This window comes from Quyinboa ferrireducens (assembly GCF_042436675.1).
Classification (GTDB): Bacteria; Bacteroidota; Bacteroidia; order Bacteroidales; family UBA5342; genus JBHJHP01.
In genome coordinates this window covers 1-57,671 of record NZ_JBHMVA010000018.1, presented here as the reverse complement: position 1 = coordinate 57,671, position 57,671 = coordinate 1, and the positions used below count along the sequence as shown (strand labels likewise).

Genomic DNA, 57,671 nt, shown 5'->3' with positions numbered 1-57,671 from the left:
TGTGTTCAAGAAGAACCTGAATTACTGGAACCTGCAATATTTTATGACGCCTGATCAGTTAGATCAGTTTTATGGAGCAATTAAGGACACTATTAGTAATTTAGAGAAAGTGATAATTAAAAGTGAAAATCAGATTCTTTCCTTGCAAAATGATCTCAAAACCAATAAAAGCAGAACGGACGAGCTACAGGCAAAGCTTGATGAAAGCATCAAACGACAAAACTCTATTCCTGTGCTCGGAATGCAAGTTGATAAAAGTGCTTACTCTATAACGCTTTACGCTATTATAATAGCTGTTCTTGTTTTTGCCGGCATTATGTTTTTGATGTTTAAACGCAGTAATGCAGTTACAGTAAAAACCAAAACGGAATACCAGGAGTTGATGGAGGAATACGAACAGCATAAGAAAAACTCACTGGACCGCTATACAAAAATAAACACGGAATTACATAAGGCCAGAATGGAACTGAAGCAGAAGTAATGAGGTCTGCTTACATTGCTGCGGTAAAACCGTAAAAAACGGGAATTTTTTGCTATTCGAAGGTTAATATTCCCCTTTTATTACAAAAAATGATCCACGTATAGTACCTGCCAGCTTCGACTTCTGGCGGGCAAATTTAAATTTTGGTTCCAGTTCTTTGGGAATTTCCATGCCTTCAGAAAGTTTAAAACCAACAGCCCTTTTTTTGGGATTATCAATGGTATACATCACGTTAACCGATAGGCCATCTTCATAAAAGATGTAAGAAAACTTAATGTTTTCCACCTGGAACTGTGACGTCTCCAATGGTTTGGCTGCAAACTTAATATCACGTTCTTCTTTCAGGACCCGGTTCACATAAGCAAGTGTTTCGTTGCTTTCGTCCACAGGTTCAACAGTAAATTCATGGTTATATTTGTTCATGAAGTAACGGGCTTCATTAGCTCTTAACCCTGCCAGAGCCTCAGCTACAGGTGAAGACTCCAAACCTGTTGTAGATACATTGGTAAAATCAACTTTGTAAGACATAATATTTTCTCTTTTAATGTCAGTTTGTAGTAAAAACCATTTAACTATTGGTGAATGATACCGAAGCAAGTTGAGTTCTTTTGTTTAATAATGGTGGAATATCTGCCGTTCTAAAAAAGAAAGGCACGTCCGGAGTTTTTTACTTTATTATGAATAACTCCTGAAAGTAATTTTTGGTTTAAATAAATGCCACAAATTATAGTCTTACTGCAAATATTCATCAATCACAATTTTGGTCTGTCGCATCATTACGTCAAAGGCATTAGGTTTTTGCATCAGTTCTCCCAGGTTTTCAGGTATCACCTGCCAGCGAACTCCGTATTTGTCGATGCACCAACCACATTGCGATGCTTCACCATCCTTCGTGAAATAGTTCCAGAATTTATCTATTTCGTCCTGATCTTTACAGTTAATAGAAAGGGATAGGGCATCGTTAAAGGAGTGGTGTTCCTGTTCTGTACTCATCACTGAATACTTTTGACTAAAAATTGTTATTTCACACATTTCAGCATTCCCACTGGGTGTTTTACCAAGAGGAATAATACTGCCTTCCTGCAAAGCTTCACCAAAAACAGTTTTATAATAGTCTATTACCTCGGTTAAATTACCATTCGGGGTGCAGAACCAAAGGCTGGGGATGATTTTATCCTGTTTCATCTGTTTTAGCCTGTTATTTTACGGTTTGATCCTGATCGACAGTTAAGTCAACTTTTCTGAAATCAATGGGGAAACCTTCATATTGCAGTAAGATCCTGCCTTCTGTTACGGAAGGTTCAGTACCCTCGTTTACCAGTGTACCGTTAAGTTCCTGTTTGATGGTTCCGTTGCGGTAGGTAACGGTCAGTGTGTTCCAATCGCCGATGGGGTTGGCTGCATCGGTCAATCGTTTAACCACCACACTTCTTCCCGGCTCTGTCCGGCTTCCTTTGTTTATAAGGGTAACATCCTGCAAGAGAATAAAATCCCCGGTCGCTCCTTCTTTAATCTGAAACTGAATTCCCTTAGGCCAAAGGGTATCAGGTGTTGTTTCCGGGACAAGGTACATCAGTCCACTGTTCAGTTTATTATTTTTTCGTGTAAATGCTGTATCTGTATTCCACCTGAACTCAGCAGTTAAGGTAAAGTCATGAAAAGACTGATCCGACATCAGGTATCCGGCTTTGGCACCGTACATCCTGATCATGCCATCCTCAACTTTAAAAAGCTCTGTAGCATCCTGATGTACTCCTGATTCCGGCTCAAACGCATACCAACCGGTTAAATTACTTCCGTTAAATAATTGAACAGTTTTTTGTGCCCTTGTAAAACCGTTGAATGCAAAGCACAAAGGCAGAATTATATACAGATATTTCATCATCGCGATTTAATTTAAACAAAACCGAATATAACTATTTTAAAGATTTTATTTCCGGCTCTTGTCCGTTGAATTCTATTATCCATTCCTTTTTGTTATGTGCAAACTGTAACTCAAATGCTGAAGAATACGCCTTCTCCATGGTGGGTATCCAGTCCTTTTTATGTTTGTTGATGCAGACGAATAACCCATGTTCATTTCCTATGGCACAAAACCTGTCTATATCGCCGCTGTAAATATCCAGGCCGGTAGACCTATGGATATACCTGTAAACCGGAGCAATATCATCTACAGGTAAACCAATCTCTGAGATTTCCAGAAACGAATGTTCTGAAAAAACATCATTTGATTCATTATGAAGATTTTGTCTGGCAATCAGTTCAACAATGTTTTTATCCCGGTCATAAAAATAAAACGCTCTGGCATTCCAGGAATTAAAATTCTGAATTTCAGAACCTTCAAAGGGCAAAATTTCTAAATTCTTTTTTGCCCATACAAGTGCTTCTTCTATTTGATTACAGGGTATGTTAATTGCAAAATGATAAGGTGTTGTTTCCGGTGCATGTTGGAATGTTAGAATGGAATGTCCGATACCATAAGAAACACTATCATGATTCTCTTTTACTGTTTTCAGTCCCAGAATATTCGAATAAAAACTAATTTGTTCTGAAAGTTGTGACGTATAGATTGTTAGTTCCTGAATATGCATGTCAATCCTAATTAAAAACGCTTAAAAGTACCTAGGATTAATGCTCATTAAAATCCCGGTCACTTTATCTGAAGCACCGGATTCTATTTCACGATGCGAAACAGATATATATTTAAACGCTTTTACCAGTAATATGTTTTGAAGTTGCAGATAGCGTACAAATTAGTTCAGAACTTTCAAGGTCTTTTTAATCCGACCATGTCCTAATTGTAGCAGATAGATTCCGCGTTGTAATCCGGGAACTGTAATTTTATTTACCTGTTGATCCAAACTGGTAGAGTACAGTTTCTGTCCGCTGATGGTATATAAGGATGCATTAACCGGTTCATTTATCGAGATTGAGAACTGAATATTTAGAATTCCGTTTGAGAAAAATGTTTTTACGTCATCAAACTGAGCGGGTTGGAAACCGGAATTTGCTGAAAACTCGAAGGCCCCAAGATCGGGCGCTGATCCGTTATAAGGTAAACCTACATCCGTTCCTGCATCAATGAAAACACTTCCCGATACCAGATGCATAAATGATACATCGGGCAGACTCCCGTCAGCTTTTCGCGGTCCGGAAATACCTGTGGTGTCAATGCTGGCAAAATCGTCTGCAGAAAATGGTGTGGTCATCAGCCAGCTGTTGGTAGCCTGAACAGCAAAATCGGGAATGTCGACAGTGCCCTGGTAGGAAATACAGTTTTTAATGATGAGTGATTCGCCGGCGGCCAGGGTTTTATAGTACTTAAAATTTGATGAAGTATTACGATAGGCCGTACAGTTCAGCATAGACATGGTTCCAACGTTGTTGTTTTGATCAAATCCTTTGCCCTTGTTATAAAATGCCATGCAATTGGTCAGATAGAAATGGTGTTCCAGCATTGCACTGTTGCCGTTATCGCCACCACCCATTTTAAACCCGTTTCCGTTTGCCTGCGATCCGGGATTGGTTCCGTCTTTCAGCCAGCCATTTCCCCAGGTCCAGCAATTTTCCAGTATGGTAGTTACGTTGGTGGTGCCACGCATGTATCCATCCCAACCGTCATCGCAATTGCCCCATGCCCGGCAACCGATAAACTTATTATTGCTGCCCACATCAAGCTTTGGCGCGTATCCGTCGGCATCACCATAATCTGTTGGATCGGCATTATAGTACGAATCGCAGTTTATAAATGTATTATCGTGAGCTCCGCCACCGAGCTGGGCGCCGGTATCTTTATTTTCAGAGAATGAACAGAATTCGATTGTATTGTGGCTCCCACCCGAAATATTCAGCCCGTTATCGCCGGCTTTTGTAATATCAAAGCCTTTAATATACCAGTAGCTTCCGGTCAGACTGATGCCCCTTTTCCCGAAATCCGTTCCCGAAAAATTCAGAACCGGTCGTTCACCCGGATAAGCAAAAAGATAACAGGTGTCGTTTTCTGTTCCGCTTTTTGAGATGTAAATGGTCGATGAATAATTATGTATGCCACCTCGCACAAGAATGGAATCTCCCGGAGTAACCTGGTTCAATGCTTTGGTAATAGTTTTAAACGGTAAATCCACTGATGTTCCGGAATTGGAGTCTGTTCCGTTTGTATCAACATAATAGGTTGTGGCACCTGCTGACATTCCGAGGATGAGCAATATAAAGGTAAAGATGTTTTTCATGACGATGGTTTTAAAACACAAATGTATTTTATTCCATTGATCCGGCTATCAAAAAACTGAAAAAGATTATTCATCTTTCACACATCGAATGGAATAACCGGTTTTTTTGTCGATACTGTTTCTGACCATGTTCCCGCTATTGTAGTACAGACTTCGGTACCATGCTGTTGTGGTATTGTTTTCTGTCGCGCTCCACAAATATCCATAATAATTGATGCTGCCAAATGCTCCGGTATAATTTCTGTATCCTCCGGGACGGACTGAAAAACCGTATTCATTGGTAGCTGCCGCATTTGGTGCGATCCAAAGTGAAGTACCGGCATCTTTCAATTTTCCGGCGGCTATTGATTCGCCTCCCAAAAACGTAGCCAAAGTAGTCCATTCAGCATCTGAAGGAACATGCCAGCCTTCAGGACATATTTTGCCACTTTCAACAGTATACCAATTGTAAAGTGGGCCAAACAAAGGTTCGTTGGTATTTTTATCATTGTCATACCAGCAACAACCAGGCCCGGTCAATGCGCCCCATTCTGCATTATCTGTCGCCTGTGTAATTTCTGTACCGTCATTGAGTTTTGTTGTTTTCAGGTTTTCAGCCATCCATATTTGCGGTCCGATCCTGACAGTGGAATAAACATTTCCATCAACATCGGAAACAATCAATCCCTTGTCACTCAACTGCTTTAAAATGGCATCCACATAGGCTTTGTTAACAGCATCCTTATCATTAACAGGATTTCCAAGATTTGTGATTCGACCGTTTGACATGTTTTTTGTGGCATAGATACTCAGATTGGGTTTATTTTTGATACTTGCATATGTGCTGTCCCACGATTCCGGTGTATTGATAAGGTCATTATAGTCTTTATCCCAGGCATGGTAGTCCGGGTCTGATTCGGCAGTAATAAATCCACTCACATCAGGGATATTACCGAGTAGCATTTGTGTTGAATCTGAAAGTTCTGTTTTAGTTGCCAGGTTACTGATATCCTGATCTCCTGTATTTGTTCCGCTCAGGTTTTTAATATTCGAAACATCATTTTCATTGATCAGGGCTGCATCGCTGGAAGAGAAAACCGGATCAGATTCTGATGCCTGTCCAAGCAGTCGCTCGGCAGTTTTGGCGTGCAATGCATACGGTACACTCATTAACTGGCTGGTTCCAGAAATGGTATAACTGGCTCCGCCCTTCAGGTCTGTTTCAGTTTTCAGATAGTAAGGGCCATCACTCCAGTCAATCTCAGACATGCTGCCTTTTACCACAGTGCCGTCGCCGATTTCCAGTGTGATTAAACCATTGCTATTAGTCGTAGGGAAATGCCGTTCCACATAGACCGCCTGTCCATAAACTGAACCCTGCAGAATGCTGATTTGAATCCCAATGCTGGTGTTGGTCACCAGTTTATTGGTGGTATTTCTGATAACGGCCTGATAGGTCATTCTTTCGGGGGCTTGTGCTACGGTATGCTCTGTTGATCCTAAGATTGACAGAAAAAGCAGGATATAAAAGGTTAACAGATATTTCATGACTCAGTTTTTTACGATTTTAAATGTCTTAAGAAGCTCATCGCTTTTCAGTATCCTTAGGAAATAAGTGGCTTTTGCCAGGTCATTTGTCGGAATACGGGTTTGAACATTGCTGATGCGTTCTGATTTTACCAGCGTGCCTTCCTGATCGAATAACCTGTAGGTTAAGTTCTTAACAGAAAAGGTATCCACGTCAAGAATGAGAACGTTAGTGGCAGGATTGGGAAAGGCAGTCAATGTTAGATTCGTTCCGGAAAAATCTTCCAGCCCCGCTTCAGAAGAAATTTCGAAAGCCTGCTGTACCCCAACCAGCATATAAACCCCGTCGCCTTCAACAGGATTTGTCTGGATCTGCCCGACAGAGAAACTCGATGAACCATTACTTCCTTCAGCAATTCCTCCGGAGACAGGAAGGGCTTCCTGTGCCATTCCTGACAGAGAAACCGATATACAACCTAAAAGAAACAGATGTTGTAATATATTTTGCATACCATTCAGTTTAATAATTCGGTCAATAATTTCCGGATCATATTAAATGAGGTAAACGTGAGAGATTTTGAGATCGGGTTATGAGGAAAATAATTCCTGAAGCTACACTTATATTTAATAAGTAAAAGGAGTGGGGGCTTCAATCAGCGAATGAAAATTATCACATAGCCACATGTAAATATATATAACTTTGACGAGAATAAGAATAGCCGGTTGCTTATTATGATATTAATCAATACCGGAAATAAAGAAATTTGCTACTCATTATGATAGGTAATCCGAACAGTATCACCGCGGAATTCAAGCATATCGTATCGTAACATAAAACCAGAATTGTTCTTAAAAGTGAGGTCCAGTTCGTGATCATTCAACCATTTGTATGTTAAATTCAGGTCTGTTCCTTCAAGCAGTATTACCTGTTTGCCGTCTAAAATTTGGTTTATTGAATATTGAGAACCGGATTTATTTAGCTCTTTTATTTCATAAAACAACATAACATTTGTATATGTAAATGATTTTTCAAAACCTTCTTCCCATGTCACAACATATTTAGAATGTGAAGGTGAGTACAGCATATTTTTGACAACCTTGTTCTTTTTATTCACGGCAGCCGTTTGGTATCTGTCTGCTGCCTGTAATTGTTGTTCAATGTTTAGGTTGTCATTTAAAGCAAGGACTACTGTCAAAATAATGAGTACAGCAATAAGCGGGATAAAAGTTGGTTTCATATGCTTTGCATTTTGATTTAAGTTTATGATTTAGCTTCAAAACACATCCGTTTTCTGTTTAAAAAGTTTTATAGTGGATCTTTAATGAATCGTTGTTAATCACAAATGATGTTTTGAATTTGATAGCGGAACAACTTTCAGGATAACTAATAAGAATCTCATTGTCATTTAACCACTTACATTTCACATCTGTATCATTTCCTGAAACAGAGCATAACAATAATGAACTGTACAAGAAACCACGGGTAAGAATAAAACCGTTTGATTTAAATTCATACACTTTTATATCAGTCATTGGAACAGGCAAATGATTAGATTCCTGAATAAGGAGATGTCGTTTTCCCGATGGAGAATTCACTTTTAATTCTGAAGAATTCTTTGATGCGTTTAATTCGGTCGTATGGTTTACCGACCTTTGAGAACTGTCAGTACCGGCAAATATTTGACTTTTGAATACTAATATTGATATGAAAATAAGTAAGGTAACAATAACAGGAACTAATTTTCTAATCATGGTTTTTAATTAAGGAGTACGTGTAAATTTACGATATTTTTTTAATGAATCAAAAAATCAAGATCGGGACACATAATGTTTCGTTCATTTGCCGTTTCATCTCATTTTTTTCTTCGCCCTATTCTTTTTTTGTATCGTTTATTCCCGTTATTTTTACATTCTTATTGCGGTAAACCAAACAGAAAACGCCCGAACGTGTTATGAATAATAATGTAATTTATGGCCGATTTTAAAATCATGTCAGAATTTGAACCTACCGGTGATCAGCCTGAAGCGGTCAGGCAACTGGTGGAAGGGATCAATAGTGGTGAGCGCTACCAGACACTTTTAGGGGTAACAGGATCCGGTAAAACCTTTACCATTGCCAATGTGGTGGAACAGGTTCAACGTCCCACTTTGGTGCTGAGCCATAATAAGACCCTGGCCGCACAGCTTTACGGAGAGTTTAAGGCTTTTTTCCCTGAAAACAGGGTGGAGTATTTTGTGTCGTATTACGATTATTACCAGCCGGAAGCCTATTTGCCGGTAACCGATACGTACATCGAAAAGGACCTGTCGATCAATGATGAGATTGAGAAACTGCGCTTATCCGCGACCTCGGCATTATTATCGGGCCGAAGGGATGTGCTGGTGGTTTCATCCGTATCGTGTTTGTACGGTATGGGGAATCCGGAAGATTTTCATTCCAACCTGATACAGGTAAAAGTGGGAGACAAGATTCCGCGAAATGTATTTCTAAGGCGTTTGGTTGACAGCCTTTATTCAAGAAATGAAATTGATTTCCGAAACGGCACATTTCGTGTAAAAGGAGATACAGTGGATATCTATCCGGCCGATGCCGATTTTGCGTACCGTATAATCTTCTGGGGCGAGGAGATTGAGGAAATTCAGCTGATTGATCCCATTAATAACAGCAAAAAGGACGAAGTGGATTCAGTTATGATCTTCCCGGCGAACATTTTTGTAACGAATAAAAGCCGTATAAAGGAAGCCATTTATACCATTCAGGATGACCTGGTGAAACAGGTGGATTTTTTTAAGGAAATTGGCAAGCCGCTTGAAGCCAAACGCATTGAGGAACGTGTGACCTACGATCTGGAGATGATAAGGGAAATTGGTCATTGTTCAGGTATTGAAAATTATTCTCGGTACTTTGACGGCCGGAAACCTGGTACACGACCATTCTGTCTGCTCGATTATTTTCCTGATGATTACATTACCATCATAGATGAAAGTCATGTTTCTATTCCTCAGATCAGGGCGATGTATGGTGGAGACCGAAGCCGCAAACAGAACCTGGTGGATTTTGGTTTTCGTTTACCGGCAGCCATGGATAACCGACCATTGAAATTTGACGAATTTGAATCCATAACCGGCCAGACTATTTTTGTAAGTGCCACACCGGCTGATTATGAACTGGAAAAATGTGAAGGCGTGGTATCTGAACAGGTGATCCGTCCAACCGGACTGCTTGATCCTGAAATTATGGTCCGTTCAAGCCAGAATCAGATCGATGACCTGATGGAAGAAGTCCGGATCAGGGTTGAAAAACAGGAACGGGTTCTGGTAACAACACTGACCAAACGTATGGCGGAGGAGCTTACCAAATATCTGAACCGGATGTCGGTGCGTTGCAGTTATATTCATTCGGATGTGGACACCCTGGAACGTGTAAAAATTATGGAAGGCCTTCGGCGTGGTGATTTTGATGTGCTGGTCGGAGTCAACCTGTTGCGTGAAGGTCTGGATTTACCGGAAGTATCACTGGTAGCTATTCTGGATGCAGATAAGGAAGGCTTTTTGCGCTCAGAACGTTCACTGACCCAAACTGCAGGGCGTGCAGCCCGAAACATAAACGGCAAGGTAATCATGTATGCGGATAAGATTACCGACAGCATGAAACGCACCATTGATGAAACTTTGAGGCGAAGGGAAAAGCAGTTGAAGTACAATGCTGACAATGGAATTACGCCGAAAGGTATTACGAAAGCATTGGGCAGAACCATTTCTGGAAAAGAGGAAAAAGAAGGCAGACCCAAAGCTTATTCGGGACCATCAGAGGTTAATGTGGCAGCCGATCCGGTGGTACAGTATATGAATGTAGATGCCCTTGAGAAAGCCATTGCCGCCACTAAAAAGAAAATGGAAGAAGCCGCCAAAAAACTCGAATTTATTGAAGCTGCCCAGTACCGCGATGAAATTAAACGCCTGCAGGAACTGGTGAATGAAAAGATGTAAATTATGTTTTAATTCATAATAATTTTGTAGTTCAGATTTGTGCGAGAATTTTTTATGTTTACCAAATATATTCCGCGTCCATAATTGAAATTTATGATGTTTACACCTTTTTGGATATTTTTTTCAAGAAGCATGGTACCGTTTAGCTTATAAACAGATAATACGTATTGTGAATTACTCGAAACATTTATTTTAATAGAGTTTTTTTGTTGAATAAGATTAAAAGTAGCTTTTGGGTTTTGAATGTGATCAGGTATATCAATATTTGTAATTGTAATTGCCGCAGAAGTATCCACGCAGGCATCCTGTGAAATTCTTACAGCATACTGACCATTCTTAGTTGGTGTATAATCCTGGTTTGTTGCGCCGTTAATAGCCTCGAATTCATTAAAAAAATAAAGCCACTGATAAGACGCATTATTCTGATTCGAGAAAACTTTTTCTCCATCATAGCTTATACTCTTTTCATTCTTAATTATGGTTAGATCCAGGTTTACGATGCTGTCATAGCCTGATGAGCCAGTTAGTGTATAGCTAGCTGTATTATTATTGGAGGTATATGTTATTCCATCGATCCATGTTAAACTATCACAAGCAGTTATTTTATCGGTTCCTCTGGAAACCACCTGAGTTGATAGGGCGGTGCATAGATTTCCCATAGGATTTTCACCTTCATTCCTATCACTAAAATAATGAATTACTTGATAGTTGTTTGTGTGAGGATTATATTCGAATAATACACCACCATTGTACCCCCCGTAGTTGGTAGTTCCATACAGTTTTTCTTCAATCTGAATCAGCCCACATGCTGGACTAAATCCATTAGTATCATCCCAAAACTGGATTTTCTTTTCAAATTTATTTGTTGTTAAGTTATATTCATAAATTGAGCCGTAATCATACTGACCATTCCAACATGTTAATCCGTATAAGCATCCGTTCATTTCCGTTAAATAGCTACGTGGAGATGTGCCTTTTTGATCCTGGAGGAAATCAACTTTATTAGAATAAATATTGGTGATTGGATTGAACTCAAATAATGTTCCACATCCGTTATCGCCTCCGTCTTTTGTAGTTCCGTAAAACTTTCCGTTACTTGCAAGAAAAAGATCTCCATAGGGATTTGAGCCAACTGAACTTTCAAAATCAAATAATTTTGAAATCGTATGATTAAAAATATTAAACTTAAATATGGTACCTGATTCATGGATGCCACCAATATTAGTTAGTCCATAAAGGTTATCATCGTTTCCCTGAATAAGACTACCCCTTGGGGAAGCGCCAAAATTACTTCCATCAAAATCTATTAATTTTTCGATCTTATCGGAATCAGGATGTAATTTGAAGAGCGTTCCATAATCATATAATCCTCCTTTACTGGTCATACCGTACAAATAACCATCATTTGCCAGAAATAACCGACCACTAGGTTCAGAACCGTACTCTGCTCCATTAAAGTCAGTTATTTTTTCAAAGTGTTCTGAAGAAATATTGTATTTGTAAAGAGTTCCAATGTTATCATCTCCTCCCGCAATAGTCATTCCAAACAGGTCGTCCTCGACTAAAATAATGCCATCATTGGGAGATGCTCCTTTTTCGGTCCTGTCAAAGTCAACTAGCTTTTTGTGCGTCTTGCTGCTTAAATCAAATTGATATATTGTTCCTTGTCCGTGTTCGCCTCCGTTTGAAGTGGTCCCAAAAATATAATTGGATTGTGCTGTTACATATTCAGAAATGAATAGTACGAATACAAATAGTACGGTGTAAATTAATTTCATAATCAGGTAATTAATAATTGCTTAGATAATTTACCTCAAACGTAGTCATTTTTCGTTAAATTCAAAAATTAATTTGCTTATAAGCCTTGAAGAAGAACTCTGTTTATGGTTTAATTTCAAAAACTAATTTTAATGAGTTGTTCAGTGCAATCTGATATAGCCGCTTATTTTATTTTAAAATTTCTTAAACTATTATCCTAATTTGGCTCAATTATTGCTTTGATAGCGGGAAAAGATTAGTTTTGCTTGAAACTTCCAATACGCTAACATGAATTACTTTGCACACGGGACTGCAGTTATTGATGATAATTGTCAAATTGGTGATGGTACAAAAATCTGGCATTTTACACATGTAATGTCGGGGTGTACGATTGGCAATACATGTAATCTTGGTCAGAATGTAGTTATCTCACCGGATGTTGTTTTGGGAAATAATGTAAAGATCCAGAATAACGTATCCGTCTATACCGGAGTGATTTGTGAAGATGATGTATTTCTTGGTCCTTCCATGGTATTTACCAATGTTATCAATCCCCGGAGTCATGTAAACAGGAGAGGCCAATATGCCAAAACACTGGTTAAAAAAGGCGCATCCATTGGCGCCAATGCCACCATTGTGTGTGGCGTTGAAATAGGTGAATATGCTTTGATTGGAGCAGGAGCGGTGGTTACAAAAAATATTAAGCCATACGCATTAGTTGTTGGGAATCCTGCACGTCAAACCGGGTGGGTGAGTATTTACGGCCATAAATTGAAGTTTGATGCAAATCAGGAAGCCGAATGTCCCGAAAGTCATCAGAGATACAGGCTTGATAAAGAAACAGATACGGTTATGCTGATAGATAAATGAAAAAGGAGAGATTACATATAGTTTTAATAATTCTTTCAGCCTTGATCCTTTCTTCATGTGTGGCGCAGAAAGAGTTGTCAATTGAAATACTGAAGCCCGCTACCGATCCTGTTTCCGGTTCATACGGAAGAATTTTACTGGTAGATAATACGGTTCAGCAGCCAGGCACGCTTGGAAATTACATGACAACAAAAAAGTTTAATTATAGTGGCAAAATCCGGAATCAGAGCAGAAAAGAACTCAAGGATACCTTACATATTGATTCTTTGGGAATTTCATGTGTGCTGAATGCAGCCAATACGTTGAATCAGGAAGATTATCTGGATACCGTGGTCGTAATGGAACGTAATCTTTCGAATAAGTCAAGGGCATGGACCAACCAGATGTTATCACCAAATCAGGTTCTGAATCTCGCCGATTCAAATCATGTAGATATTATTGCGTCACTGGATTTATTTTCTTATGTGAATGATTTGGAATACAATATTTTACCTGCTAATTGGTTTATGGGTAACGAGGATAATTCCTACTATTCAGCTTATACAGAGTATTATACTATATGGCGATTTTATGATGCAGGAACATTAAAGCTTCTTTCAACAAAAACGCACAGAGATACCTTGCTTTTTGATCTCGATTACATGGAAATTGATGATGAGAGCAGGCCTGGCTTACTGGAAACATTAGTGTCAGAAGCGGCCTGGGATGCAGGAAAAACTTCTATATCCGATCTTTTTCCGGGATGGAAGAAAGTGCAACGGGTCTATTTTCAATCAGGATCTCCCGGAATAAGAGTTGGTAGCAGATTTTACCAAAATGGTAAACCGGATGATGCATTCAGGGAATGGAAACGGGTTTATGACAGCGCCAGTGGCAAAATAAAAGCACGTGCTGCCGTTAATATGGCTTTTTACTATGAAATGCATGACGATCTGGAGAAAACAATGGAATATCTTGTGAATGCCAGGTACATATATCTTGATTCGAAAATGCTATCAGAATCAAGCCCGGATTATGACCTGATTCGTTCATATATTAGTGTAATAGAGAAACGATTAAAAGAAGATAAGAGAATAAAGGAACAGTTGAATATGATTTAAATTTATAAAGCAGTAAAAGTATAAGTAATATTTACCCGCTGAATCCGTTAAGTTTATATTGTATACCTTTTGACGTAGAAGTAACCCTGATGAAGATTTTTTATTATTTGAAATTTATTGGTGTGATGTTTTTGTTGTTTTCATGTTCCGGTGAAGACAATAAGTATGTTTATTCTACTGTTGAAAAGGGAAACTTTACAGAGAGCGTGCAGATTGAAGGTGTTGTGGATGCTGTGAACTCCGTTTCCGTTTCCTGTCCACGAATATATAATGTTACCGTTTCCTATCTGGTGGAAGATGGTGAATTAGTGAAGAAGGGGGATACGGTGTGTATCCTGGAAAATCAGCAGTTGGTAACAAATTATGATAACAGACTTAAGTCTTTGAGTTCTGCAAGAGCTCAATATACAAAACTTGAAGCCAGTCTGGCCATGAATAAAGCGCTTCTTGAAGCTCAGGTAAAGAATAATGAAGTGCAGACCGCCATTGTATTTATGGATTCACTTCAGATGAAATACTCATCTGATGTACAAAAAAAACTGACCCGTCTCGAAATAGAAAAAGCTGAAATAACCCGTAAGAAGCTGGAAGACAAGCTTAATTCAACTGAAGAGATTAATAATGCAGAACTTCGTAAGATGACGCTACAGATCAAACGGTTTGAATTATATATTTCCCGGATTAAAGATAATCTTGATCAGTTGGTTCTGACTGCTCCGCAGGATGGTATGGCTACCATTGGAAGTCCCAACGGTGAAAAACTGAAAATCGGTGACAGGGTATGGCCGGGAGACGGAATTGTTAATCTGCCGGATATGCGGAGTGTAAAAGTATTACTCCAGGTGCCGGAAAGCAAGTTTAAACGCCTGAAAATGAAACAGCCTGTTGAAATTACATTTGATGCTATTCCTGGTTTATTGGCAAAAGGCGAAATCAGTCATATGACACCTGTTGGAAAACCGGTAAGCAGAAATTCTAAAATTAAGGTTTTTGATGTGACAGTGATGGTAAATGAAACCGGTGAGATTCCTGACCTTGGAACAACAGCAAAATGTAATGTAATTATTAAACGGCAGGAAAATTGTCTTGTTATTCCGCAGATAGCCATTGAATCCATTGACAGTGTAAAATATGTATATGTTTTAAAAAAAGGGAAAATAAATAAACAGCAAATTACTACAGGCTATGAGTCTGTTGAAAACGCTGTTGTTTCGAGCGGTCTTGGTGAAAACGATGTAATTCTTTTAAATAAGCCGCAGGATTCGGAAGTTCATAAAATTAATCTTCTTGACACCACTCAAATCAACAATAACACAAATGATACAATTAATGAAAAATAAGCCACCTTTTAAGATAACTAAGATTCTGTGGCTGATGCTTACAGTCGTTGCAATTTCCTGTAGCTCAAAAAACGGGACGGAGATATCTGTTTATAAAGCGCAAAAGGGAACATTTCAAATTGAAATAACAGAGGAGGGCGATGTAAACGCCACAAATTCAATAAATATAAGTACGCCAAACCTGTCATCCTGGCGATATGGTAACCTCAAAATTTCCAGCCTGGTAACCGACGGAAGTAAAGTAGCAAAAGGGGATACTGTTGTTACATTTGATCCTTCGGAAGTGAATAAAGCCATTGTAGAATCCGAGTCAAGTCTGGAAATAAATCAGGCTGAACTGGAACGGACACAGGCACAGCATGAATCCGAAATTAAGGATCTTATGTCTGACTACCAGATCACTAAGATTAACAAGGAGATATCGCAGATAAAATTTGAAAATTCTGATTACTACTCCGAAATCGAACGGAAAAAGATTAAGCTGAACCTTGAAAAGGCCGAGATTGAACTTGAGAAAGCACTTGAACAAATTGAGAACCGAAAAAAGATACAGCGCGAGGAAATCTCCCAGAAAAAACTCTCGATTGAACAGGCACGTTCACAGCTTGAGGAGTCTAAACAAACTCTGAATGAACTTATTCTGGTATCAAAAAATCCTGGTATTGTGATCATTGCTGAAAACTGGAGTACAAACGCTAAATACCAGATCGGAGATCAGTGCTGGTCGGGACAGCCGCTGGTTCAGCTTCCTGATTTGTCGGAACTGAAAGCCACTGTTAAAATTAATGAGGTTGATATTTCAAAGATAAGGAAAGGACTGAATGTCGAAATTCGTCCGGATGCTTTTTCCGGGCAGGTTTATCATGGGAAAGTGGTATCTGTGGCTAATCTGGCTGTTAACAAGGAACGCAACTCTGATATAAAAGTCTTTCCTGTGGAAGTGCTGATTACGGATTCTACAGATAACAGACTGATGCCCGGACTTACCGTAAGTTGTAAAATTATTATTGATGAAATTAATGATGTCATGTTTGTGCCGCTGGAAGCCGTTTTCTCAGAGATGGGGCAGGACTACGTATATGTAAAATCAGGTGGTAAATTTAAAAGACAGGATATAAAAACCGCTCAGTCCAACAACGATTTTGTCATTGTGGAGGAAGGATTGGAAGAAGGCGATGAGGTGGCTTTGGTTGACCCGTTTGCAGTGGAAGAAGACTCGAATACTAAATCAGCTAAAAACAAAGACGCATGAACCGGAAACTTAATTTCATATATCTGATTCTGGTTTTGCCGTTGCTTTTTATTTCCTGTTCCGGCGAGGAGTATGCCTATAAGGAGGTTAAAAAGGGAGATTTTAAGCTTACGATTACCGAGACAGGAACGCTGCAGGCAGTTAATAAGAAAAGCTTTGTCCTGCCACGATACGGCCGCTACTGGTACGAAATGAAAATAACAGGAATTCTGGATCACGGAACTGCCGTTAAAGCAGGTGATTCAGTCATCCAGCTGGACCCGTCTGAAGTAAAGAAATATATTGCAGACAGAAAGATTGATCTTGAAACTCAAAATGCCAACATGCAAAAAATGGTGGTTCAACAGCAGATTGATAAAAGCAGTATGCTGGCAGCGCTCAGTAGTGAACAGGCAACATTTGAATTGAATAAGATCGAGATGGAGAGTGCCCGGTTTGCCTCTGAAAATGAACAGAAAGTGAAGGAACTGGAGTTTGAGCAGGCTAAGATAAGGCTGGAGAAAACCAAAAGAAAACTTGAGCTTGCTGATATTCAGCAGGAAAAAGAACGTCGGATTCAGGAGATCAGAATAGAACGTCTGGAAAATGAGATTGATAATGCGATTGATATTTTACCCAAGCTTACCATACGTTCACCTATTAACGGAATTTTTCAGGTGGGGTATAACCGCAGAACCGGAGAATTGCTGAAAATAGGAGACGAAATTTATCCGGGCAGGAATATGGGCGATGTCCCTGATATGACCTGGATGAAAGTTGAAACCGTGTTGAATGAAACGGATATCAGCAAGGTAAAGGAAGGTTTGTCTGTTAAGGTCAAACTGGATGCGTTGGATGGTGTGTTTTTCGATGGTACCATAACATTTATAAGCGGCCTCTGTCACAGATCCAACAACGAATCAAGGAAAAAGGTTTTTGATGTTATTGTAACAATGGATGTGTCGGATGAGCGGCTTAAACCTGGGATGACCGTGAGTTGTGAGTATGTCAGTGCCGATGAAAATGATGTACTGCTGGTCCCGAATGAATGTGTGCTGAATGAAGACGGGAAAAGCTATGTATATGTTTTAAAAGGACATAAACCGGTAAAAACAGAAGTGGAAACCGGTTTAAAGAATAATTCCGTTACCGTTTTGAAAAGTGACCTTAAGAATGGTGCCCGGGTCGTACCACTGAAAGAAATTATTTAAACAGGAAATTATGCAGTTTGAAGAAAATATACGTTTAGCGTTGACCGGTTTGTACGATCATAAATTCAGATCTTTTCTGACTATGCTCGGGATTATTTTCGGCGTGGCATCTGTTATTGCCATGTTGTCCATTGGAGAAGGAGCTAAACGTGAGGCTATTGCCAAATACCAGGACTTGGGTGTAAATAATATTATCATCCGTGATAAAGATCTGTCTGATGCAGAACTTGAAGAAGTCAGAGCCAAATTTTCACCCGGTTTATCGCTCCAGGATGCTTCAACCATAAAGGAAATCGTTCCTTATGTACAGGATGTGGCATCGCAGGCAGAAAAGAGTACAGATGTAAAGTTCTCCGATAAATCAGTAAAGTCTACCGTTATCGGAATTACACCATCCTACATCGATATTCTGAACCAAAAAACAGATGAAGGAGAATTTATAAATGAGGATCATTATAAACGGAACCTTAAAGTTTGTGTGTTGGGTGCTGGTGTGGCCAAAGAACTTTTTGCCGGAGTGGATCCCATCGGTAAAAAAGTAAAGATAGAAGATCAGTGGATGGAAGTTATAGGAACCATGCAGCCCAAAGCGCTTTTTACGGAGACGGTTGGTGAGCTGGCATCACGTGACCTGAACAATGACGTTTACATGCCACTTACAACATTTAACAAACGGTTTGAGCGCTCAAAGAAATATGAAAGTGAGATCAGACAAATTACGGTCAAGATAAAGGAAGCCGGCATGCTGGTAGAAAGTTCGGAAGTGATCCGGAGCATTTTGAACCGGCATCATTTTAATAATGCGGATTTCAGCATCATCATCCCACTCGAACTGCTGAAGCAGGAAGAGAAGGAACGCAGGATTTACAATATTCTGTTGGGTGCTATTGCTGCCATATCGTTGCTGGTAGGAGGCATAGGAATTATGAATATTATGCTGGCGACGGTAATGGAACGTACCCGCGAAATAGGGATCAGACGGGCCATTGGTGCAAGAAAAGCAGATATTATGAGTCAGTTTGTTACAGAGGCGGTTGCCATTAGTATTACCGGTGGAATAATTGGCGTGTTGCTGGGGGTATCGCTTTCTTTGCTGATATCCCTGTTTACGGACGTCAACACCTTTATACGGCTCTACTCTGTATTTGTAGCATTTGGCTTTTCCGTTGTGGTGGGAATCAGTTTTGGTTATCTGCCGGCTAAAAATGCATCGAACCTGAATCCTATTGAATCCATCCGTTACGAGTAAACGAAGAATTATGTTAATTGAAATAAACAGACTTGAAAAAAAATATCTCATGGGTGAGGTTTCTGTACGGGCACTTCGTGGAGTTGACCTGAAGATTAAGCAGAACGAATATGTCGCCATCATGGGACCATCCGGATCAGGCAAATCCACATTGATGAATGTGATTGGTTGCCTTGATGTGCCAACTGCAGGAGAATATCTTTTTAACGGAGTGGATGTAAGTATGCTGACGGATGACGAATTATCTGCGATGCGAAACAAGGAAATCGGATTTATTTTCCAGAACTTTAATTTATTACCGCGTTCCAGTGCACTGCATAACGTGGAACTTCCCCTGATGTATGCCGGAATGCAGAAACACGAACGGATTGAACGGGCACATGAAGCATTATCGCGGGTAGGACTTGGTGACAGGATGGAACATAAACCATCTGAACTTTCCGGAGGCCAACGGCAGCGTGTTGCCATAGCAAGAGCTCTGGTCACCAAACCTGGTATTTTGCTGGCGGATGAACCAACCGGGGCACTCGATACCAAAACCGGACTGGAAATTATGAATTTGTTTGATGAGTTGCATAAGGAAGGAAATACCATCATCCTCATTACCCATGAACAGGAAATAGCGGATTACAGCGACAGGATTATTCATATTAAAGACGGCCTGATAGATACCGACAAGAAAAATCACAACAAAACCGAAACGCTAAGAAAATGAAACGTATACTATACATATTAAGCGCAGTTATACTGTGCGCATCAGGACTTAAAGCACAAAAACCGCAGGCACATCTTCTGGATCTTGAAACCAGTATAGCTATAGCAAAAATGTCGAGTTATGATATCCTTATTCTCAGGCAGAATATAAAAATGGCAGAGTTTAATCTTAAGGCCACAATCAGCAGCCTGAAAACACATGTGGATATGGATATGCAGGTTCCGGGTTTTTCCAATACCATTTATGAATTCAGGGATCCAACAGGAGTTGTATCGTATAATCCCTTAAAGACGAATGCACTTTCAGGCAGATTAAGGGTCACACAACCTTTGCCAACTGATGGAAATATTTTTCTGGAAGCTAACCCAAGTGTTATTACCGATTATACAAACGATACCAGAACCTCAAGATTTAATACCGCCGTCAGGTTGAACCAACCATTGAATGCGTTTTTCGGATATAATGATATTCAGACGAATTTTAAGACTGCCAAACTGAATTATGAAAGTTCTCAAAAAAGATTAACCCGTGAAGAACTGAACCTGGTGTATAACGTAAGTAATAATTTTTATAACCTGTTAGCCATTCAGAAGAGGATGGATATTGCAAAACTGAATCTGGACAGGCAAAAAGAGGCATATGACATCGCTCAGAATAAATTCGCAGTTGGTCTTATTCGCGAAGTTGATGCGCTGCAGATGGAAGTGGACCTGGCAGAGGCTCAGAATAACTATGACCTTAACCGGGTGAACCTGGAGACGGCGTCTAATTCGTTCAAGGAGTTGTTAGGACTTCCCATTACTGATAGTATAATGATAGATGCCAATATGAACTATACTCCGGTTGTTGTGGAACTTGATAAAGCTCTGGAGTATGCCAGAAAAAGCAGGCTTGAGCTTAGGGAGCAGGATATCCAGATAGAACTGAATGAATTGAATCTTAAACGGCAAAAAGCACAGGGGCGTATTTCCGGTGCTATAAATGCCTCTTACGGATTAACCGGAATTGATGATGAAGATAATCCCGGGGCGTTTAACCTGAACCAGACTACTGATCGTGTATTTACAAATTTAACAGACAGGGGCCCGAACTATGGCGTTTCACTGGATATCAGCATCCCAATTATTGACTGGGGTGAGAACAAAGCGCGGGTTAACAGGGCTAAGGCTCAGTTGCAACAGAATATTTATCAGAAGGAGCAACTTGAGCGGAGTATAGATAACGAAGTCAGAAACCTGGTTGCCAATTACAGCAATAGTTTAAAACGGCTGCAGCTGCTGGAGAAAAATGTTGCAGTAGCTGAAAAGAGTTTTAAAATCACATTGTCACGTTATTCAGATGGAGATATTGACAGTCAGGCATTGGCACTGGAAAGGGAACGTTTGAACAATGCTTATTTATCGCATTTATCGGCTTACATAAACTACGAACTTTTGTTGGCCGATCTTATGCGTAAAACATATTATGATTTTAAGGAGCAAAGACCGATCAATTAATAAAATGAAGTTTTGGCTTAACCTGGAGTACTATATAGATTATCAGACTTTTATGGTTATTATTTATAGGTGAATCACAGGACTTTCAATTCAGGAAGGTCATTTGGCATTTCCTTTTTATTTACAACCGGTTTAAATATTTTCTAAAAAGCCGGATACAGTTTGCTGTAAATAAAATAATTAATATCTTTGCGCGTCGAAAATTAAGGATATAATCAATAATTAAATTATAGAGAGTATGTTAAACAATTATGAAACCGTTTTCATTTTAACTCCCGTTTTGTCTGAGAACCAGATGAAGGAAGCGGTAGAAAAGTTCAACAAGCTCCTGACTGATAACGGAGCTGAGATTGTACATCAGGAAAATTGGGGATTAAGGAAATTAGCTTATCCCATTCAAAAAAAATCAACAGGGTTTTACCAGCTGCTTGAATTCAAATCAACACCTGATTTGATTGCAAAATTAGAGTTAGAGTACCGTCGTGATGAAAGGATTATTCGTTTCCTTACATTCAGAATGGATAAGTATTCTATTGAGTATGCAGAGAAAAGAAGGTCGAATTTAAAAGCTAAAAAGGAGAACTAAGCCATGGCACAGAGTCAGTCAGAAATTAGATATTTAACACCGCCCTCGGTTGATATAAACAGGAAAAAGTATTGCCGTTTCAAAAAGAACGGAATCAAATATGTTGATTACAAAGACCCGGAATTCCTTAAGAAGTTTCTTAATGAACAGGGAAAAATCCTTCCAAGAAGGTTAACCGGTACATCTTTAAAATTCCAGAGAAAAGTGGCTCAGGCCGTTAAGAGAGCCCGTCACCTGGCTTTATTACCGTATGTAACTGATTTGATGAAATAATTGAGGAGGATAGTATAATGGATATAATATTAAAAGAAGACATTATAGGTTTAGGATATAAAGACGACATCATCACTGTTAAGGACGGTTACGGCAGAAACTATCTTATACCTCAGGGAAAAGCAGTTGTAGCTACTGAGTCGGCTAAAAAGGTATTGGCTGAAAATATGAAACAGAGAGCTCACAAGCTGGCTAAAATCAAACAGGAAGCAGAAGAACTGGCAGGAAAACTTGGTTCAGTTAATCTGGTTGTTGGTGCAAAAACAAGTTCTACCGGTAAAATCTTTGGTTCAGTAAGCAATATTCAGATTTCTGAAGCACTGGAAAAAGAAGGTTATGATGTGGATCGTAAACTGATCAGCATTAAAGAAGCCGTGAAAGAAGTTGGTAAATATAAAGCAACACTTAAACTTCATAAAGAAGTAAGTGTTGAAATAGGATTCGAAGTAGTACCGGAATAGAATTTCCAAATTACGATTAATCGTTTTTCAAACTATATAACCCCGATGAAAATCGGGGTTTTTTTGTTTTCAATAACGTATATTTGTTGATCTCAAAATTAAAACCATGTTTCTTGATCAGATAAAAAAGGGAAACAGGGCATTTGTTGCCTACTTACCCGCAGTCATGCTAATAATACTGTCTTATTTTATTGGACAGTTTATTTTGTCTAAAGTTTTAGGAGGTGTAGCCGTTATGAATGGCGGTGAACTGAACGAGGATGTCTTAAAAACAATGGATTTCAGTCGGATTGGGATCTCCAATAACGTGGGATTTTTGATTATTATGTCCTCCTTTCTTGTTCCCTTTTTCGGACTATTTTTTGCTAAGATTTTTCATCGCCGTCCGATGCAGACCTTTGTAACAGCAAGAGAAAAACTGGATTTTAAACGCATAGGTTTTGCCATTCTGATATGGGGAATTATTCTGGGAGGCTCTACTTTGGCGGACTATTTTATGGATCCTGATAATTATGTGATAACCTTCGAAGCAAAGTCTTTTATATGGTTATTTCTGATTGCATTAATCTTTTTCCCTTTTCAGGTGAGCTTCGAAGAAATCTTTTTCAGGGGATATCTGTATCAGCTGTTTGGAAATATATTTAAATATCCGGTCATAGCCTGGATACTTACGTCCGTTCTATTTGGTTTAATGCACTCTGCAAATCCCGAAGTTTATGAATACGGATTCTGGAAAATGATGCCGGGTTATGTGCTTCTTGGTGCTTTTCTTGGATTGATTACTATTCTTGATGACGGACTTGAAATGGCAATCGGTATTCATTTTATTAATAATTTTTTTCTGGCTGTTGGCGTCAATTATACCGGTTCTGCTTTAAAGACCGATTCTGCGTTTCAGGTATTAACCATTGATCCGACTTCACAGTGGTATGGTATTCTGATATCAGGATCGATTTTTATGGTTGTGGCCTGGTTGTTTTACCGGTTCAAAGGATTTAAAAAGCTGATTCAACCTGTCAGGATCAGCAAAACAACTTTAACAGAGGATTCGTTTTAATCTTTAATAGTCTTCAGGGTAATCTCAACAATTTCCGGTCTGCAAAAGAACCGGAACGGAACACCAACCACACCAACTCCCGATGTGACATATAATTGGGTGTGCTTTATCTGTTTCAGGCCGTAACGGTACTTCTGGCCATAATCCGAGGGTATCAGGGGAGCCCAAAGTCCAAAAAATGTTACCTGTCCACCATGCGTATGACCGGACAACATCAGGTCAATTTTGTTGGTTTTTAATTCCTCAATATAGTCAGGATTATGTGACAATAAAATGCAAAAATCGGAATCTCTGACATCGTTGATGGTATTTTCAATCTTCTGATCCGATTCCCATAAATCGCCTACACCACCTATTTTAATGCTGTCCTTACCTTCAGTAATCCAAAATGAATTGTTATGGCATAAGTTTAGTTTACTCTCCCTGAATTTACGTATAACCTGTTGAGGGTCTTCAATAAACTCATGATTTCCAAGCACCCCATATTTACCCATGGGAGCCTTAAGATTTTGTAGTGCATTAAAGACAGGCATAACGTATTTTGCTCTTATGTCAATGTAATCACCACCCAACAGAATAATGTCAGGTTGTAATGCATTGATCCGGTTTACTACCTTTTGTATCCTTTTTTCAGATATATATGGTCCCAGATGTACATCCGAAATAAAAACCAGCTTTTTCCCATCAAAAGAATCGGGCAGGTTTTCAGAGTATATCGTGAGGTTTTTTGTTTTGATCCAGTAGGTCTCAATATAGGCGTAGGAGAGTATCAGAATTCCTGCTATTAAAAATGCAGTTGCATATTTCCATTTAAATAAACCAATCATTTAGTTGTCAGTACGAATTAAAAAGGGACCAGTAAAAATATCCGGTCCCTTTACGTTATACATAAAAATTCACTTAATTGTTTATCACTAATTTGCCTTTAAATTCTTTCCCTTTATCGTTTACTTTCACATAGTAAACTCCCGATTTCATATTTTCTTTATCTACTCTGGTTGTAGATTTTTTGGTTATATTTTTATAAACCATTTTTCCTGATGTATCGAAAATATAAACTTTGTAAGGCTCTCCGTATGTGTTGTTGTAACATATTAATGCACTCTCGCGTGCGGGATTCGGCATTATTGTCAGATCACTGTCACTGTTATGTGAAGCATCATTCAGGCTGGTTGAATTACCAAGTTTAACTCTGAACAGCTGGAACGAGTAAGGTGGCAGGGTATAATCAAATGAACCGGAAACTGACACGGTTGATTCCACAGGTTTAATCAAATCCGGTGAGTTTAATGAATTTCTGGATGAAGATGAAGGTCCTGTTAGTGTGGTGACTTTTGCATCAACAGATGTATTCACATTCTTAAGTTTCATATTGACTGTTACAGGTTCCGAGTCCGAATTTACCATCTTAATAATCAGTTCGTTGGTCTGGTTGTCCTTAACAACAGATGCGCTAACCGGTCCGTCCGGTGCAGGAATACTAAACAGGAGATTGTCATCCATGTAGAAATCAACAGACTGCCCTTTAACATCAATTTTTATAGTATACCATACATTGTTTGATATGCTTCCTGCATTAGCCACAAGGGTTGCTTTTGCTCCTCCGGTAGCCTGTTCAACTGCATTTTGTGAGTTTCCCCAACCACCGATATTGAGCCAGTAATAGTTTCTGTCATCCTGCAGAGCAAAGGGAATAAGGAAACCTTCTGCTCCTCCGGTTTTCATAGCCTTTAACGTAATGGTATACTCACTTTTATCAATAACTGTGTTGGCAACGCTCCATGCCGGCGTCTGACCGCTTGATTGCACATAAGTTCCTGAACTTACACTGAATGAGCCATCAAATGGCGTCCAGTTTGCTGCTCCGTCACTGAAGTTTTCGTCCAGTAATACGGTTCCGTTGCTTACAACTTTTACATCGTCAAAAACAACCTGCGTATTCCAGCTTCCTACGCCAATTTTACCCACAAACGGAGCACTGTTCTCTGGAACTGTCAAAGTACTTGGAATATATTCTTCTCCATCATTCCGGCTATACAGTTGCTGTACATAATAACTCGCTGTTTTTACCAGGTTGTTGTTATCAAAACGGATCAGGTCAGGATTCCACTGGTTATGGTTTTCATTGCAAAACAAAGGTGCATAACAGGTAAATTCAATGATATCAGCATTTCGTTCAACGCCGGTAAGGTAAGCAGCTTCTGAAATTGCATTGAATAACTGATCATCCTGTGAAGCATATTCCCCAATAAAAACTTTTGGTCCGGTTCTTGGGAAATCGTCATATCTGTGATTATTTGTCAGGAACCAGGATGGTGAATTATAATAGTGTTCATCTACTGCATCCAGATTATTTTCCCTGCTGAACTCCCACAGACTTCTGTAATAGCTTCCGGTATCATCAGTACCTGATGTGCCTATGATCTTAATTTCCGGATATTTTTCCCTGATAGCATTGGCAATCAGAAGGAATCTCTCACGAAATTCAGGAATATCATCTTCTTCATTTCCCAGCAGAATATATTTCATATTAAATGGTTCAGGATGTCCCATGTCTGCCCTTACCTTTCCCCATGTGGTCGTTACATCGCCATTTGCAAATTCAATTAAATCAAGTGCATCATCAACCCAGGGTTGCATTTCTGACATAGGTACAATTTCCCTGTTTCGGAACTGACAGGATACACCCAATGGCAGAACCGGAAAGGGGATGGCTCCAATATCTTCACAAAACTGAAAATACTCATAAAAGCCAAGTCCGTAAGTCTGATGATAACCCCACAGGTTCCAGTTTGGTGTACGTTCGGCAACATCTCCTATTGTTTCTTTCCAGCGGTAAGCGTTGTCATTACCACGTCCGTGAGAAACACATCCTCCTGGGAAACGCAGAAACTTTGGGTGAAGATCTGCTACTGCCTGAGCCAGATCCTGTCTTAACCCATTCTTACGGTTTTTAAATGTGTTTTGAGGAAACAATGATATCATATCAAAATATAACGTTCCGGTTGCATTTGTCCTGAGTTGAAGTGTTGCATCCTGGCTGGTTGCAGTTGCAGTAATAACACCTGTAACTTTCTGCCATTCACTGGTGATATTATTGATGATAAATGCACCGATAGATGTTCCGGAACCGTTAATAAGCAATACCGTTACCGGAGCAGAGAAGCTTCCATCGCACCTTACATATGCTGAAAAATCATATTTGTCTCTTGCTTTTACTGAGATCCCGTCATATCCGGAGTTTTTAAACCCTACACTGGATCCTGTATTGGAAACTGCAAATTTCAGATAATGTGTATTGTTTTCATTAATGGGATTGCTGTTTTCCACTGTCATGGTTGCTACAGCTCCGCCTTCAGTTATAACTGACCAGGCATCAAGTGGTTGCATATCCGTATAACCAGCCACCGGATAATATTCAAAAGAGCGGTTTTGTACAAGCTCAGCATATAATCCGCCATCGGCACCATAATTTATGTCTTCAAAGAATGCGCCAATCAGGTTGGTGCTGATAGCTTTCCCCTGTTCATTTCCATCTACTTCAAAAGTTACCTGACTTTTAGAGGTACATGAAATTACCAGCAATAAAAAAAGTATGATTACAATATTCTTCATGATATGGGTTAAAAATTTAGTATTCAAATCAATATTATTTCAAAGTTACGAATATACGAATGATTGTAAAACTAACACTTATTGGAAGTGATAATTTTTAATTTTAAGCAATATTTTAATAAATATGATGGCTAAAATTACTGTTTTATGAATTCCCGCGTCAAATGTTTGCCATCATATGTAATATCCAGGATAAAAGTTCCCTGATCAAGATTATCCAGTGGTATTGTAAGCCTTTCAGTGCCACCGGATATTTTTTCAGTAATATGCGTTTTTCCTTTTAAATCTATAATATTAAGAATTGCATCGTTCTTAACTGCTCCAAGTTCTACATTCAAAACCTTACCAGCAGGATTCGGATATAATTTAATATTCATATCTATCTCATCCATTCCGGTAGCTGTTTTTGTTGTGGCTTCAACTGTTGATGTTGGTTCTGATGATCCGCCGCTATTATAGGCTTTTAATCTGTATTGATAAGTTGTTGATGAATTAAGGTTTCGGTCGACATAGATATTGGTTCCTGCCTTAACTGTATCAACAGCCACAAAAGAGCCGTCAGTACCCCGCTCAACTATAAAACCGTCTTCATTAAACGAATTATCTGTCCACCTTAAAAGAATTGCGAAATCCGTTAAGGCGCTTGCTGAAAAATCTATTGGCGGGTGAGGGGGGAAAATAGTATTGATGTAGAAATCAATTATTCCACTGCCGAACGTACTATATCTTACACAGTTTTTATTTTCTATAAACTGAACATCAGTAAAATCGACACTTGGAATCGGATCATCGTTCATTTGATACCAGTAATTATCTTCAACTGAAAATACCCATGCACCTTCATATCCACATGCAGCAAAAATATATTTCTCATCCGGAGACAGGTCAAAATCTCTCATCCTGTATATATCAAGCCCTTTCTTATGGGGTAAAAATATTCTGCCACCATCTTCAGAAATCAGAAAAGTATTACCAACACCAGCATAATACACCCTGTTGGAATCAATCTGGGATGCTTTTATAACAATCTGGTTTTTCGGATAATTATACGATTGATCGTTTGCTTTTGGGTAAGGACCAGGATAAAGGGTTTTTGTCCACGTAATTCCGGCATCTTTTGAATATAGAAATACACCGTTATTTAATGCGGCATACCAGTTATTCCGGTTCAGTTTTGAATATCCGAATCCACCCAAATCATCACCAAAACTGGAATTGAAGTTAAAATCATGTGTGGATTGGCTAATCGAATTCGAACCGGAATTATATGTGAATTTCTTCAGATTACTGCCATATGCTGCATATATTGCATCTTCGGATTCATCAGGTGAAGCAACGATAGGTGCAGCCCACCAGTTCCCTAAGCCATCAAATACAGCCTCACCACCGATACCTGTTGGAAAATTAAATCTGTGTTTTATCCTTCCATAGTAGAACCATGTCCATACCGATTTTTCTTTGCTGGCAAAGCAAACCCGAAGTACATCTGTTCCATCTATATCAACCGTATTAACGTCTGAAGCTGTATCAGGATAAGCTGTTGTGCCTCTGTCCTGATTAGCCATATAAACAGAATTGTAACGTTCACTGGTGGCAGCATCGTAATGCATGGCATACCATGCTTCGTTATTACACCAGATATAGGAGTCTTTATTTTCAGGTGTTTCTGAGACATAACAACCGAAATCAAGACCTGCAAGTGTAATGAATTTCCCGCCTGACATTTCGAATGTTTTCAGGTGTTGAAGATCCCATCCAAGTTTGTGATCATATCCGGTCCAGGTAGAACCATAATTCACAGAAAGTTTCATGTCCTCAAATCCACTGATAAGGATATTGGGCTTGTTGGGACTTATGATTTCAAAAGGTTTGTCTCTTCCTGCGTTTTTCTGCGTCCACGTCTGACCTTCATCATCCGAATAATAAATGGTATAATCAGAATTGATAGTGGACAGGTAAAAGTGATATTTTCCTCCGTAAAATGTTGCCGCAGCACTGGATAGGTTTGTTCCGGCCAGCATGGAAGACGAATTATACTTCAGTTCAAAATCTTCACTTTCCGGATCATATTTATAGATATCAACCTTTTTTGATCCTTTCCACCATACCCAAAGATAGGCATCGTTGGTGTTAAATGGTTTGGCTATTCTTACATCGTAAGTGGATATTGGAAAAGTCAATGAGGATTCCTGATAGGTTTTACCATTGTCCGCTGAGAAATATAGATGATGGTAATTCGAGTTGTAGGTATGTAAAATAATTTTTTTGGCATTATCATTGGTAATTTCAAATGCCTGGTTCGACCAGCTTCTCGTTACTGATGCTCCGGTGCTGATGTTCCATGTTTTACCTTCGTCATCAGAATATTCCATACGGTTTTGGTTATCGTTACTTCGTATAAGCCTGAACGTTGAGTCATCTAAGAGAGTCCCTGTAAATACCGGATTTGCTGAAGCGTTTTCAGGTGGGTTCATCTGTATCTTATGGTTAAGCAAGGTCCATTTTATCTGGTTCTCGTATTCAAGTTTGTATAAATGGCCGGCATATGTAACCACATAGAACACATTTCGGAGCGAATCGTATGCTGAATTATCAACACGGTAACCGTAGCCTGTGGTATGGGGCACTTTGTGTTTCCATGTTCCGGTAAGGGCACCATTGGCGTAGCTGCTTTCTCCATTTACCGACACGGATTTCAGCAAGGTCTGTTGTTGTCTTTCTTCCAGATATTTGAGGAATAATTCCTTTTCTTTTCCCGTCAAAACTTCTTCATCGGGTCTTTCCTCATTTTCTTCTTCATAGTCTGAATCTTCATCATGAAATGAGATTCTGTCTGTCATTAAAAACAGGGTGGACAGTCCGGCCACAATGATTAAAATGCCAAATAAAGAAAGTCTTTTATAGTTCATCGCATTGAATTTTATACAAAGAACGCCATTTCATCACACTTTACCTGTCATATAATCGACGATCTTTTTAAATATTTTTACTACGGGTGTTGTAAACGCGCAGAAGTATAAACGGTTAAAAAAATGAAGCACGGAATGTGATTAGAAGGATCAGTTCTGCAATTCCTTTTTCGCAAAAGCAACCGCTTTTTCAAATGAATCAAAAATATGGTCGGCTGGTACAAGCTCAAGCAGTCCAAACGTATCAAAGTTTTGAAGAATACTACTGTTAACACCGGAGAAAGCAATTTTTACTCCGGTTTGCTTAATTATTTTAATGGCTTCTTTTAGGTTATGTAGACCGGTAGAGTCCACAAAGGGCACATGACGCATACGGATAATAAGAACTTTACTTTTAGCACCAATTTCCTTCAATGTTTCCGAATAGGTTTTCGCAGATGCAAAAAACATTGGTCCGCTGATCTCATAGATTGAAATGCCATTAGGAATTTCTGAGTAGTTCTCTATCAGATCGCTGTCGATTTTTTCTTTTACCTCAGCATTACCGATATCAGCCATGCGCTTCATAAACAGTAATGCAGACAGAACGACACCAACTTCAATGGCAATGGTGAGATCTACCAGTACGGTCAGGATAAAGGTGCTGAGTAAAACAATAATATCGAATACAGATCCTCTTAAAACAGATCTGAATGACCGCCATTCGCTCATGTTGTAGGCAACCACAATCAGAATACCGGCCAATGCAGACATCGGAATAAGTTTTGCCCACTGGCCCAGAAACAGCATAATGAGCAGAAGAGTCACAGCATGAACCATTCCTGCTATTGGTGTTCTACCGCCGTTCTTTACATTTGTTGCTGTACGTGCAATGGCTCCTGTTGCAGGAATTCCACCGAAAAAGGGTGTAACGATATTGGCAATGCCCTGTGCAATAAGTTCGGTGTTAGACCTGTGATTTCCGCTGATCATACCATCAGACACTACAGCAGAGAGTAATGATTCTATTCCACCCAACAAGGCGATTGTAAGGGCAGGAGCAAGGTAACCAGACAATTCGGACAATTGTATGTGGGGAAAACTGAAGCTGATTTGATTTGGGATATCTCCAAAAAACGATTCTATTGTTGTAACCGGAAGGTTAAACAGTTTAACCACAATTGTAGTAAGCAGTATGGCAATGAAGGAGCCCGGTATTTTGGTTGTTAGCTTTTTTGAAAAGACTACAATCAGGATGGTGATGACAGTAATGGCCAGTGCATACGGGTTGATATGATGCAGATTAGCCGCATATGTTCCCCATTTATCAATAAAAGCTGAGGGTACTTTGGCAAGATCCAGTCCGAACGCATCTTTAATCTGTGTGGAAAAAATAACCAGTGCAATGCCACTTGTAAACCCAACAATTAGGGGGTGCGGAAAGTATTTCAATAAGGCTCCAAGACGCAGAATGCCGAATAGAACCAGGATCACGCCAGCCAGAATGGTTGAAATCATTAACCCTTCAATTCCATACTTTTCCAGAATTCCATATACGATAACAATAAATGCACCGGTTGGACCACCAATCTGGACCCGGCTGCCACCTAGAAGCGAAATAAGAAATCCGGCGATGATAGCAGTTATTAAACCTTTTTCCGGTGATACACCTGAGGCTACTGCAAATGCAATTGCCAGGGGCAACGCTACAATTCCGACAACTACTCCCGATAGGACATCGGCTGAGAACTGTTTTTTAGATATTCCTGATTTTAGAACTGAGAAGAATTTCGGCTTGAATATGTTTTCCATCCTGGAGTAAAATAAAGCGCGAAATTATAGTAATTTCAGATCCGTTGTTCCGGAAATGGCAGAAAAATTTTTATGTTACCCTTTTAAGTATTCCTGATACCGCAACATAATTTATTGAACCGGTTCCGGAACTTCTTCATATTCAAACGGAAAAAGGTCCGATTTGTGATGTTCCTCCAACATGATCAGATCCATTTTTTCAACCATCTCAGGATTCTGATCTGCTACATTATGCAACTCGCCTGTATCAGTGGTAAGGTCAAAAAGAACCAGCGCAGTATCCGGATTTTCCTGAATACCGAATTTTATACCTTTCCAGTTGTTAATCAATACAGCCTGTTTCCCTCCCTGTTCATGGAATTCCCAGTAAAGATAATCGTGTTCTTTCTGGGGGTTCCCAAGCATGGTTGGAAGGAAAGATATGCCATCAATATCCAAAGGAGCTTCTGCACCAATCATATCGCATACTGTAGGCATTATATCCCAGAAGGCTGAAATATGATCCGTTTCGGAACCTGCGTTGATATGATCCTCCCAGGCTGCAATCATAGGTTCGCGGATACCACCTTCATACAAATCGCGTTTATAGCCATTGAACGGGCCATTGCTGTTAAAATAATCAGGATCACCACCACCTTCCTTATGTGGTCCGTTATCTGACGTAAAAATAATGAGTGTGTTTTTGCTCAGGCCAAGTTCTTCAACTTTATCAATGATTTCACCTACCTGATCGTCCAGCAGTTTTATCATGGCTGCAAATGCGGCATGACATTCATCCTGTGAACCATAGGGCCCCAGCCGGTAACGTGGACCATCATCCACTCCATTATAGGTTTTTTCAGGGAGAAATTTTCCCCGGTACTGATCCATATATTCTTCCGGTGCAACCAGTTCTGCATGTGGCATAATGGTTGGATAGAAAAGAAAGAAAGATGTGTCCCTGTTATTTTCAAGAAACTGAAGCGCATGTTTGTGAATGAGGTTTGGAGCATACACGCCGTTTTGATGTCCCTGGTTTTCTTCCAGCATCACTTTGGTTTGGTTATGCCACAGATGATACGGATAATAGTTATGCGCCAGTGTCTGACTGTTGTAACCGAAAAATTCATCGAAACCCTGAAAATTTGGGTCACCTTCTGATCCGGGATAACCCAATCCCCACTTTCCGAAAGCGCCCGTAACATATCCGTTCGCCTTTAAAACTTCGGCTATTGTTAACGCTGCCGAATCCATTGGAACCTGTCCTTCCGGTTCAACGCCTTTATTACCACGAATGGGGGTATGTCCTGTATGCATTCCGGTCATTAAGGATGATCGCGAAGGGGCACAGACAGTAGACCCTGCATAATGACGTGTAAACTTCATACCCATTGCTGCAAGACGGTCAATATTTGGCGTTTGAAAATGGGTTTGCCCGTAACAACTTACGTCACCATAGCCAAGATCGTCGGCTAAAATGTAGATAATATTTGGGTTTTCTGCTGTTTTCTTCTCCTTAGGCTGACAAGAGGTTGCAGACAATAAAACTGATCCGGCAATAACGGTTGAAAATGTATAAAGGGATTTGTTCATCTTTTTACGAAAGTGATTTGAAGCATTAAAGATAAACATGATTGATAAAACAAACAAAAATGCTGTTGGAATTACAGTTCAGGGCCAGCTATTTTAACTTTTGAATGTAAAGATTAGTCTCCATTTTTGAAGTAGCGCTTCCTCTTATGGTACCGGAAACCGGCATTGTATTTTCCTGAATCCGGCTTGATGCAACAGGAATATGATGATTACCGGTAACTATGCCATGTGTGGGGTCAAGACCAATCCAACCAGCTCCCGGCAAATAAACTTCAAGCCAGGCATGTAGCTCAAAAGCTACAGCACCATCGTCCAGAAAGTAATATCCGCTAACGAATCTTGACGCAATACCCAGAAAGCGCAGGAGATTGATTTGCATCCATGCCAGATCTCTGCATGAACCTCTTTTTAAGTTAAAACTTTTTGCCGGAGTGTAAGGTGCACCTTCCAGCCGCGTTTCTATTAGAAAATCATCGTGTATGGCCTTTGTAATATTGGTCAGAAAAGGAATAGTTTCATTATTGGAAGCTTTTAATATCTGCTTCCCAAAATTTGCAAGGTCGTCCGGTACATCCTGATACCTGAGGTATATTTCCAGTGACTCAGAATCTGTTGGGGTATACTGAAACGGTAAAACGTTATATTCGAGCGGATAAATCAGGAATTGAAACGGATTATAGGGGCTAATGGTCAGCAACGATTCACTTTTAATGTATAGTTTACTATGTACATCGTTAAACCAGCAAAGCTGGATGTCATTGTTTTCTGAATCCAGAAAACGGGAAAGTCCCGCTGGTTCCGGATCAACCGTTATGTGATGCTCTCTCGCACAACAGTATGGTGTAGCCTTAGGTTTAAATCTAAGAACGTGAGGTTCAAAAAAAACATCTGTACTAAAAAAATATTCTGTTATATGCGATATGTGCAGATTCATCCGGTTTATTCTTCGTCAAGCGTTTCAAATGCATCCCCGTTTTTAGTGAAAAGTTTATCCATCCAACTATCATCCAGATTACTTATGGATTCACTCAACTGATGTTGCCAGAACTGAGATATACTTTGCAGTTCTTCTTTTTTGTATTGCTTTTCTATAATGTTGAAACTGTCTTTTTCGTAATACACCACATGGATTGGATAATCCACGTCGTTGGAGCTTACCTGTGTTGCATTAAATGACAGGAATCCGGCCTTTAGAGCGAATTTAAGACTTGAATTATATTTCAATACCCTGTCGAGAATAGGTTTTCCGTATCCGTTATTCCCAATGATCATAAACGGAGAACCTTCCGTAATTTCTATCCAGTTTCCTTCTGGATACAGAAGGAATACTTTATGTCCGTCGTCATCCTGAAGTTGTCCCCCAACCAGTGCAAATAAATTAAAATGTAATCCAGCCTCTTTGAGCGCTTCCCTATCTTCTTTGGCTGCTTTCTTAACCTGTGCGGCAAACGCATTAACGGCCTTATAAAGTTTATTAAAGGACGAATCATCTTCATCAATTATTTCCCTGAAATAAGTTAAGGCCTTGTCCCTGACAGATCTTAACCCAGAGGTCATAATAAAAAATGAATGTTGATTTTTATTTATGGTGAAGACTTTTTTTGCCTTCGTAGTTTCGTGCCCCGACGTGATCCTGGTATCGGAAATTCCTATAATACCGGATTTAACTTTAATGGCTAAACAATATGTCATAATAAGATGATTAGCTGTTGCTTAAAGCATTTTCAATTGAGAAAAATGTATCAAAAATAGCTGATGAAGTCTCATTTAATTTAACCTGAAAATTATCAAGATATTCATGTAATCCGGTTGTAAAAATATCATTTATATCGGCATATTCAAGCTGTGATTTTAAAATTCCGATTTGTTTTTCTGCTTTATTAGAGTACCCGGTTGTACTTCCTGTTATAACGTTTAAGGATTTCTCTGCTTTGTCAAGACAGTAAAGTATCGATCTTGGAAATGCATCGTCCAGAATAAGAAATTCTGATATATGAAAGGGAGTTAACTTCCCGTATCTTTTTCTGTACATGTCGAATGCACTCACAGATTTTAAGAGAGCTGTCCACTGAATGAGATCAAAAGGAGAACCCACTTCTTCCAGCTTTGGTAATAACATATGGTATTTTACGTCCAGTACCCGTGATGTTTTATCGGCTCTTTCAATCAGCTGTCCTATTTTCCCAAAGTGCCAACCTTCGTTCCGGGAGAGAGTTGTGTCGAAGATGCCGTTTAATAACTGACATCCCTTTTTTATTTCATTAAAAAAATTTCGCGGATCATTTTTCTGCCATCGTTTTTTCTCTTTTTCATCTTTAACCAAATAGTATAAATTATTGATTTGTTGCCATATTTCCTTCGTGATGTCCGGCCGTACAGATCTTGCATTTTCACGTGCGCTGGTTATGGTATTGAGAATTGAATTTGGATTGTTTTCGTCGAAACCCAGGAAATAAATGACTTTATTTTTTACGGGTTTGCTATGCAGACTTTTATATAACTCCCAGTCTCCGGTTGTCGCTACCAAAGGCTGCCATTGTTCCGAAATGTCAGGGGGAAGGTCAAGCGAAAGGTTGAAATTTACATCCAGAAACCGTGCATAATTATCGGCTCTCTCAATATATCTGTTCATCCAGTATATGGCATCTGCAACTCTACTTAACATAGTGTGAAATTTAAATATTATCCAAAACCCAGGTGTCCTTACTTCCTCCGCCCTGCGATGAATTCACCACAAGTGAATCCTTTTTCAGGGCTACTCTCGTTAAAGCACCGGGAATGATTTTAACATCCTTACCGTAAAGTATATATGGTCGCAGATCTACATGTCTGCCATCAATAGAACCCTCCGTTAGCGTCGGAACTCTTGATAAATTAATAGTAGGCTGCGCAATGTAATTCCTTGGATTGGCTTTTATTTTTTTAATGAATATCTGTTGCTCCTCTTTCGTGGATTTTGGTCCGATAAGCATCCCGTAACCACCGGATCCATCGGTTTGTTTAATCACCAGCTTATCAATATTTTCAATCACATATTTAAGATCGCTTTCTTCTGAGCAAATGTAAGTTTTAACGTTAGGAATTATAATATCTTCTCCAAGATAGTATTTTACGATACGTGGAATATAGGCATACACTGCCTTATCATCAGCTACTCCTGTTCCGGGTGCATTTACGAGTACAACATTTCCTTTTCTATAGGCATTAAAAAGTCCGGATGTCCCCAATATTGAATCTTTCCGGAATACCATCGGATCGAGAAAATCATCATCAACCCTTCTGTATATTACATCAACCTTTTGTAATCCCTTTGAAGTGATCATATATACGATATCGTTCTTTACAACAAGATCTCTTCCTTCTACAAGCTCAGCACCCATTTGCTGAGCCAGGTAGGCGTGTTCAAAATATGCCGAGTTATAAATTCCGGGTGTAAGTACCACAATATTTGCATTCTGAACCGGAGTAAGTGACTCCAGCATATCACGCAAATGATGCGTATAATTATAAACCGGCCGGACATGCAGTTTTTCAAAAAGTTCAGGGAAGGTACGTTTAAGAATTTCCCTGTTTTCAAGCATATAGGATACACCGGACGGGCATCTCAGATTATCTTCAAGCACGTAAAAATTACCATCTTCACCTCGAATCAGATCCGTTCCGGTGATATGGCTCCAAACATTAAGTGGTGGTTTTATTCCCATACACTCTTTAAGGTATGATTTGGTCCCTGCAATCAACTCATGTGGGATGATCTTGTCTTTTAGTACCTTTTGCTCATTATATAAATCATCAATGAACATATTCAATGCAATAATGCGCTGAGTCAAACCTTTTTCAAGATAATTCCAGTCACTTCCATCTATTATTCTCGGAAGAATATCAAGATGTAATATGCGTTCTATTCCCTGGTTGTCACTGTAAACATTAAAAGTCATGCCCAATGATAATTGTGCCCTGTCTGTTGAATGCTGCAGGAAGTTAAGTTTGGTCCAACCCAGTTTATCCAGTCTTTTTTTGAATAATTTATAATGAGGTCTGACTTTTCCATTTGCGTCAAACATTTCATCATAAAAACCTTTTGCGATATATTGATCAAAACTTATTCTTGGCATATACCTTTTTGAATTTGTTATACTTAATTGTCAAGCTCCTGTACAGACCATTAAAACCTTATCCTGTTTATTCTGATCAGGCATTTTGCTATTTAATTTGAATTATTCATTATAATTCATCAAGCTTCCCAGGCATGAACCTAAAAATCATGGACAGAACTTAAAGTCTAAATCTGATGCAATTATAGCAAAATATTACATAAAAGTGTGTTAAATGTGTCAAAAAGTTTATTTATAGATATAATTATAGTGCATTGTGGTATTTATTATCTTTTTAAGGTTTCAAAATTACTTTATTATAGTCAGCTGTCGGATTCCTTTAAGGATACATCAATTTCAAGCGTAACATATTAGTATATTTTTTTAACGTCATTTATTTTCGTTAGCCCATGAATTGTATAAGCGGCAACGAAACATAATATTTATTAGCTATTTATCTGCTTGAATATGAAAATTGAAATTTGCATGTCCGAATGTGCCGTACAGTCTGAGCCAGATCGGCAGGAGCATTTCCATTCCTCTTGCGGCAGTGATGTCTCCAAGATCCAGAATATTCTCATGTTTCCATCCAATACTGTAAAGCAGGTGTTTTACCATCTGTCTTGCATTTTCATCATTCCCGCAAACGAATACATTGTGATCGCCTGCAATCGTTACCGGATGCATCATGATTACAGTATTCATGGTATTCAGGCTTTTTACGACCAGGGTTTCAGGAAATTCACGTTGAATCTGTTCTGCAAGGGAGTCTGTATTGCATACTGCCAGGGAAGGAGGCATGCCTTTTGAAAAATCCAAAGGATTGGCAACATCAAGCAGGACTTTACCTTTAAGTGTTTCTTTACCAACTGTTTTTAACACAGCCAGGGATACTGAGCCATTCGTTGCATTTATAACCAGATCAGCTTCATTTGCTGCTTCATTGAATGCCATTAATGTTACAGCTGAGTTAATCTTATGCCATTCAGAAAATGATGTTCCGGTCATCTGATTTGGTTCTGTACGCTGGATGGTTTCATGCGGATTGCGTGTTCCCATAACCACCTGATGGTGTAATTCAACAAGCCGGCTGGCAATGGTTTGTCCTACAACACCGGTCCCTAATATTGTAACTTTCATGTATAAAATGCTTTTAATGAGCTTACTTCAGTTTATTGTCTTTTTTCAGCATAGTCCGACAATCTACCGTAAACAGCAGATTTAATCTGTTATGAAAGCAAGCAAAATGGGAATGTATACCTGTATAAAGCAATTAAAATGAGAGAATTAATTGCATTATTAAAGGTATGAAAATGTGATATTAAAGTCAATTTTTTCATTAAAAGAAACAAAATTAGTACATCAGGTGTTTTTAAAGTTCCAACAATCCGGAAAAAATGCTTAGAGGTCATACCGAAATAAGAACATATGCCTTAACAGATCAGAATGATGATCCTGTTGAGTTTATTTTGAAAGATGTGGCAGCATTGTATGATGAGATGGAAGGAAGACCGGATAAACCTCACCGTCACGATTATTATACCATCATTCTTTTGGAAAAAGCGAAAGGCATTCATAACATCGATTTTAAAAGTTATGATATGTTCGATAAGAGCCTGTATTTCGTATATCCGGGTCAGGTTCACCAGGTCATTGCATCAGAACGTCCTTCCGGTTGGGTGTTGAATTTCAGTAAGTTATTCCTGATAAAAAACAATATTCACGACAAAATGGTGGATGATGTTTATTTGTTTAATGAGCACGGAGAAACACCACCACTTCCTTTAAACAATGAGCAGTTTGAATATTACAGGACCATTGTCAGCCATATTTGTGACTATTCTCAGATGCAGCTGGAATATAAAAGTGATGCGCTTGGTGCATTGTTGAAATTATTGCTGATTCAGAGTAATAACCATTGTTCACTTAACAAAGCAAAAGATCTTCAATCTCTGGAGGCAGGAAATCTGTTGGTAAGAAATTTCAAGAATTTAATTGAGCAGCATTTTCGGATCAACCATAAAGTATCGGATTATGCTGATATGTTATCTGTGACCAGTGACTACCTTAATAAGTCGGTTAAAGCGCTGACAGGTAAATCAGCCAAAGAATATATTTTACATCGGATTATTCTTGAAGCCAAACGTTCGTTGTTATTTACTGAATTAACCAACAAGGAACTGGCTTATGAGCTTGGATTTGAAGAACCGGCTCATTTCAGTAACTTTTTTAAGCGGTATAGTGGTGTAGCACCGTTAGAATTCCGCAATACAGCCCGACAGAACTGATTTTTGCAATACCCGACCTGATTTTCGCATGGTCTGCCGTACTAACTCACCGTACCTTTGTAGTGTAATTTAAAACAAAAGGGAGTGAGATATGAAAACCATAATTCATAAGGCAAACAGTAGGGGACACGCCAATCACGGTTGGTTGGATACCCATCATACATTCAGTTTTGCGAATTATTATGATCCTGAACGTATTCATTTCGGTGCACTCCGCGTATTGAACGATGATGAAGTGGCACCGGGAAAGGGATTCGGGATGCATCCGCATGATAATATGGAAATTATTTCCATTCCGTTATCCGGTGATCTTGAACATAAGGATAATATGGGTAACCAGGCAGTAATCAGGGAAGGAGATGTGCAGGTAATGAGTGCGGGAACAGGTGTGTTTCACAGTGAATATAACCGTAACAGCGATAAGTCGGTGAAGTTTCTTCAGATATGGGTTTTTCCTGACCGCAAAAATATTGAACCACGCTATGATCAGGTTTCAATTCGTGACTTGAAAACAGAAAATGAACTCTTTCAGGTCCTTTCGCCTGATAAAAGTGATAAGGGTGTTTGGGTCTATCAGAAAGCCTGGTTTAGTATGGGACATTTTACAGCACACGAAACGGTAGAGTATGAACTTAAAGATCCCAGTGATGGTGTGTATGTTTTTGTTTTGGAAGGAAATGTATCCATTGAAGGAAATAACTTAAGTAAACGTGATGGAATTGGGATCAGCGAAACGGAAAAAATAAAAATAGAAACAGAAAACGGAACATCGCTTTTAGTGATGGAAGTTCCGATGCATATAGGATAATAAATATTATAAATCAATTTAAACAAATAAGCAATGAAAACAATTAATCTTTTAATTTTTGTAGTGCTGAGTGCGCTGGTTAGCAATGTCTCAGCCGAAGAATTGACGGCCAATACCAAAAAAAGTGAAATTACCTGGGTTGGAAAAAAAGTTGGAGGTCAACATAATGGGACCGTAGGTTTGAAAAGTGGTTCCATTGAGGTAAAAAATAATGTTATTTCAGGTGGAGAGTTTGTGGTGGATATGAGCACCATTAAAAATCTGGACCTTGAGAGTGAAGAGTATAACCAGAAACTGGTTAATCATCTTAAATCCGATGACTTCTTTGGAGTGGCGAAACATCCGGAAGCCAAACTGGTTATCAAAGGGAAATCTCCGCTGAAGAATGGTAAAGCTACTGTTAAAGGAGATCTTACCATAAAAGGGATCACGCATCCTGTAACCTTTGATGTGACAAAGGAAGAAAACACATATGCAGCAAATATAAATATTGACAGGGCAAAGTATGATGTGCGGTATGGGTCAGGTTCATTTTTTGATAACCTGGGAGACAAAGTGATTGATGACATCTTTGTTCTTGGAGTAACTTTAGTGGTTGAATAACATTTTTCAACACTATTGTGAAATAAAAACCTGTGGTTGTTTCCACAGGTTTTTTTGTGTTAAAGAATTGAACAAATACAGTGTTTTTATGCTTATAACTAAAACGTTATAAACGTTCTGATATATTAAAAATTCAAAACCATGAATACACTTGAACAATTCAAACAATTTACAAAAGTCGTGGCTGATACAGGCGATTTTGGATCAATTAAAGATTATAAACCCCAGGATGCAACCACGAATCCGTCTCTTATATTAAAAGCCTCGCAAAATAAGCAATATGCAAAACTGATTGATGAGGCAATTGAGTTTGCTAAAAAGCATGAACCGGATAAAGCTAAACAGCTGGATCTGGCTATGGACCGGGTTGCTGTAAATTTTGGACTTGAAATATTGAGAATTGTACCTGGCAGGGTTTCTACCGAGGTAGACGCAAGATTAAGTTTTGATACCGAAAAAACGGTTGAAAAAGCACGGCATATCATTGATATGTACGAAAAAGAAGGTGTGATGCGAGAAAAAATTCTCATAAAAATAGCATCTACCTGGGAAGGTATACAGGCGGCTAAAATTTTAAAGGAAGACGATATTCACTGTAATATGACACTGCTTTTTAGTAAGGCTCAGGCCATTGCATGTGCTGTGGCAGGTTTGCAGCTTATTTCTCCATTCGTGGGAAGAATTCACGACTGGTACAAAAAAGATTGGGGCGTGGATTCTATTTCTGCAGAAGATGATCCGGGTGTGAAATCTGTAGCGGATATTTTTACGTATTATAAAAAGTTTGGCTATGAAACCGAAGTGATGGGAGCCAGCTTTAGAAATACAGGAGAAATTCTTAAATTAGCCGGATGCGATCTGCTCACGATTTCGCCGGATCTTTTAGAAGAAATGGAAGGTATGGATGTAGCGGTGGAACGCCAGCTTTCTGTGGATGAGGCCAAGAAGGCTGATATTGAGAAGATTAAAGTGGATGAAAAAACATTCCGTTGGATGTTGAACGAAGATGCAATGGCTACGGAAAAACTGGCTGAAGGGATTCGGAAATTCAGTGCCGATTTGATAAAACTGGAAGAGTTGATGAAGGAAAAACTATAATCTGATATTAAATGACTGTATTAAAATTTGATGAAACACCTTATGAAAAGGTCAAAGAAGGCTTACAACGAAAAATCATCCATACGGAAAACCTGATGACAGTAGTTATTGATTTTACCAATGGTCCTTGGAGTGAGCCTGAACCTCCGCATAATCATCCGCACGAACAGACTGCTTATGTGGCCGAGGGAGAACTTATTTTTCTCTGCGAAGGTGAACCCGATCAACACTTAAAAGCGGGTGATATGTATTCTGTGCCACCTTATAAAATGCATACTATTCAGTTGCTCAGTCCTACGGCCAGAATTGTGGATAACTTTACACCTTTGCGGGAAGACTTTTTGAAAAAGTAAATTCAGAAATTGAAAGGAACTTTTTTATCAAAATAATCCATCCAGGAATATAATCTTTTACCAAGGATTTGTTTCTGGATTTCTTTTGATTGCAGCTCAAAATTATTGTATTCTTTTTTAAACGAGGTGTAGTCAAAATTCTGAGGACGAGACTTTATTTGTACAATGCAGAATATAAGGCCAGTTACAAAAATTAGCGGCGTTAATTTTCTTGCTTTTATTTTTGGGAGAAGTAAAATTGTAAGGTTGACGGCCGCAACTCCGGCTATGATTAAAAATAAATCATAATTATTCCACCACCAGATTTCGCCGGTTCCACCGGAATAATCTGAAGATGGCCAGAAAAGATTTATTCCTTCCCATGTATATCCGGGTGTAGGCATATCTTCCAGCAGATGAATGATGTAGCCTGCGCAAAAGGCAAGAAGAATCAAAGAACTTCTTTTAAGATGAATGATGAAATTTTCTTTGGGATGTTTTCCACGACCATTTTTAAACAGAAAAAGTAAAGAACCTAAAATTAGTGTGATTAAAAATGCCGCAAAAAATGAATGGAAGAAACCATGATGTGAATACCAGTATTGTGCATAGTAAATCTTGTTTCCATCTTGCAGATTGAAGGTGCTGCCAAATGTTTTATCAAATCCTGACCATAAACTGAAAACGTCAAAATCAGGTAATATACCACCAATTGCAGAAACAGATAAAATACTGGTTTTAGCCATAAATCCTCGCCTTGAAAAAGACGCAAGAACTGTTCCTACAGCCACGCCGGAAACCATATGTGTTAGTATATCCATGTTATCTGAAGGCTAAAATATAATAGTTTTTGACGGTTATCACTTATTTCTATTTTGGTTTTATATCACTACTTTTGGTGAGTATTCCGGTATTACTGCCGGTTTTACAATATTATTTAACAGATTCAAAACCCAATAAAATGCAATATCTTTTGTCGCTGCCGGAAAATCTGGTATCAGCTTTTCATACCATAACGCATTATTCACCAGAAAATTGGTTCGTGGCTTCCGATCCTCCGGGAAATAAAATTGGTTCAGGAGGCGGTACTGCTTTTCTTCTTTCAGAACATTCCAAAAAGCTGGGCGGCATGGAAAATTATCTCTCGCAGGATAAGAAGATTATTATTCATGCAGGAGGACAGAGCAGGCGCCTTCCGGGGTATGCGCCATCCGGTAAAATACTGACGCCTATTCCGGTGTTCAGATGGAGTCGTGGACAAAGCCTTGATCAGACTCTGCTTGATTTGCAGTTGCCTTTGTTGGAACGGGTAATGAGCCTGACATCTCCGGATCAAAATACACTGATTGCCAGTGGTGATGTGATGATCCTTACCGGTGATTCCGATATTTCAGTTCCGGATGCAGATGTGGTATGTCTGGGCATTTGGGTTGATCCGCATCTGGCAGCCCGTCATGGTGTCTTTTTTACGCCCAAAAATAATCCACGTCAACTCGATTTTATGCTCCAGAAGCCCGATCACCAAAAGATTGAATCGCTCGCTACATCTCATTTGTTTATGATGGATATCGGCATTTGGATCCTGAGCGATAAAGCTGTTAATCTGCTTATGAAAAGGAGTGGTTGGGAGAAAGATAAATTTAAAAACGGTATTCCTGATTATTATGACCTGTACAGCACGTTCGGTGTGGCTTTGGGTACAAAACCGGATGTGAAGGATGAAGAGCTGAATGCATTGACGGTTGGAATCGTGCCTTTAAACAAAGGAGAATTCTATCATTATGGTACATCACGTGAATTGATTTCTTCTACCGAGAAGATCCAAAACAGGATCAAAGATCAGAGAGCTATCTGGCATAACCGGGTGAAGGTTCATCCTTCATTATTCGTGCAGAATGCAGAATCCTCGGTTCAGTGGAATGCCGGTCATTATAATGTTTGGATCGAAAACAGTCATGTTCCGTCGGACTGGAAACTGAATCATGATCATATCATAACCGGTGTGCCTGAGAACGACTGGAAGTTGAATTTACCTGCAGGTATGTGCCTCGATATTATTCCGGTTGGAACTGAAAGATACTGTATCCGGCCATATAGCATCGATGATGCTTTTCGTGGTGCCTTGGCTGATCCGAACACAACATGGATGGGCACATCATTTGCAGACTGGCTAAAAGAGCGAACCCTCGATTTCTCTAAAGCAGATCTTGATGGTGATGCGGATATTCAATCATCTGCTATTTTCCCGGTTCTGACAAAAAAAGAATTAAGCGAAGGTATTATAAAATGGATGATGGATAATATCAGCGATAATGCTGCCCAGGGACTTTGGTTATCCTCCGAACGGTATTCTGCAGATCAGATAAGCGCCAATGCCAACCTGGAACGTCTTCAGGATCAACGCAAAAAATACAGATTATTGAACTTATCCGGTCTGGCAAAAAATTATCAGCACAGCGTGTTTTACCAGGCAAACCTGAAACAAATTGCAGGTGAATTTGTGGCAGGTCAGCTTCCGTTGCCACGGAATCTTGATGAATCGGTTTCGCCTATGATCCGCTTCAGGGACCATATGTTTCGTTCTGAGGTTCTGAAACAAAGTGGCAAAGATGGTTCAGGCCAGGAACAACAGGCATTTGAGGTGCTGCAAAAAGCTATTGTTAGTTCCATAGAGCATAATCCTTTGCCTCAGTTAAATATTTGTTCTGATCAGATCATCTGGGGACGAAGTCCTATACGCCTGGATCTGGCCGGTGGCTGGTCCGATACGCCTCCATTCTGTCTGCAAAGCGGAGGTAGTGTATTGAATATGGCTGTTGAACTGAACGGTCAACCTCCAATTCAGGTATACATTCGTTTATCCAGTGAGAAAAAAATTACCCTGAGGTCTATAGATATAGGTATTGCAGAGAAAATTAGTACATACGATGAACTGAGGAATTTCAATGTGGTTGGTTCTGCGTTTTCTATTCCAAAAGCTGCATTATGCCTGGCAGGTTTTCATCCCGATTTTTGCGGAACCAAATATGTTTCGTTAGAGAAGCAACTGGATGCATTTGGTGGTGGTTTTGAGATCTCTTTGTTGGCGGCGATTCCCAAAGGTTCCGGGCTGGGAACCAGCTCTGTGTTGGCAGCAACAGTACTGGGAACCTTATCAGATTTCTGCTCCCTGAACTGGGATCTGCAATCCATTGGCCATCGCACCCTTATTCTGGAGCAATTGCTAACCACAGGCGGCGGCTGGCAGGATCAGTATGGGGGTATTTTCCCCGGAGTTAAACTGCTGGAATCAGAACCGGGAACTCAGGAGGTGATGAATGTACGCTGGTTACCGGATCATGTGTTTACCGATGTCAATACCAAAGGCAACTGGTTACTGTATTATACCGGTGTTACCCGTGTGGCAAAAAATATTCTGGCAGAAATCGTACGGGGTATGTTTCTGAATGAGGGGTACAGACTCAGACTCTTAAACGATATCAGACAGCACTCATACGCCATGGCAGAGGCTATTCAAAGAAATGATTTTAAACGGACAGGTGAACTGATTGCCCGCTCATGGCAGCTTAATATGGCTTTGGATTCAGGCACAAACACGCTTGAGGTTCAGCAGATTATTGATAAGATAAAAGATTATACCTTCGGTTTTAAATTGCTTGGAGCCGGTGGTGGAGGATATATGCTGATATGTGCAAAGGATTCGGAAGCAGCGGCAAAAATACAGAATGTGCTTACCAGTGAACCACCCAATAACAGGGCAAGGTTTGTAAGCATGGATGTCAGTCAGCTGGGATTTCAGGTTTCAAGGTCGTAATAAAGGAATTGTATAGATTAATATCTAATGGATTAGAAGATAATATTTTAAAAGATATAATCACAGTTATATATACAGTGAAACAAAAAAAAGCAGTATTCTTACGGGTGGGTAGTTTTTCAAACGTAAATAAATCAATATTAGTGGAACTTCAAACTAATTTTCCGGATATTGAGTTTGAAGATGTAGATATTGCACCTTATATCAATAGAAAAGATTTATTAAATCTTTTCTATTGCATAAAAGAATATAAGTATGGTATATTAAATAGAAATAATTTAAAAAGATTTTACATAAAAACCCCTTATATATTTAATAAAGTTAAAAATATTGTTCATAAAAAGGTGAATTTTAATGAATATACATTCTCATTTCAAACACAATCAATGTTTGATTTTAGTTGTCCGGATGTCCCACATTTTTTATATACAGATCATACACACCTAGAAAACTTAAAATATCCTGGTTTTGATGAACGAAATTTAGCGTCGCGCAAATGGATAGAATGCGAGAAAGATATTTATAAAAATGCGACTCTTAATTTTACGATGAGTGAAAATATAAAAAAATCAATTATAAATGATTATGAATGTAGTACTAAGAGGGTTTTATGTGTTAAGAGCGGTTCAAATCTTAAGGAAGATAGAGGCTTGTCATCAAACCTGAACAACAATTACTCTAATAAGAATATATTATTCGTTGGTATAAATTGGGAAAGAAAGGGAGGTCCGGTATTAATAGAAGCTTTTAAAAAAATACGTCATATTCATCCTGATGCTACACTTACTATTGTTGGTTGTTCGCCAAAGTTACAAGTAGAAAATTGTCATATTGTAGGAAAGATACCTTTAAAAGATGTTGAATATTATTATAAACATGCATCGATATTTGTTCTTCCTACTAATGTTGAGCCTTTTGGATTAGTATTTATTGAAGCAATGGCTAACAGGCTTCCTATTATTGGAACAAATATTGGGGCTATACCAGAATTTATTCAGGAAAATGTGAATGGATATTTGGTAGAACCAAATAATTCAAACCATCTATTTAGCAGTATTTTAGAATTAATAGAGCACCCGGAACGGTGTAAAGCTTTTGGAGAATGTGGGTATAAAATTTTCAAAGAAAACTATAATTGGGAGAAAGTGGGGCAGAAAATGTGTTCAAAAATAAAAGAAGTCATTGAATAGTTATTTTTCAAATCAATATGCAGTCAATTACTTGGTGTTTGTGTTTTAGAAATAACAATCCAGCTTATGATATATATTTGAAATATATATTGTTTTAATATTTTTAAATCTTTACAATTCATAAGCAATATTTTTTGTCAGCTCAATTATTTACCATTTATTGCTGAATTTCTACTTGTTCATTGTAACCTTGATTGGTATATTTGTTAATTGTAAATGAACCCCGTTTTGATATCAGTTAACTACTTTATAACAACACATATCATGAAAACCTTTAAGACAACACTAACACTTATTGTCACTTTGTTGACAATCATGACAACCAATGCTCAGGTTTCATTTGGAACTCCCCAAAAAATAAACGACAACTGGAAATTTATTCTGGCTGATCCGAAAAACGCATCCGAAACAAACTTTGACGACAGTAAATGGCGCACACTTGATCTTCCTCATGACTGGTCGGTTGAAGGTACGCTTAATCCATCATTGTACAGCTGTACAGGATATTTGCCGGGTGGAATAGGCTGGTACCGTAAATCGCTTGATATTCCAAAGGATAAATCAGCTGAAAAAGTCTACCTCTACTTCGAAGGTGTGTACAACCGCAGCAAGGTCTATCTAAACGGACACCTATTAGGCGAACGGCCCAACGGCTATATCTCATTTATGTACGATGCCACGCCTTACATTAAATACGGTGAACCAAATGAGGTGGCTGTACGCGTGGATCACAGCCGGCAGGCAGATTCCAGGTGGTACACCGGATCGGGAATTTACAGGAATGTATGGTTGGTGTATGCCAACCCGGTTCATATTTCTGAATGGGGTGTGTTTGTTTACCCGGAATCATCTTCAGCTAAGAAGGCAACGTTAAAAGTAGAAACTTCGGTGACAAATAGTTCAGATAAAGCTGCTAAGCTGGATATTGTAAACGAACTATATACTGCAGATGGAAAAAAGGTAGCTCAATCTGTTTCGAAACTTTCTGTGTCACAGAATGAGTCAAATAAAACATTGACATCATTAAATGTAAAGAATCCTGAGCTTTGGAGTCTGGATTCACCTAACCTTTATACACTCAAAACCACTGTAAAAAGCGGGAATAAAGTTTTGGATCAGACTGAAACAAAAACCGGCATTCGATCCTTTACATTTGATCCGGATAAGGGATTCGCGCTCAACGGAAAATGGATGAAGGTTAAAGGTGTTTGCCTGCATCACGACGGTGGCGTATTAGGGGCTGCAGTGCCAAAACTGGTTTGGGAAAAACGACTGAAAGAACTGAAGGAAATCGGATGTAATGCTATTCGTACGAGCCATAATCCACAGGCACCCGATTTATATGCATTATGTGATGAACTTGGCTTGCTGGTTATGGATGAAGCCTTCGATGAATGGGAATTTCCGAAACGGAAGTGGCTGGAAGGCTGGAATGTTGGAACACCCGGATTTGAAGGATCATACGACTTTTTCGAAGAGTGGAGCAGTCGTGATCTTGGAGATATGGTTCGCCGCGACAGGAATCATCCGTCCATCATGATGTGGAGCATTGGCAATGAAGTGGATTATCCCAACGATCCGTATTCGCATCCGGTGCTGGATGGATCAGCCATCAGTCAGCCAATGTATGGCGGCTACAAGCCTGAGAGCCCTGATGCAAACAGGTTAGGCGATATTGCCAAACGTCTTGTAAAAGTGGTGAAAGAATACGATACATCGCGTCCGGCTACTGCTGCACTGGCCGGTGTGGTTATGTCGAACCAGACAGCTTATCCCGGCGCACTGGATGTGGCCGGTTATAACTACACTGAAAATCGCTACGCCGAAGATCACAAGACATACCCGGATCGTATAATTTACGGCAGCGAAAACCGGCACGATATGGCGGCATGGAAGGCAGTACGGGACAACGATTATATTTTTGGTCAGTTTCTTTGGACTGGTGTGGATTACCTTGGAGAAGCAGGCCGCTGGCCGTCGCGTGGTTTCAACTCCGGTTTAATCAGTCTGGCTAACGTCATTAAACCACGTGGTTATTTCAGGGAAGCATTGTGGAGTAATAAGCCATTTGCTTATGTGGGAACGTATCCCAACTGGAGAAACAGGGATTATAAATCTATCGATGCCTGGCAGATTTGGAATTATAACGAAGGACAGAATATCAGGGTGGTCTGCTATACCAATGCAGCTGAAGCCAAACTGATGCTGAACGGCGAGCAGGTCGGCGAGATAAAACCGTATGATGATGAGACCGGAGTGATTGCCTGGGATATTCCGTTTAAACCCGGTAAACTACAGGTGGTAGGACTGGATAAAGATGGAAAGGAAATATGTACAGATGCCATTCAGACTTCTGAAAGGCCTTTTGCCCTGAAAGCAAATACTGAAGAGAAAATTGTGGATAAAGACAAGGGCTTATCAATTGTTACCATTCAGGTGGTGGATGAAAACGGCGTTCCCGTTATCTTATCTGATGACGAGGTAAGTTGCCGGATTCATGGACCAGCCAAATTGCTGGGACTTGAGGCCGGTAATCCATCGGATATGACCAGTTATACCGACCGCAGCCAGCGCGTATTTATGGGAAAACTCACAGCATACATTCAGGCAAACGGCGAGGCAGGAGAGATCAGTGTAGATTTTTCGGCCCCATGGTTGAAAGGTGCTACGGTGCAAATAAAAGCTGAATAAAGAGGGCTCAGAACACAAGATATTACAGCTGAAAATCAGGTTTCCAATCATAGGGGAGCCTGATTTTTATGTTTTAGTTGTCTGAGGAGCATAATTTCATCCCTTCGGGATTTTAGTTTATTATTTATAATCCAATCATCTCTAAAATATTCTGTAATCCGTTGTCAGATTATTATACAGCCATTTTTATGGATTGATAAATTATCACGGTATTGAGTATGATAAGGTCTTGTAACTTCAGTTAAACCTGACGGGTTGTAATTATTGTAAAACAGCATACATATAGAAAGATAGAAATCCCGAAGGGATGAATTTAAACGATTGGTTTAAATTCATCAAATTGAAAAACCTGACGATACACTTGCACTACAGAAGGATAATACATCAGTATTACCCTTTTTTCACAAACTTGCTGATGCTTTGCTGATCCTCAGAAAAAACTTTAAGCATATAGATTCCCTGTGGGAGATTAATACTATTCAGGTTTATTGTTTCATTGATCCTGCCAGTTCGATTATAATATTTTTCTGTTTTATAGAGGACCATTCCTGATAAATTACAGACTTCTATTTTCAGATTTCCTGTAGTTGCAAGATCAACCATTAAACGCAATTCATTACTCGCCGGGTTTGGGGACACGGTGACCGATAAATTATCAGTGCTTATGGACGGAGCCTGAATGGCTGTGTTGGTTGTATCGCTTGCAGTTGCCAGGTATTCGTTAAAAAATGCATAAAGTTTAGCCAGTGATGCGGTATCCTTTGGTACACCATGGGTATTGTTTGTTAGATCACCAAAACCATTCCCGTAATCTGTTATCGTTGAGACCGGTACATCCAGTGATTCCAGTTTTTCCTTTAAATGTTGAATCTGATCCTGGTAATAATGGGCATCACCGGTATTATAGAAGAACATGACTGGTGATGTGGCTGATGTTTGCACAAGGTTTGCAGATCCCATGGATTCCCACAAGGCCCGGTTGCTATCCAGTGGTCCCCACACCTTTGGACATTTGGACTCAAGGTTTCCATCACCATCGTCAAGTGTATTGAATATCTGTGTAAAATCAAAGACTCCTGATCCCAGTGCTGCCGCCTGAACATCATCCGAAACACCAATGTGGTTGCCTGCATTTTCAAATTCCTCCACAGTTTTATCACCGATGGCCATTGACCCGGCATCCGATCCGCGGGAGAAGCCATAGATCCCTATCTTACCGGATAATCCAAGTGTATCACCTGCGACACGCAGGGTACGCACGGCTGATTTTACTTTTTGTGCTGCATCCGGATTTACTTCATACCCTCCATAATCCTTATCATCACCTTCTATTGGTTTGCCCTTGCCCCAATCGCAGTATTTAGGATGATCTGCAATGGCCCAGGCGATACCTTTAGCTGGTGCACCTTCAAGAAATGAGTCATCGAACATGGCCAGTGTATATCCCAGGAAAAGTCTGAAATGTCGTTTGTTGTTTGTGCTTTTTTCATAGTAACTGTTGCTGTAAGAGAATGACAGTACCACGGGTACTTTCTCTGCTGCATTGGCAGGATATACAATATCCATATACAGTGAATCGAGTGGTCCGTTTGATGAAGGCCAGTTATACACCTTCGGATCATTTTTAAAATAGGATACATCACGTGCAATGCGGTACCCTTCAAAAAGGATATACGATCGGGTAGTGGAACAATCAGTCAGACCACAGAATGATCCGGAATTGATTTCGTCGTTAATGGCTATAATATCATTATTTATTTTAGGAGATACGGCATCTTCACTATTCGCATAATCCAGCTCAATCACCTGGTAGCCCTGCGAGAGCAGCCAGGCCACATCTTCTGCGTTGGTGTTTTGTCCGATTTTATCAAATCCAAGATTTTCAAGGTATACAACGGTCATTTTTTTACCCTCAAGATCTACGGCCTGGTTTTCTGAATTTGTAGTTAGGTAATTTATTGACCCACCTGTAACAATACTGTTCCAGGTTCCTGTTGCTGCCATGGCACTGATTGAAAAGAATGGGATAAGCATATAAAATGCTAATAATCTGAAGGATACTGCTACATGAACGTGAGCAGGGTTTCTTTTTTCGGTTTTCATCACAATATCAATATTAGTATTAAGAACACAATATTACTATAATCCTTTAAGTTATCAATCGAATTGTACTTTAAAATTAGGGATAAGCATTGATATTTAAATAGAAAAGGTGGTCTGAAATCAAACCACCTTTTGCCTTATTGTTTTGTTTTCGCATATTATTTCAGATCAAAACGATCAAGGTTCATTACTTTATCCCAGGCATTCACAAAATCCGTCACAAATTTTTCTTTCGCATCAGAACTGCCATAAACTTCCGCTAATGCTCTGAGTTCAGAATTTGAACCAAAAATGAGATCAACCCGGCTGCCTTTCCATTTTAACCGGTCTGTATAACGGTCGTGTCCTTCAAAGACTTCATGTGATTCATCTGCCGGTTTCCATTCCGTTCCCATATCAAGAAGGTTGATAAAGAAATCGTTGGTTAAAACACCCGGGCTATCTGTAAAAATACCCAGATCAGAACCATCAAAATTGGCTTCTAATGCCCGCATGCCACCTATCAAAACAGTCATTTCCGGTGCAGTAAGGGTGAGCAGTTGTGCTTTGTCAATCAGTAATTCTTCCGTGGCAATAGAGAATTTCTGTTTCAGGTAATTACGAAATCCGTCAGCCACGGGTTCCAGTACCGCGAAATTATCGACATCGGTTTGTTCCTGCGAAGCATCCATTCTGCCTGGTGTAAACGGAACGGTAATTCCAATGCCACCATCTTTTGCTGCTTTTTCAACACCTGCACATCCGCCAAGAATGATAAGGTCTGCGAGCGATACTTTTTTAGCGCCGCTCTGTGCATTGTTAAATTCCCTCTGAATGTTTTCCAGAACATCCAGAACTTTGGCAAGTTCCGGCGGATTATTCACTTCCCAGTTTTTATGTGGTTCGAGGCGAATACGGGCGCCATTGGCACCTCCACGTTTATCCGATCCTCTGAAAGTGGATGCTGAAGCCCAGGCTGTACGCACAAGTTGTGGTACGGAAATACCTGAGATTAATACCTGTTTTTTAAGGTTTTCTACATCATTTTTATCAATTAACGGGTGATCTACAGCTGGAATCGGATCCTGCCACAGCAAATCTTCTGCAGGTACTTCCGGCCCCAGATAACGCGATTTTGGTCCCATATCGCGGTGAGTCAGTTTAAACCAGGCTCTTGCAAACGCATCTGCATACTCATCCGGATGTTCGTAAAATCGTCGGGATATTTTTTCGTATTCCGGGTCGAACCGTAGCGAGAGGTCGGTCGTCAGCATGGTAGGCTTAATCTTTTGTGATGTATCATGCGCATGTGGTATAACATCTTCTGCATTCTTTGCTTCCCACTGATACGCACCCGCCGGACTTTTGGTCAGTTCCCAGTCGTATTTAAACAGGTTTTTAAAAAAGTAGTTACTCCATTTGGCAGGTGTCTGTGTCCATGTAACTTCCAGTCCGCTACCAATGGTATCACCGGCTTTACCGGAACCAAATGAACTTTTCCAACCCAATCCCTGCTCTTCAATTCCGGCCGCTTCGGGTTCAGGTCCCACAAGGGCAGCATCGCCTGCACCATGGGTCTTTCCAAACGAGTGACCACCTGCAATAAGTGCCACTGTCTCTTCATCGTTCATGGCCATACGGGCAAATGTTTCGCGAATATCGTGAGCTGCGGCTACCGGATCAGGCTTACCTCCCGGGCCTTCAGGATTCACATAAATCAATCCCATCTGTACGGCTGCCAACGGATCATCCAGATCGCGGTCGCCCGAATAACGTGGTTTATCATCCAGCCATTCAGTTTCTGTTCCCCAGTACACGTCTTCCTCTGGTTCCCATACATCTTCGCGACCGCCTGCAAATCCAAAGGTTTTAAATCCCATGGATTCCAGGGCCACATTACCGGCCAGAATCATCAGATCTGCCCATGATATTTTACGGCCATATTTTTGCTTGACAGGCCAGATCAGACGGCGGGCCTTATCCAGATTTACATTATCCGGCCAGCTGTTAAGTGGTGCAAAACGTTGTTGTCCCGCGCCGGCACCACCACGGCCATCACCAGTACGGTAAGTTCCTGCACTGTGCCAGGCCATACGGATAAAGAAAGGACCGTAATGCCCAAAATCCGCAGGCCACCAGTCCTGAGAATCTGTCATGACCTTTTCCAGATCTTTTTTAACAGCTTTAAGATCAAGGCTATTGAATTCTTTGGCATAATCAAAGTCTTCACCCATCGGATTTGAAAGCGAGGAGTGTTGTCTGAGTACATTTATTTTTAACTGGTTAGGCCACCAATCACGGTTTTTTGTTCCGCCGGTGCCCACATTCTGTTTTTGTGTTCCCCCGTGAACAGGGCATTTGCTTAAATCATCTGAGTTATGTTCCATTTTACATCAATTTTGTGGTTTATAACAGTGTTAAATTATGAATTTGCCAAGGCCGGGTAAAGATGAGGTTATGGAGCTATGTATCGAATTTACCAATGATCTGAAGCTTCAGGTCTTCAATTTTAAAATTCGGTATATTTTTCTTTTTAAAGTATCCGGCCAGCAGTTCGTTAAGTTCTTCATCATTGTAATCCTCTATCCTGTCCGTTTCGGGACAGTAAAGATGATGATGATTTTCCATGAGTGCGTCATAGCGCATGTGGTCCCTTTCGGTTTGAACCCGTTGAATCAGTCCGCAGGATACAAATGCATCCAGTACCTTGTATACAGTAGCAGTTGAAATATTCGGATGGTTCCTGCGGATAACATCACTTATATTTTCTGCTGTGGGGTGATTTAACGCATAGATAGCATCCAGAATAACCATCCGCTGCGGGGTGACTTTCAGACCTTTTTCTGTGAGTTTATTTCTGAGTTCTTCTGCTTTCATCAAAAATTATTTTTAAAAAAGAATTATTCTTGTTTAATAGTAAACATATTTAAGCTTAATTGGGTTCAGGAATCTGGTAGTTTTAAGAAATCTTATGAAATTAACAGGGTATATGTATGTCAATTGAATAAATACCGAGTAATATGTGTATGCTAAGCATAAATGTAAACACTGAGGAATTCTATTGATAAAAGTTGAAGTTAGTCAATATCTTCTTTATTTTTATAAGCTTCAATTTTTTTGCACCAGCTTTGTTGAATCTCAATGTTTTGTCCATAATCCGTTTCTGTACTGTATGTATTAATCTCTTCTTTTAGTTTATCGTAATACTCATCTAAAATCTTCTGAATTTTGGATCGGCTACTTGTCCTTTTTATTTCATTATTTACATAAGATTCAAGCCTCTGTGCATAGACTTGTGCCAAATCAAAGATTAACTGAATATGTTTTAAATTATAGTCACTCATATAGGATCTTTTAACGCTGGAAGCATCAAAAAAAATAGTGGCATTTGTTCTAAAATTCTTTAAAGTTCCAAGCCAGGCGTTCACTTCTGAGTTCATAAAGATATTGACAGAGATTTTATATGGGATTGATGAATCCTCAGGCAGGAATATTTTAAAGTCATTCCAATTTAACAAAGGTCTGTTCTCATAGCTTAGAATATCTCTTGAATCTGATGACAGAACAACATCCGAGTACTGATTTTCATGTAGTTTATATATGTCAGCTATGCATCTGTAACAGATGTCTGAATCTATCATCTTTTCATAGTAAACAATATTTATTAAATCACCATGGATGTGTTTGGCTTCACTTTTTAATTTGATAAAAACGTTATCTTTTGTAATATTTCCGGGTGCTCCATTGTATTCTAGTTTAAGACTTCCCAAATATTTAGCATCCAGTCCGAATAAGTTTTTATTATGAACAATTTTAGGTTCAGAAGCATTATCAACTGGATTTTGTGGTAAGTCATATGTTCTTGTAACATTATAAAAACCACAACTATTTAAGGTGAAAACGAATGTTATAAGTAATATTGGAATTTTGCTTAGTTTCATATAACACTTCATGGGTGAATTAATTTATTGACTCTTCTTTTTTAATAAAGATCAGAGTATACTTCCACTATTTACCTTTTTGTACCGGAATAATCTTAACGCCGTCATCTTTATCCTTTTTTTCAGGTTTTAGTTTAACACTGACTTTTTTCCCGATTATTTCGGAAAGATAAATGCTACAGGGCTGACTGCCGATAAAAGATATTCTCACGGTTTTGTCTTTTATTTTCATTCCATTATCAATGATCAGCTTTGCTTCTCCGTTTACATGGCTAATTGTGCCTTTAAGTGTGTCTGATTCCCGGTTTAACAATACAATATTAACCCCGACTAATGGCTCACCATTTTCATAAACAACAAATTCAACCGTGTTTTTAGAAGCTGCTTCGCTAAGAATTTCATACTGACAAGTGTCTGCTTTTCCGGAATCCGTTTGACTGAATACGGTGAAGCTGATCAGGTTTAAAATAATAATTATGTATTTCATTGGTATTGTATTTAGTTAATAATGCATGAATTTAATCATAACAGCTTTTTATAATGAATATTGAATCATTTTCAAGGGTAGTTTTTTTATTAATATTTGACCAATTAACCATAGAATCAAATTTTTCCTTTTCAATTTTAAGATTATAATTCAGAAAATAGAATTCACATCCACCATCATCAATCATTTTATAATTATATGGCTTGGATTTTAATATGTCTTTAAATTCCTGATTTAGTATGGTTAATTCTCCTGCTCCATGTATGTTATCAGGTTCATGATTTATTTTTTTGATCTCTTTTATTTCAGCATAATTAATAATGATTGTATCAGAATTTAACGCATAATATATCTTCTCTTTTTTGTTTAATTGCATGGAGTTGATAACCTTAATAATCAATACTTCCGATACTCCGTTTTCCCATTGAGAAAAGTAATAGTAATAATCGTCAGGAAATTTATCCGGTATCTTCAGACCTTGAGTCCATATATTGGCATACCACGCCCTGTTCCATTTAATAAATCCGGTTATTTCTTTATTTTGTTTTGTGGTAATCGTTACATACTTTAATTCCCAACATGCGGTACAATCAGAAAAAATGTTTTGAGTGAAGAGCAATAATGTAAATACTAAGAAAAGGAGTTTTTTCATCATTATATTTTAAGTTAACGTGAGTTCGATCTAAGAAAACACAGAAAAAGTTTGAATAAAAAAAGGTTTTTGATTATATTTAAGTATCTGACATTTAAATATATAGCAATCAAAAACCTTTCATATTATGATCGATAAAATTACTGAAATT

The 57,671-nt window shown here is 39.2% G+C and carries 49 protein-coding genes (1 of these 49 running past the window's edge); 22 read left to right on the top strand and 27 right to left on the bottom strand.

Annotated features, from left to right (window positions below; all coding sequences use genetic code 11):
* On the top strand, positions 1-481 hold the 3' portion of the coding sequence (locus tag ACE01N_RS18585; protein WP_380592221.1) for a hypothetical protein. Its footprint begins 110 nt before the window's first position; 481 of the gene's 591 nt are visible here — the last part of the coding sequence; the start codon falls outside the window, past its left edge; it ends in the stop codon at positions 479-481.
* 63 nt (positions 482-544) lie between these two features.
* On the opposite strand, the gene ACE01N_RS18580 is transcribed toward ACE01N_RS18585, so the two are convergent.
* From ACE01N_RS18580 to ACE01N_RS18540, 9 genes are all read right to left on the bottom strand, one after another.
* Positions 545-1,009 carry a phage tail protein gene (locus tag ACE01N_RS18580; RefSeq protein ID WP_380592220.1) on the bottom strand — a complete coding sequence of 155 codons (465 nt, stop codon included), beginning with the start codon at positions 1,007-1,009 and terminating at the stop codon, positions 545-547.
* A 204-nt stretch (positions 1,010-1,213) separates the two neighbouring features.
* A complete protein-coding gene (locus ACE01N_RS18575) occupies positions 1,214-1,666 on the bottom strand; it encodes a VOC family protein (RefSeq protein ID WP_380592218.1) in 453 nt (150 codons plus the stop codon).
* Between the two features lie 13 nt (positions 1,667-1,679).
* Positions 1,680-2,366: a 3-keto-disaccharide hydrolase gene (locus ACE01N_RS18570; RefSeq protein WP_380592216.1), complete on the bottom strand. Its 687-nt coding sequence runs from the start codon at positions 2,364-2,366 to the stop codon at positions 1,680-1,682.
* A 31-nt stretch (positions 2,367-2,397) separates the two neighbouring features.
* Positions 2,398-3,072: a VOC family protein gene (locus tag ACE01N_RS18565; protein WP_380592214.1), complete on the bottom strand. Its 675-nt coding sequence runs from the start codon at positions 3,070-3,072 to the stop codon at positions 2,398-2,400.
* 162 nt (positions 3,073-3,234) lie between these two features.
* Positions 3,235-4,710, bottom strand: coding sequence for a right-handed parallel beta-helix repeat-containing protein (locus tag ACE01N_RS18560; RefSeq protein ID WP_380592212.1), 1,476 nt, complete (start codon positions 4,708-4,710; stop codon positions 3,235-3,237).
* Positions 4,711-4,776: 66 nt separating this feature from the next.
* A complete protein-coding gene (locus ACE01N_RS18555) occupies positions 4,777-6,237 on the bottom strand; it encodes a fibrobacter succinogenes major paralogous domain-containing protein (protein ID WP_380592210.1) in 1,461 nt (486 codons plus the stop codon).
* A 3-nt stretch (positions 6,238-6,240) separates the two neighbouring features.
* Positions 6,241-6,726 carry a T9SS type A sorting domain-containing protein gene (locus ACE01N_RS18550; protein WP_380592208.1) on the bottom strand — a complete coding sequence of 162 codons (486 nt, stop codon included), beginning with the start codon at positions 6,724-6,726 and terminating at the stop codon, positions 6,241-6,243.
* Between the two features lie 257 nt (positions 6,727-6,983).
* Positions 6,984-7,454 carry a hypothetical protein gene (locus ACE01N_RS18545; RefSeq protein WP_380592206.1) on the bottom strand — a complete coding sequence of 157 codons (471 nt, stop codon included), beginning with the start codon at positions 7,452-7,454 and terminating at the stop codon, positions 6,984-6,986.
* Positions 7,455-7,512: 58 nt separating this feature from the next.
* Positions 7,513-7,968: a hypothetical protein gene (locus tag ACE01N_RS18540; protein ID WP_380592204.1), complete on the bottom strand. Its 456-nt coding sequence runs from the start codon at positions 7,966-7,968 to the stop codon at positions 7,513-7,515.
* Positions 7,969-8,187: 219 nt separating this feature from the next.
* Between ACE01N_RS18540 and uvrB the strand changes: the two genes are divergently transcribed.
* Positions 8,188-10,206, top strand: coding sequence for an excinuclease ABC subunit UvrB (gene uvrB / locus ACE01N_RS18535; RefSeq protein ID WP_380592202.1), 2,019 nt, complete (start codon positions 8,188-8,190; stop codon positions 10,204-10,206).
* Positions 10,207-10,214: 8 nt separating this feature from the next.
* Here uvrB and ACE01N_RS18530 read toward each other — a convergent pair whose 3' ends face one another.
* Positions 10,215-11,984 carry a choice-of-anchor tandem repeat GloVer-containing protein gene (locus tag ACE01N_RS18530; protein ID WP_380592200.1) on the bottom strand — a complete coding sequence of 590 codons (1,770 nt, stop codon included), beginning with the start codon at positions 11,982-11,984 and terminating at the stop codon, positions 10,215-10,217.
* 268 nt (positions 11,985-12,252) lie between these two features.
* On the opposite strand from ACE01N_RS18530, the gene ACE01N_RS18525 reads away from it, so the two are divergent.
* The 12 genes from ACE01N_RS18525 (at position 12,253) to ACE01N_RS18470 (ending at position 23,553) form a co-directional block, all read left to right on the top strand.
* On the top strand, positions 12,253-12,834 hold the full coding sequence (locus tag ACE01N_RS18525) for an acyltransferase (protein ID WP_380592198.1): 582 nt from the start codon (positions 12,253-12,255) through the stop codon (positions 12,832-12,834).
* On the top strand, positions 12,831-13,934 hold the full coding sequence (locus tag ACE01N_RS18520) for a DUF6340 family protein (protein ID WP_380592196.1): 1,104 nt from the start codon (positions 12,831-12,833) through the stop codon (positions 13,932-13,934). The genes ACE01N_RS18525 and ACE01N_RS18520 overlap by 4 nt, the downstream gene beginning before the upstream one ends.
* An 89-nt stretch (positions 13,935-14,023) precedes the next feature.
* Positions 14,024-15,274, top strand: a complete 1,251-nt coding sequence (locus tag ACE01N_RS18515; RefSeq protein WP_380592194.1) for an efflux RND transporter periplasmic adaptor subunit — start codon at positions 14,024-14,026, stop codon at positions 15,272-15,274.
* On the top strand, positions 15,264-16,526 hold the full coding sequence (locus ACE01N_RS18510) for an efflux RND transporter periplasmic adaptor subunit (protein ID WP_380592192.1): 1,263 nt from the start codon (positions 15,264-15,266) through the stop codon (positions 16,524-16,526). Before ACE01N_RS18515 ends, ACE01N_RS18510 begins: the two co-directional genes overlap by 11 nt.
* Positions 16,523-17,716, top strand: a complete 1,194-nt coding sequence (locus tag ACE01N_RS18505) for an efflux RND transporter periplasmic adaptor subunit (RefSeq protein WP_380592190.1) — start codon at positions 16,523-16,525, stop codon at positions 17,714-17,716. The genes ACE01N_RS18510 and ACE01N_RS18505 overlap by 4 nt, the downstream gene beginning before the upstream one ends.
* Positions 17,717-17,726: 10 nt before the next feature.
* Positions 17,727-18,965 carry an ABC transporter permease gene (locus ACE01N_RS18500; protein WP_380592188.1) on the top strand — a complete coding sequence of 413 codons (1,239 nt, stop codon included), beginning with the start codon at positions 17,727-17,729 and terminating at the stop codon, positions 18,963-18,965.
* Positions 18,966-18,975: 10 nt separating this feature from the next.
* Complete coding sequence (locus tag ACE01N_RS18495) at positions 18,976-19,680, top strand: ABC transporter ATP-binding protein (protein WP_380592186.1); 705 nt, start codon at positions 18,976-18,978, stop codon at positions 19,678-19,680.
* Complete coding sequence (locus ACE01N_RS18490) at positions 19,677-21,176, top strand: TolC family protein (RefSeq protein ID WP_380592184.1); 1,500 nt, start codon at positions 19,677-19,679, stop codon at positions 21,174-21,176. The genes ACE01N_RS18495 and ACE01N_RS18490 overlap by 4 nt, the downstream gene beginning before the upstream one ends.
* A gap of 238 nt (positions 21,177-21,414) precedes the next feature.
* Positions 21,415-21,762 carry a 30S ribosomal protein S6 gene (rpsF, locus tag ACE01N_RS18485; protein ID WP_380592182.1) on the top strand — a complete coding sequence of 116 codons (348 nt, stop codon included), beginning with the start codon at positions 21,415-21,417 and terminating at the stop codon, positions 21,760-21,762.
* Between the two features lie 3 nt (positions 21,763-21,765).
* On the top strand, positions 21,766-22,035 hold the full coding sequence (gene rpsR, locus ACE01N_RS18480; protein WP_375721189.1) for a 30S ribosomal protein S18: 270 nt from the start codon (positions 21,766-21,768) through the stop codon (positions 22,033-22,035).
* A gap of 17 nt (positions 22,036-22,052) precedes the next feature.
* Positions 22,053-22,496 (top strand): 50S ribosomal protein L9, encoded by a 444-nt coding sequence (gene rplI / locus ACE01N_RS18475; RefSeq protein ID WP_375727214.1) that lies wholly within the window; start codon positions 22,053-22,055, stop codon positions 22,494-22,496.
* 106 nt (positions 22,497-22,602) lie between these two features.
* Positions 22,603-23,553: a CPBP family intramembrane glutamic endopeptidase gene (locus ACE01N_RS18470; protein WP_380592179.1), complete on the top strand. Its 951-nt coding sequence runs from the start codon at positions 22,603-22,605 to the stop codon at positions 23,551-23,553.
* On the opposite strand, the gene ACE01N_RS18465 is transcribed toward ACE01N_RS18470, so the two are convergent.
* The 10 genes from ACE01N_RS18465 to ACE01N_RS18420 form a co-directional block, all read right to left on the bottom strand.
* Positions 23,550-24,380, bottom strand: a complete 831-nt coding sequence (locus ACE01N_RS18465) for a metallophosphoesterase (RefSeq protein WP_380592177.1) — start codon at positions 24,378-24,380, stop codon at positions 23,550-23,552. The two genes, ACE01N_RS18470 and ACE01N_RS18465, sit on opposite strands and share 4 nt — an antisense overlap.
* 73 nt (positions 24,381-24,453) lie before the next feature.
* Entirely contained in the window at positions 24,454-27,168 is a 2,715-nt protein-coding gene (locus ACE01N_RS18460) for an alpha-L-arabinofuranosidase C-terminal domain-containing protein (RefSeq protein WP_380592175.1), read from the bottom strand.
* A gap of 137 nt (positions 27,169-27,305) precedes the next feature.
* Entirely contained in the window at positions 27,306-30,077 is a 2,772-nt protein-coding gene (locus tag ACE01N_RS18455; RefSeq protein ID WP_380592173.1) for a T9SS type A sorting domain-containing protein, read from the bottom strand.
* Between the two features lie 150 nt (positions 30,078-30,227).
* The gene (locus tag ACE01N_RS18450) at positions 30,228-31,868 is read right to left on the bottom strand and encodes a SulP family inorganic anion transporter (RefSeq protein WP_380592171.1); all 1,641 of its coding nucleotides are present in this window, start codon (positions 31,866-31,868) and stop codon (positions 30,228-30,230) included.
* 111 nt (positions 31,869-31,979) lie between these two features.
* On the bottom strand, positions 31,980-33,440 hold the full coding sequence (locus ACE01N_RS18445) for an arylsulfatase (RefSeq protein ID WP_380592169.1): 1,461 nt from the start codon (positions 33,438-33,440) through the stop codon (positions 31,980-31,982).
* Between the two features lie 88 nt (positions 33,441-33,528).
* Positions 33,529-34,374: a transglutaminase family protein gene (locus ACE01N_RS18440; protein ID WP_380592167.1), complete on the bottom strand. Its 846-nt coding sequence runs from the start codon at positions 34,372-34,374 to the stop codon at positions 33,529-33,531.
* Positions 34,375-34,379: 5 nt separating this feature from the next.
* On the bottom strand, positions 34,380-35,132 hold the full coding sequence (locus tag ACE01N_RS18435; protein WP_380592165.1) for a proteasome-type protease: 753 nt from the start codon (positions 35,130-35,132) through the stop codon (positions 34,380-34,382).
* 10 nt (positions 35,133-35,142) lie between these two features.
* Positions 35,143-36,105: an alpha-E domain-containing protein gene (locus ACE01N_RS18430; protein WP_380592163.1), complete on the bottom strand. Its 963-nt coding sequence runs from the start codon at positions 36,103-36,105 to the stop codon at positions 35,143-35,145.
* A 10-nt stretch (positions 36,106-36,115) separates the two neighbouring features.
* Complete coding sequence (locus ACE01N_RS18425; RefSeq protein ID WP_438826953.1) at positions 36,116-37,555, bottom strand: circularly permuted type 2 ATP-grasp protein; 1,440 nt, start codon at positions 37,553-37,555, stop codon at positions 36,116-36,118.
* Between the two features lie 429 nt (positions 37,556-37,984).
* The gene (locus ACE01N_RS18420) at positions 37,985-38,674 is read right to left on the bottom strand and encodes an NADPH-dependent F420 reductase (RefSeq protein WP_380592161.1); all 690 of its coding nucleotides are present in this window, start codon (positions 38,672-38,674) and stop codon (positions 37,985-37,987) included.
* 257 nt (positions 38,675-38,931) lie between these two features.
* On the opposite strand from ACE01N_RS18420, the gene ACE01N_RS18415 reads away from it, so the two are divergent.
* The 5 genes from ACE01N_RS18415 (at position 38,932) to ACE01N_RS18395 (ending at position 42,684) form a co-directional block, all read left to right on the top strand.
* Positions 38,932-39,822: an AraC family transcriptional regulator gene (locus tag ACE01N_RS18415; RefSeq protein WP_380592159.1), complete on the top strand. Its 891-nt coding sequence runs from the start codon at positions 38,932-38,934 to the stop codon at positions 39,820-39,822.
* 91 nt (positions 39,823-39,913) lie between these two features.
* Entirely contained in the window at positions 39,914-40,630 is a 717-nt protein-coding gene (locus ACE01N_RS18410) for a pirin family protein (protein WP_380592157.1), read from the top strand.
* 33 nt (positions 40,631-40,663) lie between these two features.
* Positions 40,664-41,233, top strand: coding sequence for a YceI family protein (locus ACE01N_RS18405; protein ID WP_380592155.1), 570 nt, complete (start codon positions 40,664-40,666; stop codon positions 41,231-41,233).
* A gap of 141 nt (positions 41,234-41,374) precedes the next feature.
* Positions 41,375-42,331, top strand: coding sequence for a transaldolase (gene tal, locus ACE01N_RS18400; RefSeq protein ID WP_380592153.1), 957 nt, complete (start codon positions 41,375-41,377; stop codon positions 42,329-42,331).
* A gap of 11 nt (positions 42,332-42,342) precedes the next feature.
* Positions 42,343-42,684, top strand: coding sequence for a cupin domain-containing protein (locus ACE01N_RS18395; RefSeq protein WP_375727231.1), 342 nt, complete (start codon positions 42,343-42,345; stop codon positions 42,682-42,684).
* 2 nt (positions 42,685-42,686) lie between these two features.
* Here ACE01N_RS18395 and ACE01N_RS18390 read toward each other — a convergent pair whose 3' ends face one another.
* Complete coding sequence (locus ACE01N_RS18390) at positions 42,687-43,484, bottom strand: metal-dependent hydrolase (RefSeq protein WP_380592150.1); 798 nt, start codon at positions 43,482-43,484, stop codon at positions 42,687-42,689.
* Positions 43,485-43,561: 77 nt separating this feature from the next.
* Here ACE01N_RS18390 and ACE01N_RS18385 point away from each other — a divergent pair, with 77 nt between their 5' ends.
* The 3 genes from ACE01N_RS18385 (at position 43,562) to ACE01N_RS18375 (ending at position 50,358) form a co-directional block, all read left to right on the top strand.
* Positions 43,562-46,477, top strand: a complete 2,916-nt coding sequence (locus ACE01N_RS18385; RefSeq protein WP_380592258.1) for a bifunctional fucokinase/fucose-1-phosphate guanylyltransferase — start codon at positions 43,562-43,564, stop codon at positions 46,475-46,477.
* A gap of 8 nt (positions 46,478-46,485) precedes the next feature.
* Positions 46,486-47,667 (top strand): glycosyltransferase family 4 protein, encoded by a 1,182-nt coding sequence (locus ACE01N_RS18380; RefSeq protein WP_380592148.1) that lies wholly within the window; start codon positions 46,486-46,488, stop codon positions 47,665-47,667.
* A gap of 264 nt (positions 47,668-47,931) precedes the next feature.
* Entirely contained in the window at positions 47,932-50,358 is a 2,427-nt protein-coding gene (locus ACE01N_RS18375; RefSeq protein ID WP_380592146.1) for a glycoside hydrolase family 2 TIM barrel-domain containing protein, read from the top strand.
* 390 nt (positions 50,359-50,748) lie between these two features.
* Here ACE01N_RS18375 and ACE01N_RS18370 read toward each other — a convergent pair whose 3' ends face one another.
* The 6 genes from ACE01N_RS18370 to ACE01N_RS18345 form a co-directional block, all read right to left on the bottom strand.
* Positions 50,749-52,461 (bottom strand): T9SS type A sorting domain-containing protein, encoded by a 1,713-nt coding sequence (locus tag ACE01N_RS18370; RefSeq protein WP_380592144.1) that lies wholly within the window; start codon positions 52,459-52,461, stop codon positions 50,749-50,751.
* A gap of 158 nt (positions 52,462-52,619) precedes the next feature.
* On the bottom strand, positions 52,620-54,827 hold the full coding sequence (gene katG / locus ACE01N_RS18365; protein ID WP_380592142.1) for a catalase/peroxidase HPI: 2,208 nt from the start codon (positions 54,825-54,827) through the stop codon (positions 52,620-52,622).
* 76 nt (positions 54,828-54,903) lie between these two features.
* Positions 54,904-55,317, bottom strand: coding sequence for a Fur family transcriptional regulator (locus ACE01N_RS18360; protein WP_380592140.1), 414 nt, complete (start codon positions 55,315-55,317; stop codon positions 54,904-54,906).
* 200 nt (positions 55,318-55,517) lie between these two features.
* Positions 55,518-56,381 carry a hypothetical protein gene (locus tag ACE01N_RS18355; RefSeq protein ID WP_380592138.1) on the bottom strand — a complete coding sequence of 288 codons (864 nt, stop codon included), beginning with the start codon at positions 56,379-56,381 and terminating at the stop codon, positions 55,518-55,520.
* Between the two features lie 67 nt (positions 56,382-56,448).
* Entirely contained in the window at positions 56,449-56,868 is a 420-nt protein-coding gene (locus ACE01N_RS18350) for a peptidase associated/transthyretin-like domain-containing protein (RefSeq protein WP_380592136.1), read from the bottom strand.
* 31 nt (positions 56,869-56,899) lie between these two features.
* Entirely contained in the window at positions 56,900-57,523 is a 624-nt protein-coding gene (locus ACE01N_RS18345; RefSeq protein WP_380592134.1) for a hypothetical protein, read from the bottom strand.
* Positions 57,524-57,671: the final 148 nt, after the last annotated feature.

What these genes read in the sequence shown, in the direction of transcription:
- ACE01N_RS18570 (WP_380592216.1), bottom strand. Translation starts at nt 2,366, where the DNA reads ATGATGAAATATCTGTATATAATTCTGCCTTTGTGCTTTGCATTCAAC.
- ACE01N_RS18460 (WP_380592175.1), bottom strand. Translation starts at nt 27,168, where the DNA reads ATGAAGAATATTGTAATCATACTTTTTTTATTGCTGGTAATTTCATGT.
- ACE01N_RS18580 (WP_380592220.1), bottom strand. Translation starts at nt 1,009, where the DNA reads ATGTCTTACAAAGTTGATTTTACCAATGTATCTACAACAGGTTTGGAG.
- uvrB (WP_380592202.1), top strand. Translation starts at nt 8,188, where the DNA reads ATGGCCGATTTTAAAATCATGTCAGAATTTGAACCTACCGGTGATCAG.
- ACE01N_RS18540 (WP_380592204.1), bottom strand. Translation starts at nt 7,968, where the DNA reads ATGATTAGAAAATTAGTTCCTGTTATTGTTACCTTACTTATTTTCATA.
- ACE01N_RS18490 (WP_380592184.1), top strand. Translation starts at nt 19,677, where the DNA reads ATGAAACGTATACTATACATATTAAGCGCAGTTATACTGTGCGCATCA.
- rpsR (WP_375721189.1), top strand. Translation starts at nt 21,766, where the DNA reads ATGGCACAGAGTCAGTCAGAAATTAGATATTTAACACCGCCCTCGGTT.
- tal (WP_380592153.1), top strand. Translation starts at nt 41,375, where the DNA reads ATGAATACACTTGAACAATTCAAACAATTTACAAAAGTCGTGGCTGAT.
- ACE01N_RS18510 (WP_380592192.1), top strand. Translation starts at nt 15,264, where the DNA reads ATGAAAAATAAGCCACCTTTTAAGATAACTAAGATTCTGTGGCTGATG.
- ACE01N_RS18395 (WP_375727231.1), top strand. Translation starts at nt 42,343, where the DNA reads ATGACTGTATTAAAATTTGATGAAACACCTTATGAAAAGGTCAAAGAA.
- ACE01N_RS18455 (WP_380592173.1), bottom strand. Translation starts at nt 30,077, where the DNA reads ATGAACTATAAAAGACTTTCTTTATTTGGCATTTTAATCATTGTGGCC.
- ACE01N_RS18500 (WP_380592188.1), top strand. Translation starts at nt 17,727, where the DNA reads ATGCAGTTTGAAGAAAATATACGTTTAGCGTTGACCGGTTTGTACGAT.
- ACE01N_RS18465 (WP_380592177.1), bottom strand. Translation starts at nt 24,380, where the DNA reads ATGATTGGTTTATTTAAATGGAAATATGCAACTGCATTTTTAATAGCA.
- ACE01N_RS18410 (WP_380592157.1), top strand. Translation starts at nt 39,914, where the DNA reads ATGAAAACCATAATTCATAAGGCAAACAGTAGGGGACACGCCAATCAC.
- ACE01N_RS18525 (WP_380592198.1), top strand. Translation starts at nt 12,253, where the DNA reads ATGAATTACTTTGCACACGGGACTGCAGTTATTGATGATAATTGTCAA.
- ACE01N_RS18495 (WP_380592186.1), top strand. Translation starts at nt 18,976, where the DNA reads ATGTTAATTGAAATAAACAGACTTGAAAAAAAATATCTCATGGGTGAG.
- ACE01N_RS18520 (WP_380592196.1), top strand. Translation starts at nt 12,831, where the DNA reads ATGAAAAAGGAGAGATTACATATAGTTTTAATAATTCTTTCAGCCTTG.
- ACE01N_RS18565 (WP_380592214.1), bottom strand. Translation starts at nt 3,072, where the DNA reads ATGCATATTCAGGAACTAACAATCTATACGTCACAACTTTCAGAACAA.
- ACE01N_RS18560 (WP_380592212.1), bottom strand. Translation starts at nt 4,710, where the DNA reads ATGAAAAACATCTTTACCTTTATATTGCTCATCCTCGGAATGTCAGCA.
- ACE01N_RS18435 (WP_380592165.1), bottom strand. Translation starts at nt 35,132, where the DNA reads ATGACATATTGTTTAGCCATTAAAGTTAAATCCGGTATTATAGGAATT.
- ACE01N_RS18390 (WP_380592150.1), bottom strand. Translation starts at nt 43,484, where the DNA reads ATGGATATACTAACACATATGGTTTCCGGCGTGGCTGTAGGAACAGTT.
- ACE01N_RS18405 (WP_380592155.1), top strand. Translation starts at nt 40,664, where the DNA reads ATGAAAACAATTAATCTTTTAATTTTTGTAGTGCTGAGTGCGCTGGTT.
- ACE01N_RS18575 (WP_380592218.1), bottom strand. Translation starts at nt 1,666, where the DNA reads ATGAAACAGGATAAAATCATCCCCAGCCTTTGGTTCTGCACCCCGAAT.
- ACE01N_RS18415 (WP_380592159.1), top strand. Translation starts at nt 38,932, where the DNA reads ATGCTTAGAGGTCATACCGAAATAAGAACATATGCCTTAACAGATCAG.
- ACE01N_RS18470 (WP_380592179.1), top strand. Translation starts at nt 22,603, where the DNA reads ATGTTTCTTGATCAGATAAAAAAGGGAAACAGGGCATTTGTTGCCTAC.
- katG (WP_380592142.1), bottom strand. Translation starts at nt 54,827, where the DNA reads ATGGAACATAACTCAGATGATTTAAGCAAATGCCCTGTTCACGGGGGA.
- ACE01N_RS18425 (WP_438826953.1), bottom strand. Translation starts at nt 37,555, where the DNA reads ATGCCAAGAATAAGTTTTGATCAATATATCGCAAAAGGTTTTTATGAT.
- ACE01N_RS18545 (WP_380592206.1), bottom strand. Translation starts at nt 7,454, where the DNA reads ATGAAACCAACTTTTATCCCGCTTATTGCTGTACTCATTATTTTGACA.
- ACE01N_RS18445 (WP_380592169.1), bottom strand. Translation starts at nt 33,440, where the DNA reads ATGAACAAATCCCTTTATACATTTTCAACCGTTATTGCCGGATCAGTT.
- ACE01N_RS18515 (WP_380592194.1), top strand. Translation starts at nt 14,024, where the DNA reads ATGAAGATTTTTTATTATTTGAAATTTATTGGTGTGATGTTTTTGTTG.
- ACE01N_RS18355 (WP_380592138.1), bottom strand. Translation starts at nt 56,381, where the DNA reads ATGAAACTAAGCAAAATTCCAATATTACTTATAACATTCGTTTTCACC.
- ACE01N_RS18555 (WP_380592210.1), bottom strand. Translation starts at nt 6,237, where the DNA reads ATGAAATATCTGTTAACCTTTTATATCCTGCTTTTTCTGTCAATCTTA.
- ACE01N_RS18530 (WP_380592200.1), bottom strand. Translation starts at nt 11,984, where the DNA reads ATGAAATTAATTTACACCGTACTATTTGTATTCGTACTATTCATTTCT.
- ACE01N_RS18370 (WP_380592144.1), bottom strand. Translation starts at nt 52,461, where the DNA reads ATGAAAACCGAAAAAAGAAACCCTGCTCACGTTCATGTAGCAGTATCC.
- rplI (WP_375727214.1), top strand. Translation starts at nt 22,053, where the DNA reads ATGGATATAATATTAAAAGAAGACATTATAGGTTTAGGATATAAAGAC.
- ACE01N_RS18345 (WP_380592134.1), bottom strand. Translation starts at nt 57,523, where the DNA reads ATGATGAAAAAACTCCTTTTCTTAGTATTTACATTATTGCTCTTCACT.
- ACE01N_RS18430 (WP_380592163.1), bottom strand. Translation starts at nt 36,105, where the DNA reads ATGTTAAGTAGAGTTGCAGATGCCATATACTGGATGAACAGATATATT.
- rpsF (WP_380592182.1), top strand. Translation starts at nt 21,415, where the DNA reads ATGTTAAACAATTATGAAACCGTTTTCATTTTAACTCCCGTTTTGTCT.
- ACE01N_RS18350 (WP_380592136.1), bottom strand. Translation starts at nt 56,868, where the DNA reads ATGAAATACATAATTATTATTTTAAACCTGATCAGCTTCACCGTATTC.
- ACE01N_RS18505 (WP_380592190.1), top strand. Translation starts at nt 16,523, where the DNA reads ATGAACCGGAAACTTAATTTCATATATCTGATTCTGGTTTTGCCGTTG.
- ACE01N_RS18450 (WP_380592171.1), bottom strand. Translation starts at nt 31,868, where the DNA reads ATGGAAAACATATTCAAGCCGAAATTCTTCTCAGTTCTAAAATCAGGA.
- ACE01N_RS18440 (WP_380592167.1), bottom strand. Translation starts at nt 34,374, where the DNA reads ATGAATCTGCACATATCGCATATAACAGAATATTTTTTTAGTACAGAT.
- ACE01N_RS18550 (WP_380592208.1), bottom strand. Translation starts at nt 6,726, where the DNA reads ATGCAAAATATATTACAACATCTGTTTCTTTTAGGTTGTATATCGGTT.
- ACE01N_RS18360 (WP_380592140.1), bottom strand. Translation starts at nt 55,317, where the DNA reads ATGAAAGCAGAAGAACTCAGAAATAAACTCACAGAAAAAGGTCTGAAA.
- ACE01N_RS18420 (WP_380592161.1), bottom strand. Translation starts at nt 38,674, where the DNA reads ATGAAAGTTACAATATTAGGGACCGGTGTTGTAGGACAAACCATTGCC.
- ACE01N_RS18375 (WP_380592146.1), top strand. Translation starts at nt 47,932, where the DNA reads ATGAAAACCTTTAAGACAACACTAACACTTATTGTCACTTTGTTGACA.